This window comes from Neorhizobium galegae, from assembly GCF_021391675.1.
GTDB classification, from domain to species: domain Bacteria; phylum Pseudomonadota; class Alphaproteobacteria; order Rhizobiales; family Rhizobiaceae; genus Neorhizobium; species Neorhizobium galegae_B.
In genome coordinates this window covers 2,419,076-2,475,623 of sequence record NZ_CP090095.1, presented here as the reverse complement: position 1 = coordinate 2,475,623, position 56,548 = coordinate 2,419,076, and the positions used below count along the sequence as shown (strand labels likewise).

At 60.8% G+C, this 56,548-nt stretch carries 51 protein-coding genes, 1 other RNA gene and 1 pseudogene (2 of these 53 cut by a window edge); 19 read left to right on the top strand and 34 right to left on the bottom strand.

Annotated elements, in window-relative coordinates; genetic code table 11:
• Positions 1-1,011 carry the 3' portion of an aminopeptidase P family protein gene (locus LZK81_RS12380; RefSeq protein WP_233953479.1) on the top strand. It extends 822 nt beyond the left edge of the window, so 1,011 of the gene's 1,833 nt are visible here — the last part of the coding sequence; the start codon falls outside the window, past its left edge; it ends in the stop codon at positions 1,009-1,011.
• Positions 1,012-1,027: 16 nt separating this feature from the next.
• Here LZK81_RS12380 and LZK81_RS12375 read toward each other — a convergent pair whose 3' ends face one another.
• From LZK81_RS12375 to pncA, 3 genes are all read right to left on the bottom strand, one after another.
• Positions 1,028-1,342, bottom strand: coding sequence for an AzlD family protein (locus LZK81_RS12375; RefSeq protein WP_233953478.1), 315 nt, complete (start codon positions 1,340-1,342; stop codon positions 1,028-1,030).
• 1 nt (position 1,343) lies between these two features.
• Entirely contained in the window at positions 1,344-2,063 is a 720-nt protein-coding gene (locus tag LZK81_RS12370) for an AzlC family ABC transporter permease (RefSeq protein ID WP_233953477.1), read from the bottom strand.
• 119 nt (positions 2,064-2,182) lie between these two features.
• Positions 2,183-2,809 carry a bifunctional nicotinamidase/pyrazinamidase gene (pncA, locus tag LZK81_RS12365; RefSeq protein WP_046607499.1) on the bottom strand — a complete coding sequence of 209 codons (627 nt, stop codon included), beginning with the start codon at positions 2,807-2,809 and terminating at the stop codon, positions 2,183-2,185.
• Between the two features lie 757 nt (positions 2,810-3,566).
• Between pncA and LZK81_RS12360 the strand changes: the two genes are divergently transcribed.
• Complete coding sequence (locus LZK81_RS12360) at positions 3,567-4,946, top strand: DUF2778 domain-containing protein (protein WP_233953476.1); 1,380 nt, start codon at positions 3,567-3,569, stop codon at positions 4,944-4,946.
• Between the two features lie 51 nt (positions 4,947-4,997).
• Here the strand turns inward: LZK81_RS12360 and LZK81_RS12355 are convergent, their stop codons facing one another.
• From LZK81_RS12355 to LZK81_RS12340, 4 genes are all read right to left on the bottom strand, one after another.
• Positions 4,998-6,143: an amidohydrolase gene (locus tag LZK81_RS12355; RefSeq protein WP_233953475.1), complete on the bottom strand. Its 1,146-nt coding sequence runs from the start codon at positions 6,141-6,143 to the stop codon at positions 4,998-5,000.
• A gap of 82 nt (positions 6,144-6,225) precedes the next feature.
• Positions 6,226-7,227, bottom strand: coding sequence for a zinc-dependent alcohol dehydrogenase family protein (locus LZK81_RS12350; RefSeq protein ID WP_233953474.1), 1,002 nt, complete (start codon positions 7,225-7,227; stop codon positions 6,226-6,228).
• Between the two features lie 84 nt (positions 7,228-7,311).
• Positions 7,312-8,181: a hypothetical protein gene (locus LZK81_RS12345; protein WP_233953473.1), complete on the bottom strand. Its 870-nt coding sequence runs from the start codon at positions 8,179-8,181 to the stop codon at positions 7,312-7,314.
• 63 nt (positions 8,182-8,244) lie between these two features.
• Positions 8,245-10,719 (bottom strand): ATP-dependent helicase, encoded by a 2,475-nt coding sequence (locus LZK81_RS12340; protein ID WP_233953472.1) that lies wholly within the window; start codon positions 10,717-10,719, stop codon positions 8,245-8,247.
• 277 nt (positions 10,720-10,996) lie between these two features.
• Here LZK81_RS12340 and LZK81_RS12335 point away from each other — a divergent pair, with 277 nt between their 5' ends.
• Positions 10,997-12,241, top strand: a complete 1,245-nt coding sequence (locus LZK81_RS12335) for an efflux RND transporter periplasmic adaptor subunit (protein WP_233953471.1) — start codon at positions 10,997-10,999, stop codon at positions 12,239-12,241.
• Positions 12,238-15,441 carry an efflux RND transporter permease subunit gene (locus tag LZK81_RS12330; RefSeq protein WP_233953470.1) on the top strand — a complete coding sequence of 1,068 codons (3,204 nt, stop codon included), beginning with the start codon at positions 12,238-12,240 and terminating at the stop codon, positions 15,439-15,441. The genes LZK81_RS12335 and LZK81_RS12330 overlap by 4 nt, the downstream gene beginning before the upstream one ends.
• A 91-nt stretch (positions 15,442-15,532) precedes the next feature.
• Here the strand turns inward: LZK81_RS12330 and LZK81_RS12325 are convergent, their stop codons facing one another.
• Entirely contained in the window at positions 15,533-16,369 is an 837-nt protein-coding gene (locus LZK81_RS12325) for an NAD(P)-dependent oxidoreductase (protein ID WP_233953469.1), read from the bottom strand.
• Between the two features lie 323 nt (positions 16,370-16,692).
• Between LZK81_RS12325 and LZK81_RS12320 the strand changes: the two genes are divergently transcribed.
• The 3 genes from LZK81_RS12320 to LZK81_RS12310 all read left to right on the top strand — a co-directional run bounded on the left by LZK81_RS12320 (position 16,693) and on the right by LZK81_RS12310 (position 22,847).
• Complete coding sequence (locus LZK81_RS12320) at positions 16,693-16,896, top strand: hypothetical protein (protein ID WP_038543470.1); 204 nt, start codon at positions 16,693-16,695, stop codon at positions 16,894-16,896.
• Between the two features lie 760 nt (positions 16,897-17,656).
• Positions 17,657-19,072, top strand: a complete 1,416-nt coding sequence (locus LZK81_RS12315; protein WP_233953468.1) for an FAD-binding oxidoreductase — start codon at positions 17,657-17,659, stop codon at positions 19,070-19,072.
• Between the two features lie 76 nt (positions 19,073-19,148).
• The gene (locus tag LZK81_RS12310; RefSeq protein ID WP_233953467.1) at positions 19,149-22,847 is read left to right on the top strand and encodes an AsmA family protein; all 3,699 of its coding nucleotides are present in this window, start codon (positions 19,149-19,151) and stop codon (positions 22,845-22,847) included.
• Between the two features lie 16 nt (positions 22,848-22,863).
• Here LZK81_RS12310 and LZK81_RS12305 read toward each other — a convergent pair whose 3' ends face one another.
• From LZK81_RS12305 to LZK81_RS12285, 5 genes are all read right to left on the bottom strand, one after another.
• Entirely contained in the window at positions 22,864-23,085 is a 222-nt protein-coding gene (locus LZK81_RS12305) for a ribbon-helix-helix domain-containing protein (protein WP_233953466.1), read from the bottom strand.
• Between the two features lie 114 nt (positions 23,086-23,199).
• Positions 23,200-23,394 carry a DUF4169 family protein gene (locus tag LZK81_RS12300; RefSeq protein WP_046606938.1) on the bottom strand — a complete coding sequence of 65 codons (195 nt, stop codon included), beginning with the start codon at positions 23,392-23,394 and terminating at the stop codon, positions 23,200-23,202.
• A gap of 21 nt (positions 23,395-23,415) precedes the next feature.
• Positions 23,416-23,922 (bottom strand): SspB family protein, encoded by a 507-nt coding sequence (locus LZK81_RS12295; protein ID WP_046606939.1) that lies wholly within the window; start codon positions 23,920-23,922, stop codon positions 23,416-23,418.
• A gap of 508 nt (positions 23,923-24,430) precedes the next feature.
• Positions 24,431-24,791, bottom strand: a transfer-messenger RNA (tmRNA) gene (ssrA, locus tag LZK81_RS12290).
• On the bottom strand, positions 24,784-25,272 hold the full coding sequence (locus LZK81_RS12285) for a hypothetical protein (protein ID WP_233953465.1): 489 nt from the start codon (positions 25,270-25,272) through the stop codon (positions 24,784-24,786). The genes ssrA and LZK81_RS12285 overlap by 8 nt, the downstream gene beginning before the upstream one ends.
• Positions 25,273-25,462: 190 nt before the next feature.
• Here LZK81_RS12285 and istA point away from each other — a divergent pair.
• Both istA and istB read left to right on the top strand, forming a co-directional pair.
• Positions 25,463-27,029: pseudogene (gene istA, locus LZK81_RS12280) on the top strand (IS21 family transposase).
• Positions 26,962-27,696, top strand: a complete 735-nt coding sequence (gene istB, locus LZK81_RS12275; RefSeq protein WP_113532245.1) for an IS21-like element helper ATPase IstB — start codon at positions 26,962-26,964, stop codon at positions 27,694-27,696. The pseudogene istA and the gene istB overlap by 68 nt, the downstream one beginning before the upstream one ends.
• A 203-nt stretch (positions 27,697-27,899) precedes the next feature.
• Here the strand turns inward: istB and LZK81_RS12270 are convergent, their stop codons facing one another.
• Complete coding sequence (locus LZK81_RS12270) at positions 27,900-28,325, bottom strand: hypothetical protein (RefSeq protein WP_233953464.1); 426 nt, start codon at positions 28,323-28,325, stop codon at positions 27,900-27,902.
• 113 nt (positions 28,326-28,438) lie between these two features.
• Positions 28,439-28,789, bottom strand: a complete 351-nt coding sequence (locus LZK81_RS12265; RefSeq protein ID WP_233953463.1) for a hypothetical protein — start codon at positions 28,787-28,789, stop codon at positions 28,439-28,441.
• A gap of 165 nt (positions 28,790-28,954) precedes the next feature.
• Between LZK81_RS12265 and LZK81_RS12260 the strand changes: the two genes are divergently transcribed.
• Positions 28,955-29,380, top strand: a complete 426-nt coding sequence (locus LZK81_RS12260; protein ID WP_233953462.1) for a hypothetical protein — start codon at positions 28,955-28,957, stop codon at positions 29,378-29,380.
• 95 nt (positions 29,381-29,475) lie between these two features.
• On the opposite strand, the gene LZK81_RS12255 is transcribed toward LZK81_RS12260, so the two are convergent.
• Positions 29,476-29,982: a hypothetical protein gene (locus tag LZK81_RS12255; RefSeq protein ID WP_233953461.1), complete on the bottom strand. Its 507-nt coding sequence runs from the start codon at positions 29,980-29,982 to the stop codon at positions 29,476-29,478.
• A gap of 100 nt (positions 29,983-30,082) precedes the next feature.
• On the bottom strand, positions 30,083-30,856 hold the full coding sequence (locus LZK81_RS12250; RefSeq protein ID WP_233953460.1) for a hypothetical protein: 774 nt from the start codon (positions 30,854-30,856) through the stop codon (positions 30,083-30,085).
• A 480-nt stretch (positions 30,857-31,336) separates the two neighbouring features.
• On the opposite strand from LZK81_RS12250, the gene LZK81_RS12245 reads away from it, so the two are divergent.
• Positions 31,337-31,948, top strand: a complete 612-nt coding sequence (locus tag LZK81_RS12245; RefSeq protein ID WP_233953459.1) for a TetR/AcrR family transcriptional regulator — start codon at positions 31,337-31,339, stop codon at positions 31,946-31,948.
• Positions 31,949-32,394: 446 nt separating this feature from the next.
• Here the strand turns inward: LZK81_RS12245 and LZK81_RS12240 are convergent, their stop codons facing one another.
• The 3 genes from LZK81_RS12240 to LZK81_RS12230 form a co-directional block, all read right to left on the bottom strand.
• Positions 32,395-32,826, bottom strand: a complete 432-nt coding sequence (locus tag LZK81_RS12240; RefSeq protein WP_046627876.1) for a hypothetical protein — start codon at positions 32,824-32,826, stop codon at positions 32,395-32,397.
• 312 nt (positions 32,827-33,138) lie between these two features.
• Positions 33,139-34,104: a magnesium and cobalt transport protein CorA gene (locus LZK81_RS12235; protein WP_233953458.1), complete on the bottom strand. Its 966-nt coding sequence runs from the start codon at positions 34,102-34,104 to the stop codon at positions 33,139-33,141.
• A 53-nt stretch (positions 34,105-34,157) separates the two neighbouring features.
• On the bottom strand, positions 34,158-36,068 hold the full coding sequence (locus LZK81_RS12230; protein WP_233956535.1) for a potassium transporter Kup: 1,911 nt from the start codon (positions 36,066-36,068) through the stop codon (positions 34,158-34,160).
• A 168-nt stretch (positions 36,069-36,236) separates the two neighbouring features.
• Between LZK81_RS12230 and LZK81_RS12225 the strand changes: the two genes are divergently transcribed.
• Positions 36,237-37,085, top strand: coding sequence for a dihydrodipicolinate synthase family protein (locus tag LZK81_RS12225; protein WP_233953457.1), 849 nt, complete (start codon positions 36,237-36,239; stop codon positions 37,083-37,085).
• A gap of 30 nt (positions 37,086-37,115) precedes the next feature.
• Here the strand turns inward: LZK81_RS12225 and LZK81_RS12220 are convergent, their stop codons facing one another.
• The 9 genes from LZK81_RS12220 to LZK81_RS12180 form a co-directional block, all read right to left on the bottom strand.
• Positions 37,116-37,328, bottom strand: coding sequence for a S1/P1 nuclease (locus tag LZK81_RS12220; protein WP_233953456.1), 213 nt, complete (start codon positions 37,326-37,328; stop codon positions 37,116-37,118).
• Between the two features lie 249 nt (positions 37,329-37,577).
• Positions 37,578-39,632: an AAA family ATPase gene (locus LZK81_RS12215; RefSeq protein WP_233953455.1), complete on the bottom strand. Its 2,055-nt coding sequence runs from the start codon at positions 39,630-39,632 to the stop codon at positions 37,578-37,580.
• Complete coding sequence (locus LZK81_RS12210; protein ID WP_233953454.1) at positions 39,629-39,961, bottom strand: hypothetical protein; 333 nt, start codon at positions 39,959-39,961, stop codon at positions 39,629-39,631. The genes LZK81_RS12215 and LZK81_RS12210 overlap by 4 nt, the downstream gene beginning before the upstream one ends.
• 1,291 nt (positions 39,962-41,252) lie before the next feature.
• Positions 41,253-41,537 carry a copper-binding protein gene (locus LZK81_RS12205; protein ID WP_233953453.1) on the bottom strand — a complete coding sequence of 95 codons (285 nt, stop codon included), beginning with the start codon at positions 41,535-41,537 and terminating at the stop codon, positions 41,253-41,255.
• 22 nt (positions 41,538-41,559) lie between these two features.
• The gene (locus LZK81_RS12200) at positions 41,560-42,039 is read right to left on the bottom strand and encodes a cupredoxin domain-containing protein (RefSeq protein WP_233953452.1); all 480 of its coding nucleotides are present in this window, start codon (positions 42,037-42,039) and stop codon (positions 41,560-41,562) included.
• Positions 42,040-42,072: 33 nt separating this feature from the next.
• Complete coding sequence (locus LZK81_RS12195; RefSeq protein ID WP_233953451.1) at positions 42,073-43,431, bottom strand: multicopper oxidase family protein; 1,359 nt, start codon at positions 43,429-43,431, stop codon at positions 42,073-42,075.
• A 15-nt stretch (positions 43,432-43,446) separates the two neighbouring features.
• Complete coding sequence (locus LZK81_RS12190) at positions 43,447-44,907, bottom strand: TolC family protein (protein WP_233953450.1); 1,461 nt, start codon at positions 44,905-44,907, stop codon at positions 43,447-43,449.
• Positions 44,908-44,912: 5 nt separating this feature from the next.
• Complete coding sequence (locus tag LZK81_RS12185; RefSeq protein WP_080952563.1) at positions 44,913-45,131, bottom strand: hypothetical protein; 219 nt, start codon at positions 45,129-45,131, stop codon at positions 44,913-44,915.
• A gap of 88 nt (positions 45,132-45,219) precedes the next feature.
• The gene (locus LZK81_RS12180) at positions 45,220-45,573 is read right to left on the bottom strand and encodes a hypothetical protein (RefSeq protein ID WP_233953449.1); all 354 of its coding nucleotides are present in this window, start codon (positions 45,571-45,573) and stop codon (positions 45,220-45,222) included.
• 496 nt (positions 45,574-46,069) lie between these two features.
• Between LZK81_RS12180 and LZK81_RS12175 the strand changes: the two genes are divergently transcribed.
• From LZK81_RS12175 to LZK81_RS12150, 6 genes are all read left to right on the top strand, one after another.
• On the top strand, positions 46,070-46,963 hold the full coding sequence (locus tag LZK81_RS12175; RefSeq protein ID WP_233953448.1) for an NAD-dependent epimerase/dehydratase family protein: 894 nt from the start codon (positions 46,070-46,072) through the stop codon (positions 46,961-46,963).
• Positions 46,964-47,062: 99 nt separating this feature from the next.
• Positions 47,063-47,857, top strand: a complete 795-nt coding sequence (locus LZK81_RS12170; protein WP_046606945.1) for a thymidylate synthase — start codon at positions 47,063-47,065, stop codon at positions 47,855-47,857.
• Complete coding sequence (locus tag LZK81_RS12165; protein ID WP_233953447.1) at positions 47,854-48,384, top strand: dihydrofolate reductase; 531 nt, start codon at positions 47,854-47,856, stop codon at positions 48,382-48,384. The genes LZK81_RS12170 and LZK81_RS12165 overlap by 4 nt, the downstream gene beginning before the upstream one ends.
• 140 nt (positions 48,385-48,524) lie before the next feature.
• Positions 48,525-49,622, top strand: a complete 1,098-nt coding sequence (hflK, locus tag LZK81_RS12160) for an FtsH protease activity modulator HflK (protein WP_046606947.1) — start codon at positions 48,525-48,527, stop codon at positions 49,620-49,622.
• Complete coding sequence (gene hflC, locus LZK81_RS12155) at positions 49,619-50,569, top strand: protease modulator HflC (RefSeq protein WP_046606948.1); 951 nt, start codon at positions 49,619-49,621, stop codon at positions 50,567-50,569. The genes hflK and hflC overlap by 4 nt, the downstream gene beginning before the upstream one ends.
• A gap of 223 nt (positions 50,570-50,792) precedes the next feature.
• On the top strand, positions 50,793-52,439 hold the full coding sequence (locus LZK81_RS12150) for a Do family serine endopeptidase (protein ID WP_233953446.1): 1,647 nt from the start codon (positions 50,793-50,795) through the stop codon (positions 52,437-52,439).
• Between the two features lie 19 nt (positions 52,440-52,458).
• Here the strand turns inward: LZK81_RS12150 and LZK81_RS12145 are convergent, their stop codons facing one another.
• Genes LZK81_RS12145 through serB form a run of 4 tightly spaced genes read right to left on the bottom strand, consistent with a single transcriptional unit; the run spans position 52,459 to position 54,667 of the window.
• On the bottom strand, positions 52,459-53,061 hold the full coding sequence (locus LZK81_RS12145; RefSeq protein ID WP_233953445.1) for a GNAT family N-acetyltransferase: 603 nt from the start codon (positions 53,059-53,061) through the stop codon (positions 52,459-52,461).
• Positions 53,062-53,065: 4 nt separating this feature from the next.
• Entirely contained in the window at positions 53,066-53,377 is a 312-nt protein-coding gene (locus LZK81_RS12140; RefSeq protein ID WP_046608754.1) for a helix-turn-helix domain-containing protein, read from the bottom strand.
• Positions 53,374-53,727: a type II toxin-antitoxin system RelE/ParE family toxin gene (locus tag LZK81_RS12135; RefSeq protein ID WP_233953444.1), complete on the bottom strand. Its 354-nt coding sequence runs from the start codon at positions 53,725-53,727 to the stop codon at positions 53,374-53,376. Before LZK81_RS12135 ends, LZK81_RS12140 begins: the two co-directional genes overlap by 4 nt.
• Before the next feature lie 49 nt (positions 53,728-53,776).
• Positions 53,777-54,667, bottom strand: coding sequence for a phosphoserine phosphatase SerB (serB, locus tag LZK81_RS12130; RefSeq protein WP_233953443.1), 891 nt, complete (start codon positions 54,665-54,667; stop codon positions 53,777-53,779).
• On the opposite strand from serB, the gene miaA reads away from it, so the two are divergent.
• Positions 54,668-55,558, top strand: coding sequence for a tRNA (adenosine(37)-N6)-dimethylallyltransferase MiaA (gene miaA / locus LZK81_RS12125; protein WP_046627540.1), 891 nt, complete (start codon positions 54,668-54,670; stop codon positions 55,556-55,558). It abuts the gene before it with no gap.
• Between the two features lie 7 nt (positions 55,559-55,565).
• On the opposite strand, the gene LZK81_RS12120 is transcribed toward miaA, so the two are convergent.
• Positions 55,566-56,548, bottom strand: the 3' portion of a protein-coding gene (locus LZK81_RS12120; protein WP_233953442.1) for an ATP-binding protein. 1,135 nt of this gene lie beyond the right edge of the window; the window shows 983 of its 2,118 coding nt (coding positions 1,136-2,118); the start codon falls outside the window, past its right edge; it ends in the stop codon at positions 55,566-55,568.

Here is a 56,548-nt window from a genome sequence, read left to right as displayed (position 1 = left end):
GGCGCAAAGATCCTCATCGACCCCGACCTGACGCCGCTGGCGCTCACCAAGGCGATCACGGCCGCCGGAGGCGACGTGGTCGAGGCTTCCGATCCGGCAAAACTGCCGCGCGCCTGCAAGAACCGCGAGGAGCTCGAAGGTTCGGCCAAGGCGCATCTGCAGGATGGCGCCGCAATGGTCGAATATCTCTGCTGGCTCGACGCCCAGGCGCCCGGCACGATCACCGAGATCGACGCGGTCAAGGCGCTGGAGGCGACCCGCGCCCGCGTCGGACAGAACATGCAGAACCCGCTGAAGGACATTTCCTTCGACACGATCTCCGGCGCCGGCGAACACGGCGCGGTCATCCACTACCGGGTGACGACAGAGACCAACCGCAAGCTTGAAGCCGGCGAGCTTTTCCTGGTCGATTCGGGCGCGCAATATGTCAACGGCACGACCGACATCACCCGCACGGTGGCGGTCGGCTCTGTTCCGGAAGAGCACAAGCGTTTCTTCACGCTGGTGCTGAAGGGCATGATCGGCATCAGCACGGCGCGTTTCCCCAAGGGCACGCGCGGCTGCGATCTCGATCCGCTCGCCCGAATCGCGCTGTGGAAGGCCGGCGGCGATTATGCGCATGGCACCGGCCACGGCGTTGGTTCGTATCTCTCCGTGCATGAGGGGCCGCAGCGGATCTCGCGGCTGGCGACCCAGGAACTGCTGCCCGGCATGATCCTTTCGAACGAGCCCGGTTATTACCGTCCCGGCTCCTTCGGCATCCGCATCGAAAACCTGATTTATGTGACCGGAGCGGAAGAGATCGACGGCGGCGACCAGCCGATGCTCGCCTTCGAGACGCTGACCTGGTGCCCGATCGACCGCCGTCTCGTGCTGCCTGACCTGATGACCGCCGAGGAACTCGGCTGGCTGAACGGCTACCATGCCGCCGTTCGCGAAAAGCTGCTGCCGCTGATCGAGGACGACGCGGTCAAGACCTGGCTGGTGAAGGCGACGGAGCCGCTTTCCTGAAGCCGGGCGCCTTTCGTCAGAAGCCCAGGAGGTGCCGGCAGATCATCGCTGCCGCCCAGCCGGCGCCGAGAAGCAAGAGGCCCGGATATCGGACACCAACCACGAGTGCCGCCAGCATGGCGATCTTGACGTCCCAGCCGCCGTTGAAGAAGGCGGGGGCGACGAGCGTCGTCAGAACCGCTGCCGGCACGGCGTTGAGGGCCTGTTCCATGCGCGGCGGGATCGTCGTCATTCGGGTGATCAGCACATAACCGCCGATGCGGGTGAGGAATGTCGCGGCCGCTGCGGCCAGTATCAGCAGAGCCATATCCACGGAGATGAGGTCGGTCATGTCAGCTCTCCATCTCGGTGGCGGTGTTTGCCGGCACGGATTCAGTGGACAGCGGCAGGAAAGCTGCGACGACGACCCCGACCGCAGCGCCGATGCTGACATGCCAGGGCGACCCGACGAAATGATAGCCGAGCACGGAGCCGAGAGCGCTCGCCACCACCACCGGATAAAAGCCCGGCTTACGGCGAAAGCCGATCACCAGCCCGAGGAAATAGACCGGCAGCAGCACGTCGATCGCAAGCGCACGCGGATCGCCCATCATCCGCCCGAAAAACGCGCCGACGACACTGAAAAACAGCCAGGGGAAATAGATCGCGGCGCCGAAGCCGATATACCAGGGGAAACCGACGCCCCGGCCGCTTTCGCCGCGTTTCACGGCCTCGGCGAATTGCGGGTCGGTCAGCACGAAGAAGGTGAAGAATTTCTGGACCGGCGTGAAATGGGCAATGTACCGGGTCAGTGCAGCCGAATAGAGGATATGGCGGAAATTCACGGCGAAGACGGAGAGCACGATCAGCCACGGCGCCACCTGGTGGCCAAAAAGTTCGATGCCAACGAGCTGGCTGGCGCCGGCATAGACGGTCGCGCTCATCAGGCCAGCTTCCATGACCGAGAGGCCATTGTCGCTTGCCACGGCGCCGAACAGCACCGCGAACGGAGCCGAGGAAAGGGCGATGATGAGGCCGCCCTTCAGACCCTGGTTGAATTCGCTGCGATTCATCGACGAAATCCTTTTCGCACCGGCTTTAGAGCCCTGCGGGACCTCGCGCAATTCAATTGGGCTGATGGAACGATCGATTCCGCTGAACTATGGAACTCCGGCGGCCCCGGTGCCGGCGATCAGTCGGCGAGGATGTCCCTGCTCGAAACGATGCCGACGCCTTTTGCTCTCATCTCGGCGATGGCGCTTTTCACGCCTTCCGGATCGATGCCACGGCTTGCATCCTCGATGAAGCGCACTTTTACGCCCGGCAGCATTTCCACGGCGTCGAGAGCGGAAAATTTCACGCAATAGTCGGTCGCGAGCCCGCAAAGATCGAGCTCGGTCACCTGCTGCGCTCTCAGATAGCCCGCAAGGCCCGTTACTGCGGCCTGGTCGTTGTCGCGGAAGGCGGAATAGCTGTCGACAGCGGGGTTCTCGCCCTTCTGCTGGATATAGTCGATGGCCTCGACGTTGAGGTCCGGGTGGAACTCCGCATCCGGCGTGCCCTGCACGCAATGGTCCGGCCACATGACCTGCGGCTGGCCGGACAACTCGCCCATCTCGAACGGCTTCCTGCCCGGATGCCGGGAGGCAAAGCTTCCATGGTTTTCCGGGTGCCAGTCCTGCGAGGCGACGATGACATCGTAACCGCCGCCTTCGATCAACTGGTTTGCGACCGGCACGATCTCGTCGCCGTGAGCCACGGGCAGGTTGCCGCCCGGGCAAAAACCGTTCTGGATGTCGATCAGGAGCAGCGCTTTCATCGGTCATCCTCCGAATCCTGGATTATCGGAGGATGCCAAGGGCGGACGGCAGGATCAAGGCCGATATGTTTTGCAATGCAGCAGTCGGAGCGATTCTGTCGATCCCCATCCATCCCGGATCATCCGGCCGTTTTGCGGGTTCGGAAAACTCGCCCGAGAGGGCCATCGTGGTGCGGCGGAACTCAGTCTCTACAACGCTGTCGAGCATTCACCGCGAGCTCGGGATTGGGCTGTTTTCGAGTTCGTGGCGACCGGCCACAAGGATCTGATCTCCTGTTTTCGACCCAGGATTTCGCCTGCTGCAGAGACCTGTCCGACCACTCTGAAAGGCTTCGGTATACACCTCGGGTCCGGGCGGTCATGGACGTCGCCACGGCGCTGCTGTCGGAATATGTGTCCGAGGGCCGGCGGCGCGCGGAGAGGGAAATGGTATAAAAATTCTGACAAGCCTTGAAAGACTTGGATTTTGTGGCTAAACAGCAACGGTCGTTGGCTTGACTAGCCTCAATTGTGCACGGGGCGGACACCCTGTTGCCGCAATTCGGTTAAACTTCCGACGGCATGCGCTTTTATGTGCACCACCGAAACCAAATCGGGGCGACGTAAAGACATTGGTTACCATAATCGTTCATCCTCACATGCAGTCGATAGGCGGCAGTGAGCAAAATCTTCGTTTGCTCAGTGCTCGTCAGGGTTGTGTTGGCGGTCTCGCGGAAGCGAGCCCCGTCGGTGTGAGTAACGGTTCGGGTAACGAGTGATGGCGCGTTCGGTCCAGACGTCGGTAAATGGCAGGCAGGCAGGCAAAGCTCCGCAGCGCCGCAAAAAATCCCGCTCTCTCCTGGTCAATGTCACGGTCGGTTTCGGCCTGACGGTCGCCGCCCTGATGGGTGCGTCGATGGTTACCATGGCGACCGCTGTGAAGTCGGCTTCCGATGTGAAGTTCGAGACGGCGTTGGCAAAGCCGATCGCTCTTGCCGTTCCCGCTGCCACAACGCGTGAACGCGAGATCGACGTTTCGAAATTCTCCCGCCTGCCGGGCAGCTCCTCCGCCGAACCCAAGGGCAATCGCCTGGCTGGCGCCGATGTGGCCGCCCTTGAAGCCCGCAAGCCGGATCTTTCGAACGTCAGCCGGGTGCTGACCGTGGCGATGGCCAAGGCCGCCCGGCATCAGGAACACGAACAGCGGTTCGCCGCACTCGAAAAAGCCCGTCCGGACGCCAATGCCATTCGCGCGGTGCTCGGCCCTGCGATGGAAAGCCTTGTGGTCGTGGCGCCGCGCTCGGCGAGCGGCACCTTGCCGGACATGATCCAGGATGCCGAGACGGTCACCACCGTTGCCGGGCTCAAGGACATGAAGCCGGTCGAGATGGCCGCGCTTGAAGAAACCGCCCTGGAAGAGGGCGGTGCCGAGGAGAGCGAGGTCGCGGTGGTCGAGGAGGCCGTTCCCGCGGCACCTTCCTATCATCTGCCGAAGGCCGTTCCGCTGCCGGTGATCCGTCCGGGGTCCGCCGCCGACAAACCCACCAAGCCGGCAGCCCTTGCGGCCATCGCCGCTGTCGCGCCGCAAAAGCCCGCCAAGACTGATGACGGCGACGACAAGCCGACCGCGCTCGCCTTTGCCAAGCCCGACAATCCGATGCGCGAGGAGCCGACCCGCCCGTCGCAATCCGCGCCGGCCTGGCCCGGCATCGGCACGAAAGTGGCCGTCTACGATATTTCCGGCGGCATGGTCTATATGCCGAACGGCTCCAAGCTCGAAGCGCATTCCGGCATCGGCAAAATGCGCGACAACCCGAAATACACCCATGTGACGATGCGTGGCCCGACGCCGCCCGGCACATATAAGCTGTCGATGCGCGAAAAGCTGTTCCACGGCGTCGCAGCGATCCGCCTGACGCCGGTCGATGGCAAGGCGCCGCAGGGCCGCACCGGCCTGCTTGCCCACAGCTTCCTGCTCCGGGTGCGCGGCGACTCGCACGGCTGCGTCGCCTTCGCCGATTACGACAAGTTCCTGAAGGCTTTCCAGCGCGGCGACATCACCCATATGGTGATCGTTCCCAAATGGGACGGCAAGCGCCCCGGGCGGGGCACCGATGGCGGCTTCATGGCCAAGCTGTTCGGCAACAGCGACGCGTGATCGGGGCTGGATGATGGTGACGCCGCATGAAGGCGTCATCCGTTCAGGACATCAGCCGAGAATATCCCGCGCCACCCGCATGAAGATCTTCGTGCCGATCGGGATCAGGTCATCGGGGAAATCGTAGTTCGGATTGTGCAGGTTCGGCATGTCTTCGCCGGCGCCGAGGAAGAACATTGCCGATTTCGAGACTGTCGCGAACCGTCCGAAATCCTCCGAGCCGCGCATCGCGTCGCCGACATCGTGGGGAACGCCTTCGGCGTCCATCGCCGCCCGCAGCATCTCGGCGGCTTCCGCATGGTTTTCGCAATGGCCGAAGATGTCGTGATAATCCATCTCGCATCGGAGATTGCCAGCTGCCGCGATCTCGCGGACCAGGCCCTCGGCCCTGGTCGTCAGTGCTTCCATCTGGCTGTCGGTCATCGTGCGCAGCGTCACCCAGACTTCGGCATGGCCAGGGGCGATGCCGAATGCGGGTTCGCCGATCGAGGCATGCGTCACCGTTGCCAGCACCATGTCGCCGGTTGCGATCGAGCCCCGGCTGAGAGCGGTCAGCGCCGGCATCAGCGTTGCGACCGCCGGTACCGGCGAGACGCCCGTCTCCGGCATGGAGGCATGCGCCGTGCGCCCGGTCAGCGCGATCCGCAGGCCGCGCGAGGCGCAGTTGACGATCCCGTCCTTCAGCCAGGCATGGCCGAGCGGCAGGCCCGGCATGTTGTGCAGCGAAAAACTGTAATCCGGCACCAGCTCCTTGAATTTCTCGTCGGCGACGACCGCCGCGGCGCCGGCGCCCGTCTCTTCCGCCGGCTGAAAAAGCAGGATGACGCGGCCGCGCTTCGGCCTTTCGCGGCCGAACTGCCGTCCAAGCGCCGCGAGCATGGCCATATGGCCGTCGTGCCCGCACATATGGCCCTTGCCGGAGATTTTCGAGCGATGGTCCGGCGAGCCGACTTCCTCGATCGGCAGCGCATCCAGCTCGGCGCGAAACAGGACGGTCGGACCGGGAAGCCCGCTGTCGTAGACGACCGCGACGCCGGTGCCCCCAAGGCCTGTCACAACCCGGTCGGGCACCGTATCGGCGAGGAACCCTTGCACCTCGGCGGCCGTCGCGATCTCCTCGCTGGAAATCTCCGGCATGGCATGCAGCTTGCGCCGCCAGGCGGTGAGCTCGATGACATCCTGATTGGTGAGAAACATGGAGCCGCTCCCTGATCGCTTGGTCCGGTCCCGAGGTAGCCGGGGCAGGGGCTCTCCGCAAGGAAAACCTCCGCCCGACCGATCACCACTCGATGCCGATCTTGCCGAAATGGCTGCCGCTCATCTCGTAGCGAAAGGCGTCGGCGAGATTTTCGAGCGGAAACACCTTGTCGATCACCGGCCGGACAAGTCCCGTATCGAGCGCCCGGACAAAATCCTGCTGCTGCCGGCGGCTGCCGACCAGAATGCCGGACAACACCGCCTGCTTGCCCATCAGCGCCGCCGTCGGCACCTCGCCGCGCGGGCCGGTCAGCACGCCGATCATGGCGATATGGCCGCCCATCTTCACCGCCTGGATGGACTGTCCGAGCGTCGCCGGACCGCCGACTTCCACCACATGGTCGACGCCGCGGCCGCCGGTCCAGTCGAAAACCTGCTTGCCCCAGTCGGCATGGTCCTTGTAGTTGACCGTAAATTCGGCCCCGAGTTTTCTGGCACGCTCCAGCTTGTCGTCCGATGAGGAGGTGATCGCCACCCGTGCGCCCATCGCCTTGGCGATCTGCAGCGCATAGATCGACACGCCGCCCGTGCCGAGCGCCAGCACCGTCTCGCCGGCCTTCAGCCTGCCGAGCTCGACAAGCGCCCGCCAGGCTGTCAGGCCGGCCGTGGTGATCGTCGCCGCTTCCACGTGGCTGAACCCTGTTGGAGCGAGCGTGAAGGCCGCCGCCGGCCGCACCGCATATTCGGTCGCAAACCCATCGATGCCATCGCCCGGCGTGCGCGAAAAACCGCCCGCCAGCGGCGGACCGTCCTGCCAGTCCGGAAAGAAGCAGGAGACAACATGGTCCCCCGGCTTGAACTCGCTCACTCCTTCGCCGACCTCCTCGACCACGCCGGCCCCATCCGCCATCAGCACCCGCCCATCGGTCGGCGTCCTGCCGCTTGCAACGCTCAAGTCATGGAAATTGATCGAACTCGCATGCAGCGCCACCCGGATCTCGCCACGTCCCGGTTTGCCGGGATCCGGCAGATCGACGAGCTTGATGGCATCGAGGCCGCCAGGGGCCGTGACAATCGCCTTCATGAATTCCTCCCTTGGATTGCAAAATTCTGTTGCGGCTCGGGTAGCTGGAGGTGGGGAGGAATGGCAAGTGCAAGTCGTTGAGTTTTATTTTATATTGATGATCAAGTAGCTCTTTAAGCGACCGTTTTTGCTTTCAAACGTAAGCGCTTCAAACTCTATTTCTGCCTGTGCATCAAATCTGTCTATTGCGTTTGAAGAAAGGCTGCGAACAATTTTGGATATGTTTCTAGGGTTTCTTGCAGAATCCGCTATAGTAAAAGGTATCGGTCTTCCCTCGGATTCTATATATATGCGACCTTTGAAAGTATTTGTGTTGTAACTTGATACTTTCCCCGCTCGATATATCTGGCTATCCGATAAGCGCGTCACATTTATATATTCGTATGTATCGAAATCAAGAGTTGGTCCTGTCTTTTTGACTATTCTGCCGTTATTGCTCTGCCCGATATTTGCGGTTTCGGCAGTTCTAGATTGGGATATTGGTCTATGCAGATCTTTTAGTGAATTTTCGTTTTTTTCGATTAAAGCTTGTAACTTCCCTTCGTCGAGACTTTTAGGAACCACATCTGTTTGTCGGCGATATTCCTCTAATTGCTCGCCAAGTGTTTTATCGAAATCAACATGAAAACCGAGTGCTTCATTTAATACATAGTCATACGTAGAAGTAAAAATATGGCCGAGTACAGAATCTCTAGATGCCACGCCTCCGGATAGTAAAAGCGTTCCCGCAACAACAGCGACTGCTTTCCAGCTTCCTTGCTCAACAGGATAAGAGAGTATCTGGGCTCCCTTTAATGAAGGAGCTTGAGTTATTATCTCGCCATTGATTACAAGATGAGCGGTAAGTGCAAGCGTTCGTTGAAATGCGGAGAAGGCGGCTGCGGCGTCGTAAAAGTCGAGCAAGTTATTGTCCGCAGATGCTCCTTCAAATGACAGAGTAAATTCTAACGCCACCGAATCCCCCGCAAATCACTACCCATGCGAGTATATTAATTCTTTAAATTATTGTAAGGCAATCTAAATCCGCTCCACAAACCCCTCAAGCACCCGCTTCTGCCCGGCCCGATCGAACTCGATCGTCAGCTTGTTGCCCTCGATCGCCGAAATATTGCCGTTACCGAACTTGACGTGGAACACCCGGTCGCCGACCGAGAACTGCGATGGCGTGTTGGCGACGGATTTGGCCACCAGTTCACCATCTATCGTCCGGGTGCGCGGGCCGCTTTCGCCGTAGCCGATGCGTTCCACGGCGTGGCCGGAGCGGGTGCCCCAGTTGTCGCGGGTGGCGTCGGTCTTGTTGGCCTGGGCGCGTTTCCAGCCGGGTGTGGAATAATTGTTGGCGAAGGGCTCGGCCTTGTCGAAACGCGACTGGCCGTAACCGCCGCGCCCGCCATAACCGCCGTAATTGCTGTCTGAGGCCGCGACGTCCACATGGGCTGCCGGCAGTTCGTCGAGGAAGCGCGACGGCATGGTCGATTGCCAGAGGCCGTGAATGCGGCGGTTCGAGACGAACCAGATATGGCAGCGGTGTTTTGCACGCGTCAGGCCGACATAGGCGAGGCGGCGTTCTTCCTCCAGGCCCGAGCGGCCGCCCTCGTCGAGCGCCCGCTGGTGCGGAAACAGGCCTTCCTCCCAGCCGGGCAGGAAGACGGTGTCGAATTCCAGGCCCTTGGCCGAATGCAGCGTCATGATCGAGACGGCATCGAGGTTTTCGTTGTTCTCGGCATCCATGACGAGCGAGACGTGTTCGAGGAAGCCGCGCATGCTCTCGAAGGCTTCCATGGAACGGACCAGTTCCTTGAGGTTTTCCAGCCGTCCCGGCGCTTCCGCCGATTTGTCGTTCTGCCACATGGCGGTATAGCCGCTCTCATCGAGGATCTGCTCGGCAAGCGTGGTGTGAGCCATGTTTTCGAGCAGGCCCTGCCAGCGGCGGAAGTCGGTCACCACGTCGAACAGCGCCTTGCGCGCCTTCGGCTTCATCTCGTCCGTCTCGATGAGGTCGGCGGCGGCCTGCAGCATCGGGATGTCGCGGGCGCGGGCATAGTCGTGCAGGTAGCGCACGGTCGTGTCGCCGAGGCCGCGCTTCGGGGTGTTGATGATCCGCTCGAAGGCGAGGTCGTCGGAGGGCTGGCAGACCATGCGGAAATAGGCCATGGCATCGCGGATCTCGAGCCGCTCGTAGAAGCGCGGGCCGCCGATGACGCGATAGTTGAGGCCCAATGTCACGAACCGGTCTTCGAACTCGCGCATCTGGAAGGAGGCGCGCACGAGGATCGCCATGTCGTTGAGCTTGTGTTTGCCCCGCTGGAGGTTCTCGATCTCCTCGCCGACGGCGCGCGCTTCCTCTTCCGAATCCCAGGCGGCATGCACCACCACCTTTTCGTCGTCGGGATCGGAGCGGTCGGTGAACAGCGTCTTGCCAAGCCGGCCCTCGTTATGGGCGATCAGGTGGCCGGCGGCGCCGAGGATGTGTTCGGTGGAGCGGTAGTTGCGCTCGAGCTTGATCACCTTGGCGCCCGGAAAATCCTTTTCGAAACGCAGGATGTTGTCGACTTCGGCGCCGCGCCAGCCGTAGATCGACTGGTCGTCGTCGCCGACGCAGCAGACGTTCTGGGGAATGTCCTTCGGCCGCTGGGCGAGCAGCCGCAGCCACATATATTGGGCGGTGTTGGTGTCCTGATACTCGTCGACCAGGATATAGCGGAATTTTCCGTGATATTCCTTCAAGAGGTCGGGGTTCTTGCGGAAGATCGCGATCGGGTGCAGCAGAAGATCGCCGAAATCGCAGGCGTTCAGGGTGCGCAGCCGCGCCTGGTAGGCGGCGTAGAGTTCGCGGCCCTTGCCATTGGCAAACGCGCGGGCGTCGCCCTCGGCGATGTCGGGCGGGGTCAGGCCCTTGTTCTTCCAGGTGTCGATCATTCCGGCGAACTGTTTTGCCGGCCAGCGCTTGTCGTCGAGCCCTTCGGCCTGGATCAGCTGCTTGATCAGCCGCACCACGTCGTCGGTGTCGAGGATGGTGAAGTCGGAGCGAAGGCCCGCAAGTTCCGCATGGCGGCGCAGCAGTTTTACGCCGATCGAGTGGAAGGTGCCCATCCACGGCATGCCCTCGACCGCGCCGCCGACCAGAACGCCGACGCGTTCCTTCATCTCGCGCGCCGCCTTGTTGGTGAAGGTGACGGCAAGGATCTGCGAAGGGAAGGCCCGGCCGGTTGCGAGGATGTGGGCGATGCGGGTGGTCAGCACCCGCGTCTTGCCCGTGCCCGCGCCCGCGAGCACGAGGACAGGGCCGTCGAGCGTCTCGACCGCTTCGCGCTGTTCCGGGTTGAGGCCTGCGAGGTAGTCGGGCGCCCGGTGCTGGTCGCGGGCCGCCATGGCGCGCGCGGCGATGCCGAGGCCGCCGTTTCCGGCCGGCTGCGCCAGGGCGGGGGCCTTGCGCTGCGCCTGCTGCGGTTCTTCGTCGAAGAACGGAATGTCGTCGAAACTATTCGTCATGCGGCCAATGTAGTGATTCGGACCTGAAAGACCAGAAAATGTTCTGCTTTCATTCCGACTGTTCACACAAGGCAAGGCCAAATTGTGAAGAGGCCGCCGGTTGCCCACTGCGAAAGAGGCGATTTTAGGAGTATATGTATGCCTCCGATCTAACATATGCGTGAAATTTCGTGAGGTTACATTTTTGTAAGGTTGCCGAACACCCATTGCGTGAGCACCCGCAAAAAAGGATACTCCCGGGCAATATGGCCTCCTGGTGCCGCCATTGGAGAATTGAATGCGGATTTGGAAACAGCTTCTGCTCTGTATCGTAGTCCTGGCCGGAGCGCTCGGCCTGTGGGTCTACCTGGTGCCGAGCGCCGGCGGAACCCTGACCAAGATGGGCGTTCCCGGTGAAGTGATCGCCGCCGTCATTCCGAGAACCGCAGCCCAGCCAGCACCTGCTCCAGCGGGTGGTGCCAACGGCAATGCTGCGGCGCGTCCGCAGGGCGAGGGCGGAGCACAGGGAGCCGCGCAGAATGGGCAGCGCGGGGCAGGCGGCCAGGGTGGCGGCCAAGGCGGCAACCGGGCGACGCTCATCGTCGCCCAGCCGGTCGTGATCGGCACCGTCAACGACCGCCTCTCGGCAATCGGCAGCGGCGAGGCCATCCAGTCGGTCGTCGTCATGCCGCAGGCTTCCGGTACCGTCAACGAGATCATGGTGACGTCGGGCCAGAAGGTCACCAAGGGCCAGGTTCTCGCCCGCCTCGATGACGAAGAGCAGACGATCGAGCGCGACAAGGCGCGGGTGGCGCTGGCCAGCGCCCAGGAAAAATCCGCCTCCTACAAGAACCTGCAGTCGTTCTCGCGCCTCGACGTTTTCGATGCGCAGATTGCCGAACAGGCCGCAAAGCTCGCACTCTCCACCGCCGAACTCAATCTCAGGCGCCGCGATATCGTCGCCCCGATCGACGGAATTGCCGGCATCGTCGCGGTCAATATCGGCGACAACGTCACCACCCAGACCAATGTCGTGACGATCGACGACCGCTCGGCAATTCTGGTCGACTTCTGGGCGCCGGAGCGTTTCGCGGTTGCGATCCAGCCGGGCCAGGCGGTCGAGGCGAGTTCGATTGCCCGTCCGGGCCAGGTCTTTTCCGGCAAGGTCGAGGCGATCGACAACCGCGTCGATCCGGCAAGCCGCACGATGCGCATCCGTGCACGGGTTGAAAATCCTGGCGACGTGCTGCGCGCCGGCATGGCCTTCAACGTCGGCATGCGCTTTGCCGGCGAAAGATATCCGGCGGTCGATCCGCTGGCCATCCAGTGGGACGGCGAAGGTTCGTATGTCTGGCAGGTCAGGGAAAACAAGTCCGTCAAGACCCGGGTGCGCGTCGTCCAGCGCAATCCCGATGCAGTCCTCGTGGGCGCCGAGCTCAAAGAGGGCGACAGGATCGTGACCGAAGGTCTGCAGCGTGTGAGGGAAGGGGCGGCGGTCCGGATCTTGGGCGCGCCGGAAACGGCTGAGGTGGCGCGCCAATGAAGATCGAACTCCCAGGCGTTGGCCATGACGACGAAGGGAAGGCCGAGGCGGAGAAATCCGCGCAGAGCTTTACCGCCCTCTTCGTCCGCCGGCCGATCCTTGCCGCGGTTCTGAACACGCTGCTGGTCGTTGCGGGCCTTGCGGCCCTCGCCGGCGTCGAGGTGCGAGAACTTCCCGACGTCGACCAGCCCGTCATCACGGTGCGTACCAATTACGACGGCGCCTCGCCGCAGACGATGGACCAGGAGGTCACCCAGGTCATCGAAGGCGCCGTCGCGCGCGTCTCCGGCCTCAAGGCTCTGTCGTCGCAGTCGCAGTTCGGCTCCAGCCGCGTGACGATGGAGTTTTCCGACAGCGTCGATCTGTCGGAGGCCGCAAACGACGTGCGCGATGCGGTCGGCCGTGTCGTCAACCAGCTGCCGGACGATGCCGACGAGCCGCGCATCGTCAAGGCGGATGCCGATTCCGACGCCATCATGCGCCTTGCGGTCACATCGTCGAACATGTCGATGGAAGACCTCACCCAGCTCGTCAACAACGAGGTCGTCGACCGGCTCGCCGCCGTCGAAGGCGTGGCCGACGTCGAGCTCTATGGCGACCAGGACAAGGTTTTTCGCGTCGATGTGAACCAGGCCGCCCTGGCCGGCCGCGGCCTGACCGTCGCCGACGTCTCCAAGGCGCTGTCGAGCGCGGCGCTCGACGTTCCGGCCGGCTCGCTGAAGAGCACGACCCAGGATATCGTCGTCCGCGCCACCGCCAACCTCACCACGCCCCAGGATTTCGAAAACGTCCTGATCGGCCCGAATGTCCGCGTCCGCGACGTGGCGACCGTGGCACTCGGTCCGGATGACGGCACCACCGTGCTGCGCGCCAACGGCGTGCAGGGCGTCGGCCTCGGCATCATCCGCCAGGCGCAGTCGAACACGCTCAACATTTCCGAAGGCGTCAAGGCGGCCGTCGCGGAGATGCAGAAGGCCCTGCCGGAAGGCACCCGCATCGCCATCACCGGCGACGACGCGATCTTCATCCAGGGCGCGCTGCACGAGGTCGAGATCGCGTTGATGCTCTCGGCCGCTGTCGTCGTCGTGGTCATCTATCTCTTCCTGCGCGACTGGCGCGCCACGCTGATCCCGGCGATCACCATGCCGGTGGCGCTGATCGGCACGCTGGTGGCGATCTACCTCGTCGGCTTCTCGATCAACATCCTGACCCTGCTCGCCATCGTCCTGGCGACCGGCCTCGTGGTCGACGACGCGATCGTCGTGCTCGAAAACATCGTCCGGCGACGAGCGGAAGGCATGGGGCCGCGCGCCGCCGCCGTGCTCGGCACCCAGGAAGTGTTCTTCGCCGTCATCGCGACCACGGCGACGCTTGCCGCCGTCTTCATTCCGCTGTCCTTCCTGCCGGGCCAGATCGGCGGCCTGTTCAAGGAATTCGGCTTCGTGCTCGCCTTCTCGGTGGCCCTGTCGTCGGTCACCGCCCTGACGCTCTGCCCGATGCTCGCGTCGCGCATGCTGACCAAACCGATGAAGGAGGACCACGGTCTCCTCGGCGCCTTCGGCAACGGGTTCGCCAGGGTCTATGCGTCGTCGCTGAGGTTCTGCCTCAATGCGCCGCTGGTCGTCATCGTCGTGTCGGTGGTCTTCTCGATTGCCGCCTACAATGTCTTCGGCCTGGTCAAGAGCGAGCTGACGCCGCGCGAAGACCGCGCCACGATCATGCTGCGCCTGACGACGCCGCAGGGCGTCAGCCTCGATTATACCCGCGATCAGATGCAGCGTGTCGAAGAGAACCTGAAGTCGCTGCGAGATTCCGGCGAGATCACCAACGTCTTCTCGATCTCGGGTTTCGGCAGCAACACCAATAGCGGCTTCATGGTTCTGACGCTGGCGCCCTGGGGCGAGCGCAGCCGCACGCAGGACCAGATCGCCGCCGACGTCAACGCCGCGGCGCTGAGGGTTCCGGCCCTGCGCGGCTTCACCATGCAGGCGAACAGCCTGAAGATCCGCGGCGCCGGCAACGGCCTGCAGATGGCCCTGGTCGGCAACGACTACGACGTGCTGACCTCGACGGCCCTGAAGCTCGTGTCGCATATGGAAAGCGAGGGCGCCCGGTTCTTCGATACGCCGCGTCTCACCAACGAGCCGACCCAGGCGCAGCTTTCGGTGGCGATCGACCGCGAGCGGGCCTCCGACCTCGGCATCGACATTACCGGCCTGTCGACCGCCATGCAGTCGCTGCTCGAGGGCCGTTCGGTCGTCGACGTCTTCGTCAACGGCGACGCGCTGCCGGTCAAGCTGACCTCGACCACCCGTCCGATCGACGATCCGACCGATCTCGAGAACATCTTCCTCAAGACCGGCGACGGCAAGATCGTGCCGATGTCGACGATCGCGACCTTGAAGGAAGGCGCGGTGGCGCCACAGCTCAACCGCGAGGAACAGCTCGCCTCGGTGTCCATCTCGTCGAACCTGCGCGACGGCGTGGCGCTCGGCGATGCGGTCAGGGAAGTCTCCGCGATCGCCCAGCCGTTCCTGCCGGCGGGCGTCCGCCTGGTTCCGATGGCGGAGGCGAAGACGCTCGGCGAAAACTCCAACGCCATGCTGATGACCTTCGGTTTTGCGATCGCGATCATCTTCCTGGTGCTGGCGGCGCAGTTCGAAAGCGTGCTGTCGTCGATCATCATCATGTCGACCGTGCCGCTCGGTCTTGCCTGCGCCGCCATCGCACTGGTGCTGACCGGATCGAGCCTCAACGTCTACAGCCAGATCGGCCTCGTGCTGCTCGTCGGCGTCATGGCGAAGAACGGCATCCTGATCGTTGAATTCGCCAATCAGCTCCGGGACCGCGGCACCAGCGTGCGCGAGGCGATCGAAACCGCTTGCGCGCTTCGTCTGCGCCCGGTGATGATGACGATGATCGCCACCGTCATCGGCGGCGTACCGCTGCTGCTGGCCCAGGGCGCGGGTGCGGAAGCCCGTATCGCGCTCGGCTGGGTCATCGTCGGCGGCCTCGGCTTTGCGGTCATCGTGACGCTGTTCATCACCCCGGTCGCCTATCTTCTGATTGCCGGCTTCGCCAAGCCGCATATGCACGAGGAAGCGCGGTTCCATGAGGAACTGGCGCATGCCTCGCGCCGCGGGCAAGAGAAGCAGGACAACGAGAAGGAAAAAGAGGAACAGCTGCTCGCCGCCGAGTAATGGGCGGGGAGAAGAGACCTGTCCCTTCCATAGCCGCTGTCCCCGGACCTGATCCGAGGACAGACAAGATAGCGTCGAGATTTTTGACGACCTACCGGCCGAGCAGGTCGTTGAGCTGGCCGGCAAGCGCGCCGCCGCCGGCCCGGTCGTCGGCCATCTTCTGAAACAATCCCGCCATTCCCTTGAAGATCAGCGAGGCCGGATCGTCTTCGCCGAGGAATGCGGCGATCTCCTCCATCTCCGCCACCCAGCGATAGGCTTTCGCATACATGTCCGGAATGGCACTTAAGAGTTTCCGGTCGAGGTCGGGATTGCTTTCGGCCATCTCCCGTCTGAGGCTCTGGTCGGCACCCGATCCGATGGCGGCGAGAAGCATGGCGGTGCCGAGCCCGGTGACGCCCTTGTTGATGCCCGCATAACACATCTTCAGCGCCGAGGCTGCGCCGACGGCCCCTTCGATCCAGCGGACGTGAAGCCCGTGCGCGGCGAGAACGGCGCTTCTGTTCGCCTCGTCCCCGCTGATATAGAGTTTTGGTCCGGCTTTTCCCGGCTGCGGCGGCAGGCCGATGATCGAGCCGTCCAGCACATTCGCCTGGCCGGGCCTGAAAACGGCTGCAACCTCACGCATCGTGTCGGGCGAGATCGCGTTGCAATCGATGAATGTCACCGGGGTCGGGCGCTCTCCGATCGCAGCGGACAGACGTTCCGCAACGCCGATCGCCTGGCCGGGCGGGACGATCGACAGAACGATCTCCGCCCCGACGATGTCTTCAAGCGGGGCGGGCTCCATTCCGGCGGCTCTGGCCCGGTCGTGGCTCTCGGGCGAGCGGCCGTCCAGATAGGTCAGGATCTTGGCGCCGCCGTCCGCCAACTGCCGGCCGATCCCGCTGCCCATCGCACCCGCGCCGATGATTGCAATTGTCGCCATCGCTGATCTCCTGAAACTTGATGAAGGCAGAACCTGTTCTAGCGCATCGATTGGTGACTTGCAGGTGAACTATTTTGCGCCGGGACAAAAAAACTCTCCGTGGCGCGAAGGCCTTGCCGGCGATTCGCGCTCGGCTCCTGGAAACTCGCCCTGCCGGGGGCGCAAGGACTTACCAACACGGGAGGCTCATCGTCGACATCTCGCTGCGGTGGTCGGTTTCGAGACTTCTTGTGATCATAACGGTCATGACCCGGGCCCGTTAAACTTGCGGCAACCTTGTGCATGGCATGGCATATCCCGCCACGCAGCAGAAGGAGAGACGTATGGCGCTGATCGGCTTCAAGAATACTCATAACCAATCGGTATACATCAATCCCGCGCAGGTGCTTTACGTCACGACTTTCGAAGAGGAAGTCACCATCGTCGCTCTTGCGCTCGCCAGCACCGGCGGCAAGCCCACGGCTGTCTATGTCCGCGGCAATGTCGATCAGGTACAGCAGAGGCTGAGCGTGGCCATAGCGGGCTAGTTTCGGCCTCAGGTTTCGCGTCCGGCATCCTCATTTCGGGTTCGTCGGGAAGCGCCGTTGCGGGGATGTCCCAAGCTTTACCCGCCTGTCGGCTCAACGATTTAATTTAATTTTCTACCCCTCTCATCCCCGCCCTCCCGGCCCGTGCCTACAATCCCCTCGTCCCGTCGCGGATACACCGGCAGGCGTGCCGGCGAGGCGGGACCGGCGCCGGGTGGCAGGAAACGACGTAGGTCCTGCCATTCGGGGTTCGCGGAAAATGGTCTCCCTCCGGCGACAACGGGGAGAGATGAAGGAAAACGGACCGAGCCTTCGTCTCTTGAAGCCCGAAAGCGCGCGCCGGACGTGCCTGTGCGGCACACATGGTGGCTGACCGGATGGTGTCGCCGGATTTTTCAAAGTCCGACCGATACCATCGGAGAAACCGGCGGAGATCCATGGATGCCTTGCCGATCAGAATCGGATGGGGCGCCCTGGGTCATACGAACACCGTCCGGAAGAGCCACGGCAGAGGGACCGAAGTCGCGGGCATAAACCGCCGAACGGGGCGCTGAGAGGTGTCACTTATTACTTACCTTACGAGGCCGCTTTCAGCGCCCCGTCCGATCCTCGGGTCCCGCTCTGCTCGCCCGAGGATGACGAAAAGAAACCGGGGATCGCCAAGGCTGGACTCTGCCTGGTTGGATCACCGCTGTTCCGTCTGGACAAAACCCGACCCTTCGCCTAACCAATCCCTTGAAAAGACACGAGGAGAGTGGTCATGGCGGTCAAGGATGTGAAGGCGGGTCTTCGCAACGAAGAGGGCATATCGACGGTCCTCGGCATCCTCAAGCAATCCTTCGGAGAGCGTTTTCAGACCGGCCAGTCGTTTCGCGAGCAGCATGCCCACACGACGACCTATCTGCCGGCGCAATTGCCGGATGGCGTCGTCTTCGTTGAAAGCGCCGGTGACGTCAAAGCCGTGGTCAAGGCCTGCGCCGAGCATCGCGTGCCGGTCGTGCCCTTCGGCGTCGGCTCTTCGCTCGAAGGTCAGGTGAATGCGCCGTCCGGCGGCATCTCGATCGATTTCAGCCGCATGAACAAGGTGCTTCGGGTCAGCCCGGCCGATCTCGACGTAACCGTGGAGCCAGGCATCACCCGGGAGGAACTGAACCGCGAGCTTCGCGACACCGGCCTGTTCTTCCCGATCGATCCCGGCGCCAACGCCTCGGTCGGCGGCATGACCGCGACCCGCGCCTCCGGCACCAACGCGGTGCGCTACGGAACGATGAAGGACAATGTCCTGTCGCTCACCGTCGTCACCGCCGACGGCGAGGAGATCCGCACCGCGCAGCGGGCCCGGAAGTCGTCGGCCGGCTACGATCTGACCCGTCTCTTCGTCGGTTCGGAAGGCACGCTCGGCGTCATCACCTCGGTGACGTTGAAGCTGCAGGGCATTCCGGAAAAGATCGGCGGCGGCGTCTGCGCTTTCCCGAGCGTGAAAGCCGCCTGCGATGCCGTGATCATGACCATCCAGATGGGCATCCCGGTCGCCCGCATCGAGCTGCTGGACGACGTGCAGATGCGGGCCTGCAATGCCTATTCGAAACTCTCCTATCCGGAAAAGCCGACGCTGTTCCTGGAATTCCACGGCACCGAGGAAACGGTGGCGCTGCAGTCGGCGCAGTTTGCCGAGATCGCCACGGAATGCGGCGGCGACGACTTCCTGTGGACGGCCAATGCCGAGGAGCGGGCAAAGCTCTGGAACGCGCGCCACAACGCCTATTGGGCAAGCCGGGCGCTGGCGCCGGAGCTCGACGGCCTGTCGACCGACGTCTGCGTGCCGATCTCGCAGCTTGCCGAATGCGTCGCCGAGACCCAGGCCGATATTGCGGAACAGGGGTTGCTGGCGCCGATCGTCGGCCATGCGGGCGACGGCAATTTCCACGTCCTGGTGCTTTTCGACGGCAAGGACCCGGCCTCGGTCGACAAGGTCGAGGCGTTCATCGCCCGCCTCAATCACCGGGCGCTTGCCATGGACGGCACCTGCACCGGCGAACACGGCGTCGGCCAGGGAAAGATGTCGTTCCTGGAAGAGGAGCTCGGCGGTGCGGTTGGCCTGATGCGGACCATCAAGCAGGGCCTCGATCCGGATAATATCTTCAATCCGGGCAAGATCTTCAGGATTGCCGAATGAGATGCTCCTGCAAGCTTGACTTGCCTGTGAACCCAATGGAACTAGTCTCTTAGGCAAGATCAGGGAGACGGATACCGTGTTCGGACGCATCCTGTTGGCATTCGGCGGATTGGTGGTGGTGGCGCTGTTTACAGCGCTGCTCGCGCCTTTCTTCGTCGACTGGTCGAGCCTGCGCGTCAGCTTCGAGGAACAGGCAAGCCGCATCCTCGGCAAGAAGGTTACCGTCCACGGCAACGTCGATGCACGTATACTGCCGTTTCCCTCAGTCACGCTGCATGACGTACGGGTGGGGGCCGATACGGATGGCCAACCGCTGGTACAGGTAGCGCGGTTTTCGATGGATATGGAGTTGGCGCCCTTCCTCTCGGGCGAGGCGCGCATCTTCGACATGCGCATCGAGGAACCGAAGGCCCGGATCCGGCTGTTGAAGGATGGCTCGCTCGACTGGATGCGCGGCAGCCGTGCCGCGATCCCGGCCCGCACGGTGGTCATCGAGGATGTGCATATCACCGGCGGCGAGATCAACCTGATCGACGAACAGTCCGGGCAGTCGCGGCAGATCACCGGCCTCGCGGGCGATTTTTCCGCCGGTTCGCTGCGCGGTCCCTGGCGCGGCGAAGGCAATGCGGCGCTCGATGGCTATGAGACCCGGTTCAACCTGGCGAGCGGCACGGCGGATGCCGAGGGCAAGCGTGTGCCGATGCGCCTCAGGCTCTGGCCGGATGCGCATCCCGTCGAGATCAATCTCGACGGCGAGCTTACCGTCGCCGACAACAAGCCGGCCTATAACGGCAACTTCACGTTCGACTTCCTGCAGGAGGAAGACGAGACCGAGCCGGTGACGCCGCCGCCGCCCGGGCCGCGCCTCAAGGGAGGGTTCGAGGTCACCAACGAACGCATTCGCGTTCCGCAATACCGGCTGGAAGTCGGGGCGACCGACAACCCTTACGTGGTGACCGGCGAAGCGACGCTCGATACCGGCGACAAGCCTGAATTCCTGCTGACAGCCGACGGCCAGCAGATCGACGTCAATCGGCTGGGCGAGGGGGCGCGGGCCAAGACCGGCCGCGATGCCGCCGCTTCGGCGCAGCGCCGCATCAACAATTTCATCCGGCTGGCCGCTTCCATCCCCATTCCGCAGGTGCCCGGCCGCGCCAGCCTCAGGCTGCCGGCGATCGTCGCCAACGACACGACAATACGCGATATCAGGCTCGACATACGGCCTGCCGGGCGTGGCTGGACGGTCGACAACGTGGTGGCCACCCTGCCGGGCCGCACGCAGCTGGAGGCCAAGGGCAGCCTCGTGCTTCGCGACCGGACGTCCTTCGTCGGCGACATGCTGGTCGCCTCCAGCCAGCCGTCCGGACTTTCCGACTGGCTTTCGGGCCGGGTGGCGCCCGAGCTGCGCCAGCTCCGCTCCGCCGGATTTTCGGCAAAGGTCAACCTGACGCCGGACCTGCAGAGGTTCGACAACCTCGAACTGGCGGTCGGTCCGGCGACGCTCAAGGGCCGTCTCGAGCGCCAGTCCGCACAGGGGCAGACGCCCAATCTTTCGATGAGCCTTGCCGGCAACGAGATCGATATCGATGCCATGCGGGCGCTCGCCTCGCTGATGACGGGCGACGATGCGGGCCAGGACGTGCTCGACCATCGGGTTGCCGCGACGCTGAAGGCCGACCGGTTCACCGCCTTCGGGGTTGCCGCCAACAATGTCGACACAGCCTTCACCCTGGCCGGCGGCGCGCTATCGCTGGAGCGCCTGACGATCGGCAATGTCGAAGGTGCCACGGTTTCGGCACGAGGTCGCATAGAAGGCTCGCTGCTGGCCTATTCGGGCAATGGCAGCCTCACCTTCCGTTCCGCCGATCCGACGGCTTTCCTGACCATGCTGCGCGATCGGCTGCCTGCGCATCCGGCTTTGGCCCGGCTTGCTGCAAACGGCGCCTGGTTCGCCAACACCGATCTCGGCGCCAGCCTGACCGTCGGCGGCGACCTGAACGGCGTGGAGGTCGTCCTCAAGGGCAAGACCAACGGCAGCGCGGTCAATGCCGCCCTGAAGCTTCCAGGCCTCTTCGACCTGACGGCCGGCATCGACATGACGCTCCTTGCGTCGCTCGACAATCCCGATCCGATGGTTCTCCTGGGGCAGGCCGGTCTCGATCCCCTGCCTTTCGAGGGGGACGGCGCGGGTGAACTGCTGCTCAACGTCCACCAGGGTCCGGATGCTGCCGCAAAGGCTGCGCTGACGTTCACGACCGAAAAGACCTCGCTGGACATCAACGGCGATATCCGGGTCGGCAGTGAGGGCTTTGGCGAGGGGAGCGGTCACGTCACGCTCAGAAGCGCGAATCTGGAACCTTATCTGCTGATGAACGGCATCGGCCTGCCGCAGTTCGGCACCGGCATGCCGGTCACGCTCGACGCGGATTTCAGCATGACGCCGGAGGCGATGAAAATCGCCGCCCTTAAAGGTGCGGCGGACGGCAATGCGATCAGCGGCGACATCGCCATCGACCGCAAGGCGCCGGGCATGCCGGCCACCGGCTCGCTCAGCGTCGACAGCCTCGATCTTGCCTGGCTCGGGGAGGCGATCTACGGGCCGGTCAGCGATCCACAGAGCGGGGCGTTTTCCTCCAAGCCCTTTGCCCGGCCGATCTTCTCGGGCGCGGATGTCGCTCTCGACGTCAAGGCGCGAAGGTTCGATGCCGGCGTTTTCGGCAATATCGATGATTTTGCAGCCAGGGTCACCCATCGCAGCGGCGGTATCACCATCGAGAACGGTGCGGGCAACTGGCAGGGCGGCCGGCTCGCCGGCCGGCTGCTGATGTCGAACGGTGACGGAACAGGACTTCTGCAGGCCCGGATTTCGGCTGAGAACGCCGACCTCGCGCCGCTCGTCTGGAAGGCCGGCGGCAAGCCGGTCGCCAGCGGCAAGCTGGATTTCAGCATGTCCGCCGAATCGACCGGCAAGACCTTGGCCGATCTCCTCGGTGCAACGAGCGGTTCGGCCGAATTACGGCTGAAGGGCCTGAGCGTCGCCGGCATCAATCTCGATGCGATGAAGCCCTTGATGGCCGGGGTCGACAAGCTTGGCGGCGAGGTGACGGAGGCGAGGGTCCGGCCGATCGCAACCGGCTTGCTGCATCAGGGAAATGCGGTGGTCGGCAACGTGACCATCCCCGTGACGATCACGGCCGGCGAAGCACGGGCGCAGAATGTCGCAGCCGGCGTCGGCACCACGAAGCTGTCGGGCGAGGGGCGCTTCGATCTGCTGGATGACAGTCTGAGCGCAAATCTGGCGGTCACCTACGATGCCGGCGAGGAAGCGCTGGCCGGCGGCGATCCGACCATCCGCCTCGAGTATTCGGGGGATCTCGCCGCACCCACCAAGCGGATCGATATCGCGGCGATGACGAATTTCCTGTCGCAGCGCGCCTTCGAGCAGCAGCGGCGGCGTGTCGAGACGCTGCAGGCGAGCGTGCTCGAAAAGCAGCGTCTTCGCCGCGAGGTGGCGCTCTATAATTTCCAGGCGATCGAGCGGCAGGCGGCCCGCGACAAGGCGGCGGCCGAAGAGCGCGCCCGCCAGCAGGCAGCCGAGGCGGAACGCCAGCGTCAGGCGGTGGAGGCGGCGGCGCGTGCGGCGGAAGAGGTGCGTCAGCGTCAGATCAGCCAGCCGCCGCAGCTCATCGTGCCGCCGACCGACGGCGCGATCCGCCAGAATTTTCCCTCCCCCGGCATTTCCAATATGCCGAGCCTGCCAGGGGTGCAGCAGTAGCTGCCCCACGGAGGTGTCAGTTTCCGTTCGTTGAAGACTTGACCCACGTCAGCACATGGACGCGCAACGCCGACGAGAGATTGCTGGCGGCGTCCCTTTGATCGTCGATCTCGGCGATCAGGGTTGCCAGGCTGATATCGCGTTTTGCAGCGATCGCCTTCAATTCGACCCAGAACTCGTCCTCGAGGGAAAAACTGGTGCGATGACCGTGAAGGGTCGCGGAATGTTTGCGGATCACGAAACTCTCCGGACCTTCGGAACAAGCTCGCTTATTCAGACTGTGGTACTTCCGGCGTCAAGCCGACCGGCTCAAGTCTGGTTAGCGGATCGTTAATATGCACCGGACGGAAAGTCAGTCGTCCTTGCCGGGCTTTTCCAGGTGGCCCTGGTCGAGCCCCTTCTCCGCCTTGTCGTTGCGTGCCTTGGTCAGCGATTTTTCGGCCTTGGTACGGCCGAAGGTGAGGCGGTTCTGTTCCGCCTCCCTTTCCTTTTCGAGCCGTTCCTTGGCTTTGCGGAACTGGCGAAGGTTGACGATTTCGGCGCTCATGGCTGACGCGCCTCCCGGCGCTTACTGCTTCTTGCGGAAGGAATCGAGCGAGATGACGGAGCCGGGCTTCTTCTCTTCGCCGGGCTTGGCTTCGGTGTCGGTGGACTTTGAAATGGCTTCTACGGGGATGGCCGTGATTTCGGCGGTGGTGTTCTCGTCCTCGTCGGCGAGCGGCACTTCGAATTCAAGCTCGAAATTCACCGAGGGATCGTAGAAACCGCGAATGGCGTTGAAGGGGACGACTAGGCGTTCCGGCGTGTCGGAGAAGGAAAGGCCCACTTCGAACTGGGTATCGGAGACCTTGAGGTCCCAAAACTGGTGCTGGACGACGATGGTCATCTGTTCCGCATATTTCGCCTTGAGGTGTTGCGAGATGCGCACGCCCGGGGCGCCGGTCAGGAAGGTGATGAAGAAATGATGGTCACCCGGCAGACGGCCCGTGGCCGCAACCTCGGTCAAAACCTTACGGATGACGCCGCGCAACGCGTCCTGCGCCAGAATATCGTAACGGATGTGGTCCTGCCCCATACGGTCCTGTCTTTCCATTCTCTCGTCTTTTAGTCAGACGCGTTATGCCATGCCGGCCCGGCGCGGGGAAGCCCCGACGAGCATCCGAGTCAGTTCCATAGTATTCGACTGGGGAGCGAAGGTGAAGGCTTCTGTTGCCAGGTGCCTTCGGACCCCGCCTTAAAGTGCTACCTCTAAGGACTTAGTTCGGATTTCCCGCACCGCCATTAGGCAGCGAGAGCATAACCCTTAGCGTTGTTGTCGTTTGCAACTACACTTTTTGACCCGATAACGGTGGTATCATGCCGAGCAAAAGTTCGATCTTTAAGCCCTTGTCGATCCTATTTCGCCCCCATCAAAAGCCGGTCCGCAAGGTTTCCATGCGACCGACCGGTTTTTGGTGGAGGCGCCGGGTACTGAAGACATAGGTGAGCATGAACAAGTGAGTTCACAAACCGAGCATGCGAAATCAGTAGGTTAGTCGTTGCGTATGTCGACGCATTGAGTTGACTAAAAAGGCTTTAGAGAAGGTGGAGGTTTCTGTTGCCAGGTACCTCCGAACCCCGCCTTAGAGCGCTAACAATAAGGACTTAGGTCGGATTTCCCGCACCGCCATTAGGCAGCGAGAGCATAACCCTTAGCGTTGTTGTCGTTTGCAACTACACTTTTTGACCCGATAACGGTGGTATCATGCCGAGCACAGCTTTTGTCTTTCAACACCAGTCGATCCCATGTCGCCCCCATTCACCGATGAAACGACCATCGAGTTGGTTGGTGGAGGCGGGGGCGTCGAAGCCCCGTCCTGTATGCCTATTGCACAAAAGGTTTAGCACCATTTCTCCTTGCGGAGCACTTTATAGATAGGCTACGGGCGGATCGTTTTCAAGGAGATTTCTGGGGGGCTTTTTGATCTCTGTTGATGTAGACAACGGTTTCCAAAGACTTCTTGCGCAGCTCGCGGATCGTCCGTTGCAGTTCACGGATACGTGACGCGTAGAAATGAACCCGATCTCCCATTTTCTCTAAGCGTTCCTGATAATCGGCAATCTCACTGTTTAAACCGTCGATAATTGCCTCTTGGGAAGGTGGGGTAGAAGGGATCAACATCCCCAGGTTTGCTCGCCAATCTATGACTTCCTTTTTCCGCTGTCGATGTGCCTCGCTATCGAGAAAGCGGTGATTTAATCCCGCTCTATCCTCCAAGAGCATCTTAAGAGTAACAGCTTCCGGCTTAAGGACGCCTGCGATTATATCCTTTTCTATTGCCCGCTTTGCCTGATCGAGCTTCACCAACGCCTCGGCCGTGCGATTGGCGGCGTCTTGCTTCAGTGCGTCCGGAATGCCTGTCTTTACTGCTTTTCGGCGAACCATAGCTTCAGGGTCTCATTCGCATTGAGGGCTTCATCAAGCAGGGGCCGGAGTCCGGGCCAGGCGCTGACCCGGTCCAAAATGTGTTTCGGCGTGGAATATTGACCCCTGTGGCGGGGTGATCGGCGTCCAATTTTGACCCCCTTCATGTTTCGTCTGACCATCCGTTTTTTGACGACGGATGGAGGGGGAGTTGAAGCGAGTGGATACGATTGCGCGTGTTCGTCGAGCCTTCCATGTGCAGGGCTGGTCGGTGAAGAAGATCGTCCGGGAACTGCATGTGTCGCGCAACACGGTCCGCAAGATATTGCGGTCCAATGAGACCGACTTCTCTTATGAGCGAGAACGGCAACCATTACCAAAAACCGGCATGTGGAAGGCTGAGATCGAACGCTTTCTGGCCGCCAACGAGGGCAAGCCTTCTCGGGAGCAGCTTACTCTGATCCGGATTTACGAGGAGCTTCGGGGTCTTGGTTATGACGGCGGCTACGATGCGATCCGACGCTATGCAAAAGGCTGGTCGAGGAGCCGGGGAGCTGTCACAGCCGAGGCCTATGTTCCGCTCTATTACGCGCCAGGCGAGGCCTACCAGTTCGACTGGAGTCACGAGATCATTCTGATCAACGGGGTGACGACGACTGTGAAGGTCGCTCATGTCCGGCTCTGCCACAGCCGGATGATGTTTGCCCGAGCCTATATGCGCGAGAGCCAGGAGATGGTGTTCGATGCGCACGACAAGGCCTTCGACTTTTTCCGAGGCACCTGCACGCGCGGCATCTACGACAACATGAAAACCGCGGTGGAGACTGTGTTCGTCGGCAAGGAGCGGCAATATAACCGCCGTTTCCTGCAGATGTGCAGCCACTATCTCGTCCAGCCGGTCGCCTGTACGCCTGCATCCGGCTGGGAGAAGGGACAGGTCGAGAACCAGGTTGGCTTGGTTCGAGAGCGCTTCTTCACGCCGCGCCTCCGAGTCAAAAGCCTGGAGGAGCTGAATGTCTGGCTGCTCGACAAATGTATCGCTTACGCCAAGGCGCACCGCCATCCCGAGCAGACCGAGCGAATGATCTGGCAGGTGTTCGAGGAGGAACGCGGCAGCCTCGTGCATTACGTCGGGCCGTTCGACGGCTTCCACAGCGTCCCGGCCTCGGTGTCGAAGACCTGCACGGTTCGTTTCGACAACAACAAATACTCCGTGCTCTCAACGGCGGTCGGCCGCCCTGTCGAGGTTCATGCCTATGCCGACCGGATCGTCATCCGGCAGGACGGGGTGAATGTCGGAGAGCATCAGCGTTGCTTTGGCCGGGGCGAGACAACCTACAATCCTTGGCATTATGTGCCTGTTCTGGCCCGCAAACCCGGAGCTCTTCGTAATGGCGCACCGTTCAGGGACTGGGCGTTGCCAGCGGCGATGGAGAAAGTCCGCAAGCGATTGAAGGGCGTCCATGACGGTGATCGGCAAATGGTCACCATCCTTGCATGCGTTCCGACCGATGGTCTGGTGGCTGTCGATGCTGCCTGCCAAGAGGCGCTGGATCACGGCGTCGGCTCTGCTTCGGTGATCATCAACATTCTGGCCCGCAGTCGTGATCCGGCTCCGGCCGCAACCCTGCAAACCCCGGATGCGCTGCGCCTGACCCATGAACCGGTCGCCGATTGCGCACGCTATGACAGGCTCAGGAGGGCAAGCTGATGGAACGCACACAGGTTCTCGAACTGATGAGCACGTTGAAGCTCTACGGAATGCGCAGCGCTTATGATGAGGTCATGGGCAATGGCATCAAACGGCAACATGAGCCGCCGCGCATTGTCGGTGACCTGCTGCAGTCGGAGATCGCCGAGAAGCAAGCACGCTCCATTCGCTACCAGCTCAGCATAGCCAAGCTGCCACTTGCCAAGGATATCGACGACTTCGACTTCGCCGATACCCCTGTGAATGAACCGTTGGTGCGGGAGCTGGCCGCAGGCACCTTCGTCGCCGACCAACGTAACATCGTTCTCGTCGGCGGCACGGGAACAGGAAAGAGCCACCTGGCCATCGCGATTGCCCGTGCCTTGATCCGCAACGGAACGCGCGGCCGTTTCTTCAATGTCGTCGATCTGGTCAACCGCCTGGAAACAGAAACACGCAGCGGAAAGCAGGGACGAACAGCGGACTATCTCAATCGCCTCGACTTCATCATCCTCGATGAACTCGGCTATCTGCCCTTCGCCCAGGCCGGAGGTCAGCTCCTGTTCCACCTGATCAGCAGGCTATACGAGCGCACCTCGATCATCGTCACGACGAACCTCGCCTTCGGTGAATGGCCGTCAGTGTTCGGCGATGCCAAGATGACGACGGCGCTCCTCGACCGCCTGACCCATCATTGCGAGATCGTCGAGACCGGAAACGAATCCTGGCGCTTCAAGAACCGCTCTCAAAGCTAAAGCCGAAGATACCCGTCACCCGCACTTGGCCTACCCTCTGCAACCCCGGCCAGCGCCGGGCAGGCCAAGCGCTGATCGGCTACAGGGGGGTGAAGATTGGACGCCGATAAGGGGTCAACATTCCGAGCCGATTGACAATTGAAGTAGCGTCTTTGGGGTGGAACAGGAAGTCCGCTCCCGGTCGACACCGGACATGCTTGCCACTAGTCTTGGACGGCAAGCACCCAGGAAATCTCAGGTTGGTCGCGAGATATGGCATCGAGGCAACTGCCCCCGGTGACAAAGCGATAATGTGCTGATCCGGGCAACACAGCTTCGAAAACCTCTCGCTGAGGTGCCCAAAAAGGGCTGCCTTCGATCCGGTACGCGAAGTGGTTGGAGACGTGGCCGACCGTTAGTTTGGCGTTTTCTTCGAGCGTGAGATGCATCTCATCTATGACGCGAAAAATATCGACATGAGGAAAGGCAATTCTGACAAATCCGGGCCGTCCCGCAACGGAAACGTATGCCGCCAGCTTGTTAGCGCCGACCTCTTCAAACTTCATCTCAAGACGATGAATGTCCGCTGAAGTCGCTCCGATCCTTAAATCGAAGGCAAACGGGTGATAGACGATCACGGGCTCGGTCATGCTGGATCCAATTGATGGCTGTTTCAAGTGGTACGCCTAACTGCCCGCGTTGCGCCACCGGCGTGCAAGGCTGGTGAGGTCTACCCATCGACGACTCCGTTCCTCCTGGGTCACTAGCCGAAGGTCATTTCCTGATAGAAAGTCCAAATACTGATGAAGGCATCTGCGCGTTCAGAAGTGCTGTGGAGCGTTAGGAGAATGGGATTATCGGCGGGGTCATCTAAAGCGATCTTAGCAAAGATCAATCGGCTTCCGTCTTCGTGGACTTTCACGACCACGTCTGGTCGCATCTGCCCACTAATGCCCTTCATCAAACGCGACGTATCCTCGAACTGTTCTTTCATAGACGCAGTATTAGAAAACGGCTGGTCTGTGAGGAACACAAATCTTTCCCAATCCTCTGCTCGTGCCGTAGCGAGGATTTCCAACAGCCGCTGTTTTTCAACTGGGCTCAACGTATCCATTGTCTTCACTTCCATCCGTTCACGCATGGCGGCTTTAGGCCGGTAGCCGCAATCCTTCGGTCGAGGCAGCCAGCGCAACTGCATCACGGCCGATATGAGCTGTGGCAGGTTTTCCCTGCTCCTATACCCTGGTACTATCGAAAGGCATGCTAAATCAGGACCGCAATGAATAAACTCACTTTCATTCAACTCAATGAAGATTGGGAGGCAGCGCCAAATGCCCCTTCAGTGGACGTCAAGTTCAGCGGCAGCACTGCCGAACTATGGTTCTTGCTGAATCCCGAGCGACCGAAATCCTCTTCCAGAGAGGCAGCAACAATTCGCTTCACGAACTGTAGCCGATGGAATTGGGATGCGACAAACGATCATGCATGGTTCTCTGGCAAAGGTCGATACTCCAAACAAGCACCAAAATGGGGAGAATTCTATGAGATCGTTGGGGAAGAAAAGCTAGGAGGCTGTGTCGACTGGGAGGTCATGAACGTTGACCCTGAGGGAGCCCGCCATTTCCTATTCTACTTTCGGGATGAAACGCTGGAATTCATTGCCACCGATTGGTCGATAGAACGTGAGGTCGTCTCGCTAGCTTAGCGGTAGCGGCCTGTGAGCGTCCAGATATCGGAGAAGCTAAGGCCGCTTCGCGCCCCATCGCCGTCGAGAAGCGAGAAGGTTGAAGGGTAATTGAACTACTTCAGGATTGACGGCCCCATGCGTTGATCAGCATCCCACATGCGATTCAACTCTAATAGAGTGTCAGCATGAGCAAAACCTGACCTGCCGCGTTGGAAGGACGGTTCCGCGTGAAAGTGATGTAGTTTCCAGAGTTCCGCCATCAGCAATGTCAGCAACTGTTTGCGTTTCGAACGCGTCGAGAACACCGGCGTCGCCTCTGTTTTGTCCGAGGTTGCAAGCGCTCTGATTTCTAGAGTCATGACATGCTGCTGCCCTGGGTCGGGATAGATGGTCAAGCGATGCCCACCAGGCTCATCAAGGAAATCGACGCTTTCTGGTCGATTGGTCAGGATGGCGTCACAAAGCCTGAGAAGTCCCAGCGGGCCGTCGCTGAACACGTCGCTGATCTGGAGACTGAAGGATGTTCCGCCTTGGATGACGAGAAGGTCACTCCAGCCGTGCCGGTCTTGCGTAAAGCTGATGCCGATTGTGTCGCAGATTTCGTTTTTTTCTCTATCCATGTCTTTGCCCACACCGATATATTCTGCCGCATAGTATGAACGATAGCTTTAGTCCGAGCTGGCTGGGAAGTAGCGCAAACAGCAGTTATCCCCGCTACCATCATTGGTGACGGTGGCGGACGAGTTGTTCTTGTTTCGCCAAGGCCCTATCGAGGAGGCTAACGTCCTTTGATCCTATCCGCCATCGCACGCTTAGGAGTAACCTGCGTATCTCCTGACTGAGCAGCCAGGTCCTCGTTTCCTGGAGAGTATTGTCGGATACCTCCATCCAATAGCCTCGCTCGAAAGGGTCGCTCGCGAAGGGGAGTTCGGAAAGTATCAGGTGTGCAAGTTGTAGGGCGCAGAAGTCGTTGTTTGACGTTTCAATCTCGATGAGGATTTTATTGAGGTCAACGTTCAGTATCGCGAGGCTGACAAGCCACTTATTCGCAAAATGTTTGTCCGGGTGTTGCCTGAACGCATGTCCACACGCTTCTGCAAAGATTTGTTCGACGACATGCTTCTGGTTCTGCGGCCAGCCCAGCCAGTCTGCCGCCTTCAGCTTCAGAGCGATGACTTCAGGCTCAACGACAGCAGAATCCACTGAAAGGTCCAGCAGGCGTGGAAGGAAATGCTTATAATCGTCAACAGACCCTACCGTCGTCAGTGCAGCCGCAGCGTATTCCTGTACGTCCTCAACTTCCAGAAGCCTCAATGGCTTGGACGTCAGGCGCTTCAGTAGCTTCTCCGGATTGCGTAGCGGCGAGGTTTCAAGGGCCGTTGGCCTGCGATAGTGAGCGAAGGCTTCATAGCCTTGATCAAGAAGTCGTCGTAGCGTCGGGGTGAGGTGCATCGAACTCAGGCGGGTGGATGGGCGGCTTTTCCCCTTTAGCATCAATCGCCCTAACCGGCCATTGCGTCAGCTATAGGCCGACAGGCTTGATCATATCCTTCCCTGGGAATTCACGTGACATGACACTCCGATCATTGCCACCATCGGAATTCCAGGCACAACCTCCATCTGAAGGTTGGCAAATCCGGACATGAGTTCAGGGCTGCGCTAAAAAGGAGCTAAATGGCGCAGCACGCTGCCTCAAGGAGAGGGCCGTTTCGCGGCGAAGCTCGGGCTACCGTGGCATAGAGGTCGCTTGGCCCACGCTTCAGCTCTTGTGATGCCCAGATCATCTCGTCTCGAAACTCAGCCTTCGACCACCCGTCCGCGTGAGCCAACAGTAGGATCATCGGGTCAGAGAGGATTTCGTTGAGCGTCAGATCGTCATGTCGTGCCATTTCCAATCCTCTCGCGATCCTTGACTGAGTTACTGAGGGGTGTTACCGGTAAGCAACAGATTAACGTTACCGACCGGTCACACCCATGTCAAGTTCGGAATTTCCAGATAAAGCTGCCGAAGTTTCTTCACGGACGGCCATTCCTCCCCGTGAGCGCATCGTGTCCTCAGCGGCGGACCTTTTTCGAAAGTTCGGGATTCGCGGGATTGGCGTCGACGCGATTGCCGAGGCGGCGCAGACGAACAAGATGACGCTCTACCGAAAATTCGGATCAAAGGACGAGCTTCTTTGCGCAACTCTGCGCCAGGTGACGCAACGGGCGGGGGCCATCTGGGACGAGCTGGAGAGAGATTTCTCAGGAGACGCTGCCGCGCAGTTGAAGCGATGGGTCGAGTTCCAGGTGGACCGTCTGGAACAGGAACCCGGCGGTTGCGATCTGGCGAACGCTGCCGTCGAGCTTCGTGACAGCGATCACCCAGCCCACGCGGTTGTTCAGGAATTCAAGAATTCCCAGCGCAACCGACTCGCGGCGGTGTGCGAGGCTGCAGGTTCGTCGAACCCCCAACTGCTGGCGGACACGTTATCCCTTCTGCTTGAAGGCGCTCGCGTCAGCGTCCAGACAAGTGGGCCTGAAGGGTCGAGCAGACGGTTCAGGGAGTCGTGCGAGGCGACCATTGCGGCTTTTTCATCGAAGTAGCGTTTTGCCGTTCCGGCAGCGATCAGACCCAGCGCTGTAGCCACCGGTTCAATCGGTACGCTTCGGGGCCGAAGGCGTCACAGCTCCAAAGCCCACTTCCTGGCGGAGGCTCACCGCCTGTTCGTCATGACATACAGTGCCGTGGCACTGCCACTGGTGCGGCGGCCTTTATGGCTTTTGCGATCCTTGATGATCCAGGCGCATAGAAGTCCAGCGCCCCAAAAAGGACTGGACACAACGGCCAATCCAAGTAGATGCCGCAAGATAAGTGCATACATGGCTCACCTCCTCGTTCTGAGATAGGCCCCGCTCCCTTGCTGTCAATCTCGCCGCGACGGTGAAAACCGGCTTCGGCCGGTAGCGGGGTCACCGCCTTCACTACTCAAGTGTCGGCGCACTTTGCGCTCGGGTGCCGCCTCGGCCGCGCCATATTGAGGTGAAACCTTTCACATAGAAACCCAAAGGAGCATCGGCTTTTTTCCATCGCGTGCCGATACCGCGAGTGGCTGGATTTCCAGCAAGAGGCGTTGCGCATCCTGGGCCGTAAGTCCCCTTGCCTTTGCCTCTTCCTTGTCGGACCACGCTTCAGCGACGGTGCTGAGGTCACTAGATGCAATACTGGCAATGTGATCGCGAAGCTCCGTTGGAAGGACATACACCCAAGGCCCCTCTGTTTCGTCGGCAGATGAGGATGCCTCAAGGTTTTCGATGGATCGCGCGAGCGCTGCTTGGCCCAACGCTTCCGCGAGGTCCGCGAGAACAAGCCAGTCCAGCCCTGTAGTTTGAAGCGAAGGCCACCTCTTTGAGTTTGGCCATTCAGAGATGATAGCAGGCGCATCGGTTGCGGGAGCAACGAGAATATCTGTTAGGACTGCCATTGTACCTCACCACGTCGATAGATGTGTACTCATATATCGTTGGGGCCGAAATGGGACTACCGGGACGAAGCTGTCATGAAGGGCGGCGGATAGTCGCAACAGCAAGTGGCAGTGAGGCTGCCAGCTAGCTGTGAAGGCCAGCTAGCGGCCGGGATGAGCGCATCATTCCGGCCCCCTTCAACGGCGAATATAAGGGCCATCTTACATTTTGTTCCCACACTGGACGTCCGAAATATTGATCGCTGCTCAGATTGTTCGAGATGATGAACGCAACCGATGGGATTTCGCATCAAATTTCGATGCTGCAGCTTTTTACAGCCAGCCGGTTTTTCTGAAACGGTAATAGAGCACTCCGCAGAGGCCAGCGATCACAGCAAGCACGACGTAGTATCCATACTCGGACTTCAATTCGGGCATATGTTCGAAATTCATGCCGTAGATTCCGGCGATGGCCGTGGGCACCGCCAGGATAGCAGCCCACGCAGCCAGCTGCCTGGTGATTGCTCCCTGCCGCTGTTGCTCCAGCAAGTTCGACGCTTCGAACACAGACGTCATCACTTCTCTCAAACCGCCGACAACGTTCTCGACGCGACGGACGTGATCGAGCACATCGCGAAAAAATGGCTTGGCGTTGTCATCGACGCAGGGAAGATCGAGGTTCGTCAGCTTTCCTACAACCTCAGACATTGGGCCAAGCACGCGCTGGAACTTGATGAGTTGCCGCCGCATCCGGAAAATGCGCCTGATCTGCTCCCGCTCCAAAAACGATATGAGGACGTGCTTTTCAAGTTCGAGCACCTTGTCTTCCATTTCCTCGACCATTGGCAGGTAGGCATCGACAATGAAGTCGATGATGCCGTGCAGGACGTAATCGGGTCCGTGATCGAGGAGCTTGGGCGAGTGTTCCAGTTGCTCGCGCAGCTGTTTATGCGACCTCGCCGAGCCGTGTCTCACTGAAATCAGGTGATGCTTTCCGACGAAAATGCAGGTTTCGCCGTAGGCGATCTTGTCGCCTTCAAGGTGAGCTGTCTTAACGATGACAAAGAGTTGCTCGCCGAAGATTTCGACTTTGGGCACCTGCTTGCCGTTCAGAGCGTCCTCGACCGCGAGCGGATGCAGTCCGAACATTGCTTTGAGGCAATCCATCTCCTCGACTGTCGGCTCTGTCAGGCCGATCCAGACAAATTCGCCATCCTTCGGCTCCATGGGATGCTGGACAAGCGGAACTTCCTCCGCGCGTTTGCCACTGCGGTAGATATACGATGCGACGACGGTCATTGGTTTTCTTCACCGGATCAGAGTTAGAGCAGCCTAGAGGGAGCGAGCCGTGTTTAAATCGCGACTTGCTCTCCGAGTTCCACCACTCTGTTCGGAGGCAGCTTGAAATAGGCGGAAGGATCGATGCCGAAATCGGCGAGCGCGATATAGAGATTTTCCTGCCAGCGCGGCAGACCCGTGTTCGGGGTCGCAATCAGGTTGCGGCGGCCGAGATAGAACGAGGTCTGCATGATTTCGAACTTGAAGCCCTTTTTCTTGCAGAGCGTAAGTGCCTTGGTCACGTTGGGTTCGTCCATGAACCCAAAATTGATGTCCAACCGGACGAAATGCTTCGATAGTTTCGTCATCGTTACCCGGTCGTCCGCCGGGACATATGGCTTGTCCTGCGTCCAAATGGTCAGGATGACATTCTGTTCGTGAAGGACGTGGTTATGTTTCAGATTATGGAGCAAGACGCCCGGGGTCTTGTCTGGGACGCTGGTCAGGAAAACTGCGGTTCCTGGAACAACGACCGGGGCGCTATTGGATTCCCGCTCGACCGAGCCCTCTAGCGACTTGATGAACGTTTCCAGCGGAATGTCGTTCTTGGCGATTTTTTCCCGCAGATATTTTGAACCCTTGGTCCAGGTCCACATCACGAGAATGATGACGCCCGCCAGCGCAAGCGGGACCCAGCCGCCGTCATGGACCTTGAGCATGTTAGCGGCGAGGAAGATCGACTCGATGACAAAGAGCGGGGCAAGCAACAGGGCAGCCGTGATTGCGGAGTAGCCCCAAACCGCTCGGAGGAACTGAAACGCCATGAGCGTTGTCACGACCATGGCACCCGTCACCGAGATGCCATAGGCCGTCGCGAGCGACTCGGAATCGCCGAACGCGAAGATCAGGACAATGACGCCGATGAAAAGGATCATGTTCACGGCCGGAACATAAATCTGCCCGGTGTTGGTTTCTGATGTGAACTTGATCATCAAGCGCGGCAGGAAGCCAAGGTGAACGGCCTGCCTGGCAAGCGAAAAGGCCCCGGTGATCACGGCCTGGCTGGCGATGATCGTCGCCATGGTCGCCAGGATGACCATCGGAAGCAGCGCCCATTCAGGATAGAGCAAGTAGAAGGGATTCTCGATAGCTGACGGATCGCTCAGGACGAGCGCTCCCTGACCCAGGTAATTGAGAGCCAGCGCCGGAAACACCAGGATGAACCAGGCCACACTGATCGGCTTCCGACCGAAATGACCAAGGTCCGCATAAAGCGCCTCAGCGCCGGTTACCGTGAGGAATACCGCGCCAAGAACGATCAATCCGGCGAACCCGGCGTGGGTGATGAACCAGAAGGCATTGATCGGATTGAGGGCTTCAAGGATCGCCCAGTCGTCGCCGATGTGGATCAGACCGCCCCAGGCCATAGCCAGAAACCAGACGACAGTGATCGGGCCAAAGAACTTGGCGACGGCTTCAGTCCCTTTCGATTGGACCGCGAAAAGTCCAACCATGATCGCCGCCGATAGAGGCAGGACATAGCCAGAGAAGGCGGGCGTGACCAGTTTCATGCCTTCCAGCGCCGACATAACCGACAAGGCGGGTGTGATCATGGCGTCGCCGATGAAGAGCGCTGCGCCGATCAGGCCCGCGAAGAATAGCACCGGCATGTAAGACCCGGTTTTCTTCATCAGCAGCGCCAGCAGAGAAAGGGTTCCGCCTTCGCCGTCGTTGTCAGCACGCAGGAGGAAGAGCACGTACTTGAAAGTGACGATGATCGTCAGCGTCCAGATCATCAACGAGATAAGGCCGACCACTTCCTGCTGATGAACCCCGTCGGCCGAAAACGGACGCAACGCCTCACGAAAAGCGTAGAGGGGACTGGTACCGATATCGCCGTAGACGACCCCGACCGAGCCGATCAAGAGGGCCAGAAATTTGCGAGTATCAGGTACAGCGGCCGGGGCGTCGTGCGATGCTGTCATAGGTTCTCCAGGCGCTCGGCCTTGTGGAATTGGTCGGGTATATGGTGCATCGCGGTAAGGGATGCAATCAAAACGACTATGGAATCTAGATGTGACAGCCTCGCTTCCCACATCGCAATCCTACGCCTGATGGACCAGCTTAGGTTCATCCATAGGAGAACGGAGTCCATGACACCCTTCCATACTGCCCCGCGCCAGGCCTACACGCCTTTGCTCACGCCGTTCTCGGAGAACGGAATCGATTTCCAAGCTCTGGAGAGTGCTGTTGATCGCCAGATCGTCGGCGGGATGGATGGCATCATAGTCTGTGACGCTGTCGGCGAGGGTTTCGCCTTGAGCCAGGGGGAGCGAGACGCGATCTTGTGGTCCTGTGTCACACGCGCCAAGCCACATCTCAGCATCATTGCTGCTGCCGGTACGAATTGCACGCGTACCACCATCGAGCAGTCCCACCGCGCGGCGGAACTCGGCGCAGATGCGCTGCTGATCACCGTGCCGTACTATTCGAAGCCGCCGCTAAAGGGCGTCATAGACCACTTCCGCCAAATCTCGGCGGCCGTCAGCATTCCGATCCTGATCGACGACGATCCGCGTGAGGCATGCGTTTGCCCCGTTCGCTCGGAGCGAGAGCCGAGAGCGGGTCGCGGCATAACATACGACTTTCATATTTCTTTCCGGGGCGGCCACATGGAAATGCACATGTCCTCTGTCCCAGATTATCAGGTGCGCACTGTCGCGCGATCAAACGAGGAACTCGAAATGCCCGAAGCTGGCAACGTAACTGATAGCGGCGAACCTCTCCAACGCAGCGCAAGCAGCGAGTCTGTCGGCCCAAGATTCATGATCAAGTCTGGCCCACGCGGGGCCTGGATCGTGAACGACCGACTGGGCCTGGTCGGAGGCATCTTTGTCAGTGAAGCAGCCGCTCGTCACTTCGCATTTGAAGAAAGTGGCGGACGCAAAGACCAGATCGCTCTCGAATCGGCCCTCCAGATGGAAGTTCTCCAGGCCGCATGAGGCGGTCACCGTCGTTTGCTTTTTTTCATCCTATTTCAGCGCCGCAGTGATCAGGTTTGCCAGTCGTGCGCCAGCCAATGCCGCCTGGGTTCTCGATGTCGCCAAAGCATTCGTCTCGTAGGTTCGATCCAGTTGATACGGTGCCGTTCCAGATTTCACGGGTTCCGCATACACGAAATCGATGGCAACCTTTTGGCTCTCTTCGAACCACTTCGATGGGTCAGCTTCGGCCGCGAGGGTCATGTCGGCCTCTGGCAGTTTGGTCTCCGCATTTGTCAGGCCGTCGAAGATCGCGCCGTACGGTGTCGAATACCCGTGAGAGTAATGGTCATAGTAACCGACGTTGCGACCGGCGTCCGGGTTCGTCGCCTTGTCGCCATTGTTGGTGTAGCCCTCAACGAGGCCCTTGATGTCGTCGGCCCAGGTCGCGGCTTTGATGAATGCATACTGCGCTCTAAGGCTTTCCGGTACTCTAGGGGCGTTCGCTCGCGACTACGGCAGAGCTTCGTCTGGGCCGGTCGCGTTTACCCCGTTCTGAAACCTAGCGGCCACGAGGCTCGTATCCGTTGTCGATCTGCCGTTGATCAAAGAGCATAGCAATGCCGTTAGGCGGTCGCCCGAAATTTTCCGTTCAGATTTCAATACAGTCGCGAGATGAACAACTGCGTCTCGGTTTAATTCAAGCGCTGCTTTTGCCCGGTCGAATTCGGTTTTTAGGATACGATCTACTTCGAAACGAAGTCCTGGAAGGCGGATGAGCAAGTTCGGCTCACCGGAATCGATAATCGGCTTTGAAAAAATGTGCAGCGAATTGCCCATGCCATACATTGAAACCATTTTCACCGCGAGATTAGTCGCGTCCGCTAAATCACTACCCGATGTTCCTCCCGCTGTGGTCGAACGGTCCCCAAGAACCAATTCTTCTGCAACCATACCACCAAGCTGCATCGCTATGTCTGCGCGAAAGGAGTTCTCTGTCCGGATTGATAGCCTCGGGAGTGATATCGTGGTTCGACCATGTGAGTCTTGGCCGTCTTCATCGCGATGATCGAGATCGAAGACCTCGACGGATTCGACGACGCCGACATTGAAGAGCTTGGTTAGGATCGCATGGCCTGCTTCGTGTAGGCACACGCGCCAGTCGTCGTCATGCGAGAGCGGAAGTTCCTGCGGCAGTTGCTCAGATACGTCCGATATTTTTAGAGATCGACCGTCCAAGCGGGCTTTTTGTCGTGCGCGGCGCGCGATGTATTCAAGGTCTGCGCCGGTACGACCAGGGAGACGTCCCGCGATCTCAGCGAGATTCGGTTCGTCAGCGATTTCGGGGAGATAATACCTCAAAATGTTCGCGCGCGTTAAGCGGTCCGGCTTACTTATAAGGATGTGCTTTTCGAGTCGTCCGGCTCGTAGGAAAGCAGGGTCGATCCTCTCGGGAAGATTGGTTGCACCCATGATGACAACGCCCTCATGTCCCGATGTGCCGTCAATAGCTTCAAGCGCTGCATTAATAACTTCAAGGACATACTGCGCGTTGTCGCCGCTCAACTTTGCGCGGTCGCCGAACCCATCGAATTCGTCGATTAAAAAAATTGAGGGTGCTTTCTCTTTTGCCTCGGCAAAGTCGGCGTACATAGCCTTCAGGAGATCACCGAGATGCCCATGCGACTGCCATTTTGCCAAGGACGCTGCGATGAGGGTTGAATCACACTCCGCAGCGAGAGCCGTGGCGAAGCTTGTCTTACCTACGCCTGGTGGTCCGTATAAAAGAACTCCTTTGTCGACCTCACTCCAGGAGAGAATTCCTTTGCGCCACGCGGCAAGGTCGGCTTTCAGTCTGAGTCCCCAGCTACCTGCCTCGCCGAATGACATAAGAGGAAGTGGAGGGCGGGCATATTTTGCTCTTGAAGCTATCTGCCGAACCCGTTGAAGAGCGGGAGCAGCAGGCCGGGCCTTGCGGTAGACCGCGTCAATGAAAGGAGCGTTCTGCTTGAGCAGGAACGATACATCTTCGCTGGTATGCGGGCCGGTTCGCAGCAAACGCGAAAGGCCATCGAAGTGCCGATTGGACACCTCCAGATCGACAATCCTGTCTGCGGCTGCCGCGAACTCGGGGTGAAGCTCACCGCCGTCATGTACGAACACAACTACCTTCCGGAAGCCTAACTGTTTCTGTGGCTGAAAATCCCAATGCCCCTTTTTTCCGCGCGGCGAGTGACAAACTACGTTCAGGACAAGGTTTGGCTGCCCGTTCAATGGGCCAAAGCAGATTTCCGATAGATACTCGTAGTCGTCCAATGACCAGACGCGTGGTATCCGCACGACGAGGACATAAGTCTCAGCAGCGAAGAAATCGCGCTCGATTTTGAGCAAATGTACCAGCGCGCAATAGGCGATAAACAGCCGAGGGCTAGTGGCTAGACAATCGAGTGCGGCCTTTCGGTTGAACGGCACAGGAGTTTTGGAAAGGGCCTCGGCAAGTTTGGTTTTTGACCGCGCAAGGTTTTCCAGTGCCCTCTTCAAGCGTCTATCAGGTGCGGCAGGTTTCATTGGAGGTTTCCCGACAACGAAAGCGCTGGGTCGAGCTTGTACCAGCGATTGAAGGTCCGAGCGAGACCCGCGCTTTGGTCCACATAGAACAGTTCTGTCGTTGCTCCCACTTTCCCATCTTTGATGTTGGGATGTCCGTTCATCTTTCCAACAAGAACCGGAACCGCTCGCTTCGCAGCGACCCAGTCGGAAATTGTCACGTCGGTTTCTATTGCGGCCGGACCAAAACGAACGAAATCTTCAAGCGCGGTAGCAAGGTCGCGTAGTCGCGCAACAAGTTCAGGTAGCTGGGTTTCAGGAGCGACACTAACCAGATCATTAAATTTCATAAACAGCTCCGTCGCGGTGTTTTTGGTTGGGCTCACCGTCAGCCTCGGCTGGCGACGACGCCGGAATTCCAGGTCGAAGTGATTTGAGACAACCCTGAACTTTGGTCATCGATGTTGAGCAGAACCACATCCAGCTTCGACGATGGTAGGCGAGGGATTTTCTCAATGTGAACTCCGATTCGTGGAGGTTTCCTTGAGCAAAGAAGAACCATGAGTCTGCATGCAATGTCAACAAACTGCATACTGTGCGTAATAAGCGCATCATCAGCGCATAATGTTGACATTTTTGCAGTAGGGTCTTCTGTCCCATTCTATGGATTTTCACGCAGGAAGTTTTCGTGCTGCTCGGTCCTTGCTTGGCTTAGGGCAAGCGGACGTTTCTGCTCATGCAGACGTCGACCGTAATGTGGTCTTCAGGGTCGAGGCGGGAAAATATCGACGAGCTATCCGACCGCAGGCTGTTAAGCTGAGGCGATACTTCGAAAGGGCAGGAATCAAGTTCGCTGAGGCGACCTCCGAGCACGGGCCCGGAATTCTGTGGGATACCGAGAAGGTAGACGTTTTAGTTCCCAGAGGGTACCTACGAGCTGGTCGGGCACTTGCTGGTCTACTCCAGGCAGACTTGGCCTCGCAGGCGGCGGTCACGCAAAGCCTTATCAGTCGGTTTGCGAGCGGCAAAACTCAAACCATACCTACAGAAGAGTTCGAGAAGATCGCAATCGCTCTGAAGAAGGCAGGTGTGGTTCTGCTAGACGAGCCAAAAAAACGCGTAGCCGGGGTTCTATTAGAACGCGCTTTCGAGCGTTCATCCGATTAGCCACTGCATATTTTCGGATTGAGAAGGCCCAGCCAAAGGCTGGGTCCAAAGCGTTGTGCCACATCAGGCTGAAGCAGCTACAGCGCAATTTGGAAGCGCGCAGCTTCAGCCTGATTACGAGAGGGAGTGCCAAGGTCGTGTGGACTCACTCGGGGGGCATGCTCACCTATCGCCCCCGGGTCCAATAGGTTTATTACACCGGCCGTTTATTGCCATAGCCGTACCGAAGTCCGGCAACGTTGATATAGGCGCATCGCCCGCCGGTGAAAAGGGGTGGCCGGCGTGAAAGCCTTCGATAATCCGATCGTTACGACGATTTTTGCCGTTGGCCTGGAGGAATCGAGCCTCGGTCGGCTATTTGCGGTTATTCAAGCGGGATTTGACCCGTGCAATCGATCGCACCAAGGCGCCGTGGTTTCAGATGGCTTGCCGAGAGGTAAGGCCGCGCCTCCGTAGGGAAGCGCGGCGTGATGATCACTTTACCTGCGTGACCGTCAGCTTGCCGTTGACGCGTTCAGCGACGAACTGCACCTTTGCGCCCTCCTTCAGCTTGGTCAGCAACGCGTCGTCGCCGACCTGAAAGACCATGGTCATGGCGGGCATTTCGAGACCCTTCAGCTCCTCGTGGACGAGCGTGACCTTCTTGGCCTTCGTATCGACCTTCTTGACGGTGGCCTTGGTGAATTCCTGAGCGAACGCACCGCTGGCGGATGTCAGGCCGAGCGCTGCGATGACGGTAAGTTTGAAAACGGTTTTCATGCTCTACTTCCTTCCCTCTGACCTACTTGTTGGCTACAGCCACGTCGCCGTGCATTCCGGCGTCGTAGTGGCCGGGAACGAGGCAGGCGATCTTGAAGACGCCGTCATTGGTGAATTTCCAGACGATATCGCCGGATTTGCCGGGCTTCAGGCGGATCGCGTTCGGATCGTCATGCTCCATGTCCGGAAACTTCTCCATGACCGCCTTGTGCTCCATCACCTTGGCCTCCTGGTCGAGGACGAACTCGTGGTCGAGCTCGCCTTCGTTCCTGATGGTGAAGCGGATGGTCTGGCCCTTGCGAACCTTGAAGTCGTTCGGAGTGAAGACCATCTTGCCGTCCGGCGTCTCCTTCATGCTGACGCGGATGGTCTGGCTGACCTTCGACTTGTCGCCGGGTTCGCCAACGGCCATGGCTTCGCCGTGGCCGCCCGCGTGGCTGCCCGATGCCAGAACCGGCGTCGCGAGGGTGGCCAGGAGGAGGCCGAGGATTGCAGTTTTCATGATCATGTCCTTTGATTGTTGGGAGTGTTTCAATCAGCCGTGGTTCGAATGTTTCGACGGCGGCTGCGTCTTTGCGTCTTTGGCCTTGGTCGCGTCGGGAAGGCTTCCCGTCCACTCCCAGGCCTGTGTGCCGGGCGGGTTTTCGTACCAACCCGGATCGGTGTAATCGCCCGCCGAGATGCCCTCGCGGACCTTCACCACCGAAAACATGCCGCCCATCTCGATGGGGCCGTGGGGTCCCCACCCCGTCATCATGGGAACGGTGTTTTCCGGTATTTCCATGGACATCTCGCCCATATCCGCCATGCCGGCCGTACCCATCGGCATGTATTCGGGACGGATCTGCCTGATCTTCTTGGTGACTTCCTTCTTGTCGACGCCGATGAAGGTCGGGATGTCGTGGCCCATCGCGTTCATCGTGTGATGCGACTTGTGGCAATGGATCGCCCAGTCGCCGACATGCTTTGCGTCGAACTCGTAGGCCCGCATCGCGCCGACGGGAATGTCGATGCTGACCTCCGGCCAGCGTGCCTCTGGCCGGACCCAGCCGCCGTCGGTGCATGTCACCTCGAAATCGTAGCCATGCATGTGGATCGGATGGTTGGTCATCGTCAGGTTACCGACGCGGACGCGGACCTTGTCGTTCTTCGAGACCACCAGCGGATCGATGCCCGGGAAGACCCGGCTGTTCCAGGTCCAGAGATTGAAGTCGGTCATCTCCATGACGCGCGGCACGTAGGTGCCGGGATCGATGTCATAGGCGCTGAGCAGGAAAACGAAGTCGCGGTCCACCGGCATGAACTTCGGGTCCTTGGGATGGACGACGAAGAAGCCCATCATGCCCATCGCCATCTGGACCATCTCGTCCGAATGCGGGTGGTACATGAAGGTGCCGGACTTCACGAGGTCGAACTCGTAGACGAAGGTCTTGCCGACGGGGATGTGCGGCTGCGAAAGGCCGCCCACGCCGTCCATCCCCGACGGCAGGATCATGCCGTGCCAGTGGACGGTGGTGTGCTCGGGCAGCTTGTTTGTCACGAAGATACGGACGCGGTCGCCTTCCACGGCTTCGATCGTCGGACCTGGCGACTGGCCGTTATAGCCCCAGAGGTAGGCCGTCATGCCTTCGGCCATCTCGCGCTCGACAGGTTCGGCGACGAGGTGGAACTCCTTGACGCCGTTGTTCATCCGGAAGGGCAGGGTCCAGCCGTTGAGCGTCACGACCGGGTTGTAGTCTGGGCCGACAGATGGCCGAACGGGCGTCTGGGTCGCGGCGGAATCCATGACGGCCGCCTCCGGCAGACCCATGTTGGTGGTCTGGCTCCACGACTGGGAGGAGACGAGGGCGGCTCCGGCGGCACCTGCTCCCAGCAATTGTCTTCTACTGAACATTCTCGTTTTCCTTTCTCAGTGTCCGCCTGCCTCGGCTTCTTCGGCCGATGCGACTTCTGTCTCTGCCGCAGCAGAACCCGTGGCTCCGCCATAGATGACAGGAGCGAGGTTCGCCTCGGCGAGCCAGAAGTCGCGCTTGGCTTTGACGGCGAGGATGGTGGAATCGATCTTCTCGCGGGTATCGGCGATCAGTTCGAAGGTGCTGGTGATCATGCCGTTGTAGGTGAGGAGGGACTGCTGCTCGATCGCGTTGCGCAACGGCAGGACGTTGTTCCGGTAATGCCTCGCGATGTCGTAGTTCGACCTGTAGGCGAGGTAGGCGGAGCGGGCTTGCGAACGGGCGTTGACCGCAAGTTCCGCCAGCTGGTTGGCGGCCCGCATGTAGGCGAGCTCACCCTTTCGCAGACGCGCCTGGCCGGAATCGAAGATCGGGATCCTGAACTCCAGCGACGCGGTCTTCGACACGTCCGAGAGGATCTTGCCGTCCTCGCGCTCGCGTTCCTTTTCGTAAGTGCCGACCAGTTCGATGTCGGTGACGATGCGGGTGACATCTTCGAGCTTGTAGGACTGAGCGGTCGCCTGAAGCTCCAGGCGGGCGACCTGCAGATCCATGCGCCTGTGAATCGACTCGGCCTCGATGTCGTCGCGCTTGATCAATGCCTTCGGCAGTGAGGGGAGACGGTTCGGAATCTGGAAGTCGATGTCGGAACCGGAGAGGCCCATCAGCCTGACCAGCTCCTCCTTGGCAAGCTTTGCCTCGAGCCTTGCCTTGGCAGTCTCGCCGGTCAGCTCCGCATAAAAGACGTGTTCACGTGCCTGGTCTGCCTTCGGCATCGATCCGGCTTCGCCGATCTTCTTGGCGAGTTCGGACGCAGCGTCGGCGGCTGCCTTGGCCTGGTTGAGGTAGGCGACGTTTTCCCACGCCGCCACGGCGTTGATCCAGGCTCGTCTCGTTTCGGCAGCGAGAGAGATCGTGGCGATGGCCGCGTTGAGCTGGGCCTGACGGAACCGTGTATCGGCCAGCTTGATGTTCTTGTCGTATGTCGCCAGCGCCAGGATATTGGCCGCGACAGCACCTTCAAGAACACGATAGGCCTCAAGTCCGGGAGTAGCTATCCCGGTCAGACCGACGGAGAAGGTCGGAAAAACCGAAAGCTGCGTCTGCCATGCGTCCGCGGCACTCTCTCCGAGATCGGCATAGGAGGCCTGGAGGCCCTTGTTGTTCAGGAGAGCGACCTGGACGGCGGTCTCCACGTCGACGGTCTTCCTGACCATCAGCGCCTTCACGCGGTCGCGGACTGCCTGAGCCTGCTCTCGGTTTTGCACCCAAACGGTCTGTTTGCCGGTTGCCTCGCTGCTTTTCGACGACGCGGTCGCGAAACCGGCATCCTTGGCCGAATAGTCCGTTGTCACGCAGCCGGCGGCGGCGAGGGGAAGCACGACGGCGGACACGAGCCTGATGTGACGTGTTATCATCGCGCTCATCCTTTTTTCGGAGCCTGGGCGTCGTTGAGACCGCGCCAGGGCTTCGGATCAACGGGCATGCGATGGGTGTAGCCGTCAATCGGGCTCCGGTACCGAAGGGGCCTGACGTCGGGCACGGTGTCAGGGTGGTCGGTCGAAGCCACGACTTCAGGCAATGTGGATGCACATCCGCTGGCAAAAAGCGGAAGAGCAACCACCAGGAACAAATGTTTCATGGTGAAAATCCGAGAATATGATCGCAATTGCGCCATGGCGCTCGCTCGCGCACAGGCACAGCAAGACCCGCCCTGCGGGTGCTAGTTCTCAGATGTTAGGTGGACGATGGAGGCTCGGATTCTGACCGGCAGTATCGGTGTCGTCGATGAACTCGCGAATGGAGACCACGCGCGGATGGCTCAACGAGGAGCCGGGGCAGGTGATGGCCGCAACGCCGCAATAATCCGTGCAGCAGGAGCTCTTGGACTTTTCCGGACTGCCGTGGTCGTGCTGGTTGCCGTGATGATCGGCATCGGCCATCGCAAGGCGGTCGTCGCCATGGTGAGAGGCGTGACCGTCTTCGATCTGGGAGACCTGGGCGGCGCTCTCGGGATGCATCGCAGCGCTGACGGCAGAAAAGCTGTAGCCAGCCAGTGACAAGATCATCACCAGTCTGAACATCAGTGCCATCGCTCTAGATGTGATTCGATACATCCCGCTCATGCCTATGAGGATTGCCAGTGCCTTCGAGCTTGTCAATCGACGCCTTCTCAGACCACCGCTTCACGTCGTTTGTGTGGCATCGCAACAACGCCACGAAGGCAGGAAGGGTGACCTGCTGCAATCGTAGCGCTGAGGCAATCGCCCGCTTTGTCGATGGCTTGCGGCTTCCCACACTGGGAAGGTCAAGCGATTTTTCTGGCGCGGAGACGATTTCCCTCGCGACCGCCCATTCGCCATCTCCACGCGAAGTCACGAGATGGAGCGGACGCTACAAGTTTCCGGCCTTGGAGGGTCAAGCGATTGAAGCCGCGTTTCAGGCATTCTGCTTTTGCGTGGATCGACGTTGACGGGCAGGCGGTGTCGTGCTTCATCATCGACCGGGAATGTCATTTCCGGCCGGCGATGCCGGTCTCGAAAAGGCAGGGCAGGGCCCGGATGGGATTGAGACGGCGTCATGGGCAAACGGATCGTATTCACCGGCGGCAGCGGCAAGGCCGGACGGCATGTCGTGCCATATCTTCTGGGCCAAGGGCATGAGGTCTTCAACCTCGACCTTGTGCCGCTCGATTGTCCCGGCGTCAACACGCTGATTACCGATCTGAGGGACGGCGGCGAGACCTTCAACGCGCTCTCGATGCATTTCGGCTTCCAGGGGCTGGAGAGCGGCACGGGGCCGGCGCCCGTCGATGCGGTGGTGCATTTCGCCGCCGTGCCGCGCATCCTGATGCGCCCCGACAACGCGACATTCTCGGCCAACACGATCTCCACCTACAATGTCATCGAGGCGGCGATGAAGCTCGGCATCGCCAAGGTGATCATCGCATCCAGTGAGACGACCTATGGGGTCTGTTTCGCCGAGGGCGACAAGGACTATCATTCGTTTCCTCTCACCGAAGATTACGATGTCGACCCGATGGATAGCTACGGCCTGTCGAAAGTGGTCAACGAGAAGACGGCGCGCGCCTTTTCCATGCGTTTCGGCGCCGATATCTATGCGCTTCGGATCGGCAACGTGATCTCGCCGGAGGATTACAGCCGCTTCCCCGCTTTCCTCGCCGACCCGCCGTCGCGCAAACGCAATGCCTGGAGCTATATCGATGCCCGCGATCTCGGCCAGATCGTCCATCTCTGCGTCGAAAAGGACGGGCTCGGGTTCCAGGTCTTCAACGCGGTCAACGACACGATAACCGCCCGGGAGCAGACCCGTCCCTTCCTCGATCGCTGGGCGCCCGGAACGCCTATCGTCGGCGAGATCGGCGAGTTCGAGGCGCCGATCAGTAACCGCAAGATCCGCGACGTGCTGGGTTTCTCCGAAAATCACAACTGGCGGAAATACGTCTCCGACTGATCCGCACCGCTAAAACAGGGGAAAGCCGTCAAACGAGATTGGTCGGGCCGTCCTGTGCTATTATATGATTCCGTGACGATGGAACCGGCGGCCTGACCCATGAAACAATATCTCGATCTTCTCCGGCATGTGATGGAAACCGGCACCGACCGGGGCGACCGGACCGGCAAGGGCACGCGCTCGGTCTTCGGCTACCAGATGCGCTTCGATCTCGGCGAAGGGTTTCCGGTCCTCACGACCAAGAAGCTGCACTTGAGATCGATCATCCACGAGCTGCTGTGGTTCCTGAAGGGCGACACCAATATCGCCTACCTCAAGGAGAACGGCGTTTCGATCTGGGATGAATGGGCCGACGAGAAGGGCGAGCTTGGCCCGGTCTACGGTTATCAGTGGCGTTCCTGGCCCGCTCCCGACGGCAGCCATGTCGACCAGATTTCGCAATTGATCGAGGGCCTCAAGGTCAACCCCAATTCGCGGCGGCATATCGTTTCGGCCTGGAACGTCGGCCAGCTCGACGACATGGCGCTGCCGGCCTGCCATTGCCTGTTCCAGTTCTATATCGCCGACGGCAAGCTCTCCTGCCAGCTCTACCAGCGCTCCGCCGACGTCTTTCTCGGCGTGCCGTTCAACATCGCGTCCTACGCCCTGCTGACGATGATGGTCGCCCAGGTCACCGGCCTGAAACCCGGCGACTTCGTCCATACGCTCGGCGACACGCATATCTACTCGGATCACTTCGAGCAGGCGAAGCTGCAGTTGACCCGCACTCCGAAAGCGCTGCCCGCCATGCGCATCAATCCTGCGGTAAAGGACATCTTCTCCTTCCGCTTCGAGGATTTCGCGCTGGAGGGGTATGAGGCCGATCCGCATATCAAGGCGGCGGTGGCGGTGTGAGCAAGCCTCGCCTCGTCATCATCGCCGCGGTCTCGCAGAACGGCGTCATCGGCCGGGATGGCGACATGCCCTGGAGGCTTTCGACCGATCTCAAGCGGTTCAAGGCGCTGACCTTGGGCAAGCCGGTCATCGTCGGGCGCAAGACCTTCGACAGTTTCGGCGGCAGGCCTCTTCCTGGTCGGCCGCATGTGGTCGTCACGCGCAATCCGGATTTCCACTACGAGGGCGTCGATGTGGCAGCATCCCTCGAAGAGGCATTGAAGATTGCCGGCCATAGGGCCGAGGAGGCCGGAGCCGACGAGGTTTATGTGCTCGGCGGCGGTGAGATTTACGCCCAGGCGATCAAGACCGCAGACATGCTGCGCGTTACCCATGTCGAGACCGATATTTCCGACGGCGATACGTTCTTTCCCGCCATTGATCCGTCGGTGTTCGAGAAGATCGAGGAGGTTGCCCTTCCGGTGGGCGAGAAGGACAGTTATCCGACCCGTTTCGCCACTTATACCCGCCGAACCGCGACAAACTGAAACATTTCGTTACCGTTGAACGGGAAGTTATTGAACCTGCGTTGAAAGCAGGTCAGCTCATACCTATAACGGGCAATAGCCAGACGGCTGCCGCACGGCAGGGTCGCGGTTTGGGAGCGAATACGAACAAAGAGGTTTTGATGCCCTGGAGCAATCAGAATGGTGGCGGCGGCGGTCCTTGGGGCGGCGGTGGCGGTAATAATCAAGGGCCCTGGGGACAGGGACCGAACCGCCCACGCGGCGGCGGGGGGAGCGGCGGTCCGCCCGACCTCGAAGACATCATAAGGCGCAGTCAGGACCGGCTGCGCAGCGTGATGCCCGGCGGCTTCAACGGCGGCGCCTTCGCGATCGTTCTCATCGTGATCATTGCCTTCCTCGCCTTCCAGTCCGTCTACACGGTCCAGCCGGACGAGCGCGGGGTGGAACTGCGTTTCGGCCGCCCGAAGGACGAAATTTCCATGCCGGGCCTGCATTTCCATTTCTGGCCGTTCGAATCCGTCGAGATCGTCAAGGTCACCGAACAGCAGCAGAATATCGGCGCTGCTCGGGGCTCAAGCTCGAATGCCGGCTGGATGCTGACCGGCGACCAGAACATCGTCAACGTTCAGTTCTCGGTTCTGTTCACCGTGACCGATCCGAAGGCCTATCTCTTCAACCTCGAAGGCCCGGCCGCGACGCTGCAGCAGGTTTCCGAAAGTGCCATGCGCGAAGTCGTCGGCCGGCGCCCGGCGCAGGACATTTTCCGCGACAACCGCGAGGGGATCTCGACCGAGGTGCGCAACATCATCCAGGGCACGATGGACACCTACGGCTCCGGCCTTTCCATCAATGCCGTGCCGATCGAGGATGCAGCGCCGCCGCGTGAAGTGGCCGACGCCTTCGAAGAAGTGCAGCGTGCCGAACAGGACGAGGACCGTTTCGTCGAAGAGGCGAACCAGTATGCCAACCAGAAGCTCGGCCAGGCCCGCGGCCAGGCAGCCCAGGTCCGTGAAGAGGCATCCGCCTACAAGGACAGGGTCGTCAACGAAGCGCAGGGCGAGGCGCAGCGCTTCGTCTCGATCTATAACGAATATGCCAACGCGCCTGAAGTGACGCGCCGGCGCATCTTCCTCGAAACCATGGAAACGGTGCTGAAGAACTCCCGCAAGATCATTCTGGACAACAAGGACGGCGTGGTCCCCTACCTGCCGCTCAACGAGATGATCAAGCCGCAGACGAACCAGGGAGGCACACGATGAACTCCAATCGACTCCCCGCATTCCTGATCGGCCTCGCCGTTCTCCTCGTGCTCATCTATTCGTCGGTTTTCGTGGTCAACGAGCGCGAACAGGCGATCGTCGTCCGCTTCGGCGAGATCCAGGACGTCAAGCGCGAGCCGGGCATCTATTTCAAGCTGCCCTTCGCATTCATGGACGCCGATCGCGTCCAGTATGTCGAGGACCGGGCATTGCGCTTCGATCTCGACAATATCCGCGTCCAGGTGCGCGGCGGCGCCTTCTATGAAGTCGACGCTTTCGTGGTCTACTCGATCACCGATCCGCGCCTCTTCCGGGAAACGGTGTCGGGCGACCGCGAATCGGCCGAATCGCGGCTTCGCACCCGTCTCGATGCGGCGCTGCGCCGCGTCTATGGTTTGCGTAATTTCGATGCGGCTCTCTCCAACGAGCGCTCCTCGATGATGCAGGAGGTTCGCGCGGACCTCACCGCGGCTGCGGAAACCCTCGGGCTCGCCATTCGCGACGTCCGTATCCGCCGCACCGACCTCACCCAGGAAGTCTCGCAGCAGACCTTCCAGCGCATGAAGGCCGAGCGTCTTGCCGAGGCAGAACTGATCCGCGCCCGCGGTAACGAGCAGGGCCAGCGCCGGCGGGCGATTGCCGACCGTCAGGTCGTCGAGTTCGTCTCCGAAGCGCAGCGGGATGCGGAAATCCTGCGCGGTCGGGGCGACGCCGAACGCAACAAGATCTTCGGCGAGGCCTTCCAGCGTGATCCGGCCTTCTTCGAGTTCTACCGCACGATGCGTGCCTATGTGGCGGCACTTGCCGACAACGGCACGACGCTGGTGCTGTCGCCGGATTCGGAGTTCTTCCGGTTCTTCAACTCGTCCGCCGGCCAAGCGCTTGCGCCGATCCAGGCGCCTGTTCCGCCGGCACCGCCTGCTGCACCTGCAGCGCCGGCGAACTGATCCGAGAAGCTTGGGGCGGCGCAAAGCCGCCCCTTTCATGACAAGACCATCCACAGGCGTGATCGGCAGAGGGTGCAATCCTCACGAAAAGGTAATTTCCACCGTCGTCATTCCGCCTTATGCTCTGCCGAAACTCCGCCCGATTCAAAGGCTCCTATGGCCGGCCCGGGTCGAGTACCGCTTTTCCGGGGTGATGCGGACAATCCAACAGCGAGGATGCCAGATGGCTCATTCGGTTCGATCGACCTTCAAGCTCACCGTCACGCTTGCGGCAACGTTTGCCCTGCTGGCGGCGCCCTTGCAGGCGATTGCCCAGACCGCGGTGCCTGCCGCTCCGGGGCAGAACGCCAATCCGCCAGCCGCCGGTTCTCCGGGAGCCATGCTGCCCGCTCCGCCGACACCGTCTCCGACCATCAATCCGCCTCCGGCTCCGGGGCCCATGGCAGGCGGCGGCCCGGGATCGATCGCCGATCTCGCCGAGGGCCTGCTCGATGCCGTCGTCAACATCTCCACCTCCCAGAGCGTCAAGGACCAGGGAGCCGGCCCGCAGCCGCAGATCCAGGAAGGCTCGCCATTCCAGGAGTTTTTCGAGGACTTCTTCGATGGCCAGGGCAGCCAGAACGGCAACCAGAAGGTTTCTTCGCTCGGCTCCGGCTTCGTGATCGATCCCTCCGGCTACGTGGTCACCAACAACCACGTCATCGAAGGCGCCGACGACATCGAGGTGATTTTCCCGAACGGCTCGAAGCTCAAGGCCAAGCTGGTCGGCACCGACACCAAGACCGACCTGTCGGTCCTGAAGGTCGAGCCCAAGGCGCCGCTCAAGGCCGTGCGCTTCGGCGATTCCCGCCGCATGCGGATCGGCGACTGGGTGATGGCGATCGGCAACCCGTTCGGCCTCGGCGGATCCGTGACGTTGGGCATCATCTCGGCCCGCGGCCGCAACATCAACGCCGGCCCCTATGACAACTTCATCCAGACGGATGCGGCGATCAACAAGGGCAATTCCGGTGGCCCGCTGTTCAACATGCGCGGCGAGGTGATCGGCATCAATACCGCGATCATTTCGCCGTCGGGCGGTTCGATCGGTATCGGTTTCGCCGTACCGACGGAGCTCGCTGAAAACGTCGTGCACCAGCTCACCGAATTCGGCGAGACGCGCCGCGGCTGGCTCGGCGTGCGCATCCAGCCGGTCACCGACGACGTGGCGGCAAGCCTCGGCCTCGACCGGGCGCGCGGCGCGCTGGTATCCGGCGTCGTCAATGGCGGGCCGATCAAGAACGGCGAGATCAAGGCCGGCGACGTGATCCTCACCTTCGACGGCCAGTCCGTCAACGAGATGCGCGACCTGCCGCGCATCGTTGCGGAAAGCCCGGTCAACAAGGAAGTCGACGTGGTGATCCTGCGCGACGGCAAGCAGCAGACCGTCAAGGTAACGCTCGGTCGCCTGGAGGATAGCGCCGATCCGGAGGAGGAAGACGACCAGCCGGCCCTGCCGGAAGGCCAGGGTGAGAACAAGACGCCGAACAACAATGCGCCCGGCGACCAGAAGGGCGAGCTCAGCCAGGACCCCGCCGCAGCCTTCGGCATGACGCTCGCCGTGCTGGACGAGGACCGCCGCAAGAGTTTCAGCATTGTCGAAAGCGTCGAGGGGGTGCTGATCACCGCCGTTGCGCCGAATTCGCCCGCCGCGCAGAAGGGGCTGAAGGTCGGCGAAGTGGTGGTCGAGGTGGCCCAGGATTTCGTCGAAAGCCCGGCCGACGTCGTCAAGCGGATCGCCGTCCTGAAGTCAGAAGGCCGCCGCAACGCGCATGTGATGGTCTCGGATCCTTCCGGAAACCTGCGTTTCGTGGCGCTGCCGCTGGAGTAAGCTCAAGGGCAGGGGGCGGTCAGCGGGTGCGTCCCGCGACCGCTCTCTGGCGCTGCCATTCATCGCGGGTGATCGCATAGACCACATGCGGTTTCAGATGCGGGTGCGTATCCGGCACCCGCGGGTGATCGAAATCCATGCCGGTGATCCGATGCAGGCCGAGCCGCTTCATCACGGCGGTCGATCGCCTGTTTTCACCGACCGCGAAAGACACGACTGCATCGAGGTGCTTTTCGCCGAAGGCGAAGTCGAGCAGCGCGCGGGCTGCCTCCGTGACATAGCCGTTTCCCCAGAACCGGGTCGCCAGCCGCCAGCCGACCTCCACCGTTTCCAGCGGAAAGGTATCCGGCATGTTGGCGAGCGACAGGCCGCAGAAACCCATGGGCTCCTGCGTTTCCTTCAGTTCCAGCGCGTAAAAGCCGAGCCCGGTTTCGGTGATCGCATCGTTGAGCTTTGCGAGAAAGGTGTCGGCCTCCTCGTAAGTGCGGCGGAACGGGAAAAATTCCATCACCTTCGGGTCGGAATTGATCTCGCGGAAGAGATCGCGATCGCTGTCGATCCAGCTTCTGAGGCGCAGGCGTTCGGTTTCGAGGATGATCCGTGGGGGTACGGTATAGAGCATTGTTTTACGATGCCGGCGAGGAGGATTTCGGCTTCTCGAAGCTGATGCGCAGTTTGGTGCCGGTGGCATCGGCAAAACGTTGAAGGGTGCGCGTGGAGGGCATGGAACGGCCGCTTTCCAGCCGCGCGATGGCGGCCTGCGTCGTGCCCATGGCCTTGGCGACGTCTTCCTGCGTCATGGAAGCCTGCGCGCGGGCCTTGATCAGGGCTTCCGCGAGAGCGAATTCCTCTTCGAGCGCATCATAGGCTGCGACAAACTCAGGGTCTTTGAACCATTCCTTGGCGGCTTCGCTTACCAGAAGGCTTTTCTTGGTCATCTCACATCCTTTGCCCGTCTCAGTGCAATCTCGATGTCGCGTCTGGGCGTTTTCTGCGTCTTCTTCCGGAAGACATGCAAAACCACGATCCGATGACCTGAGGCCGTCACATAAGCTGCCCGGGCTATTCCGTCGCGACCGCGCATCCGCATTTCCCAGATCGGCCCCTCAAGGTGCTTCACATAGGGTTCGTGTACCTTGGCGGGTCCTTCCAGCTCGATCAGCTTTACGATGCGAAGAAAGCTGGCAACAATATCGGTGGGAAACGCCTCGAGTTCGATCCTGACGCGATCGTTCAAAAACTCCATCTTCCAATGCATTGAATATACCATTTTTGCAATGATCTTCAATGCGTATGATGCGATGCGAGCGGCAATCCGTCAATCGCAAGGGTTGCAATCAGGCCGTCACGAAATCCGTCTTGCGATAGCCCTGGATGTAGAGGAGGGCGGTCAGGTCGCCGTGGTCGATGCGCATCTTGGCCTGGGCGGCGACGGTCGGTTTGGCGTGCAGGGCGACGCCGGAGCCGGCGACGCCGAGCATGCCGAGATCGTTGGCGCCGTCGCCGACGGCGATCGTGTCTTCCGGCGAAATGCCGAGTTTTTCGGTGATGGCGAGAAGCGCGTCCACCTTGGCCTGTTTGCCGAGAATGGGTTCGGCGACTTCGCCGGTGAGGATGCCATCATTTTCGAGGAGGATGTTGGCGCGGTTTTCGTCGAAACCTAGGGTTGCGGCGATGCGGCTGGTGAAGACGGTGAAGCCGCCGGATACGAGGGCGGCGTAATGCCCCCTGGCCTTCATGGTGGCGATCAGTTCCGGTCCGCCCGATGTCAGCGTGATGCGCTTGGCGATGACGTCATCGACGACGGTGATCGGCAGGCCTTTCAAGAGTGCGACGCGTTCGCGAAGGGCGGGTTCGAAGGCGATCTCGCCGTTCATGGCGCGGGCGGTGATCGTCGCGACCTTGTCCTTCAGCCCGACGACATCGGCAAGCTCGTCGATGCATTCCTGGCCGATCATGGTCGAATCCATATCGGCTATCAGGAATTTTTTCCGGCGCCTATCCGCGTCCTGAATGACGAGATCGATCGGGGCGCTACCGATGACGGCCCTCAGATCGGCCTCGACCGCTTCGATATCGGAGCCGTCGCGCAGCGCGATATCGCAGGCGATCCCATCCCCCAGCCAGTAGAGGCCCGAGGCTTTCACTGCCTCCGCCGCTTGTTCTCCGAGCTTTTGCGTGAGAACTGGGTTTGACGGATGGGCAATGAGCGTGGCAACGAAAGCCATATGAGCGACCTTATCGAGAATTTTGATGCGATCCTGATAACCGGGCCGACGGCCAGCGGCAAGTCGGCGCTTGCATTGCGCCTGGCGCGCGAGACAAACGGCGTGGTGATCAATGCCGACAGCATGCAGGTCTACGACACGCTGCGGGTCCTGACGGCGCGACCGGCCGAGGACGAGATGGACGGCGTGCCGCACCTGCTCTACGGGCATGTGCCGGCGACGCGCGCCTATTCGACCGGCGAGTGGCTGCGCGACGTGGCGGCGCTTCTGCCGGAACTGGCGCGCGAGGGCCGGCTGCCGGTCTTCGTCGGCGGCACCGGGCTTTATTTCAAGGCGCTGACCGGCGGCCTGTCCGATATGCCGGAAATCTCGCAGGAGATCCGCTGCGAGGTTCGGCTGCGTCTCAAGGAGGAAGGACCGGAGGCGCTGCATGCGGAGCTTTCGGCACGCGATGCGGCGGTGGCGGCGAGCCTGGAGCCGAAGGACGGGCAGCGGATCGTGAGAGCGCTGGAGGTCCTGGCGGAGACCGGTCGCTCCATCGCCGAGTTTCAGGGCAGGCAGGGGCCGATGGTGATCGATCCTTCGAGGGCGAAGAAGCTTGTCGTCCTGCCGGACAGAAAGCTGCTGCACGAACGGATCGACCGCCGTTTCGAGACGATGCTGGAGAGTGGCGCCGTGGATGAGGTGAGGGCGCTGCTGGCGCTCGGTCCCGCACCCGACCTGCCTGTCATGAAGGCGATCGGTGTGGCGCAGATCGCCGAGATGCGGGAAAACCGCATGAGCCGGGAAGAGGTTATCGAACGCGGCTCGGCATTGACCCGCCAATATGCCAAGCGGCAGATGACCTGGTTTCGCAACCAGATGGACGAAAGCTGGGAGCGGCTGGCCTGAGGCCTGCTCAATCCTTGTCGTAAAGGCTGCTCAGCGGTTTTTTCAGCAGGCTCTCGCGCAGCGATCCTTCGCGCCGGAGCAGCGGGTTCGGGCGCGGCGCGCCTTCGGGCGCAGGTGGACGCTGGAACGCCGGAGGCGCGGGCTGGTAGGACGAAGGCTCAGGCGGACGTTCGCGGCGCAGTTCTGCGAAACGGTCGGGGCGCGGCGCCGAGGGTTGTTCCGGCGCGGCCGCGCGCGGCAGCATTTCCGGCCGGTAGGGTTCCAGCTGCGGGTTGCCTGCCATGGGCGGTGTCGGATTGACCGTCACATGGCCCGTCGAGCGGATCTCCCGGTTCCAGCGATCGAGTTCGGCTTCGCCTGCCGGTGGGAAATCGTCATCCGCGTCCTGCTCGGCATCGGGAGCGCCTTCCGGGAAGGGCGCCGTCGTCGTGGCATAGCTTTGCTGGAAGGCGGAAATATCCGGGCCGCTGACGGCGCGCATGCGGGCGATCACGGTGCGCAGATCGACCGTATCCGGCGTATCCTCCGTGCCTTTGTCGGCGACGCCGTTGGCCTTGGGCAGGTATTTTTCCTCGACGCGGGCAAACCGCATGCGCATCGGCACGGAAATCGCCTCGCCGAAGGCGATCGCTTCGCCATTGCCGATCGACGACAGAAAGCTGGTCGTCGAGATCGACGAATTCGGGATCGCCGACTTGATGATTTCCTGGTCGCGGTCGTTGGACAGTCGCATCGCGAACACCGTCGAACATTGCGACAGGATCGTCTGGTCGAGTTCGCCCGGGCGCTGGGTGATGACGCCGAGCGAGACGCCGTATTTGCGGCCTTCCTTGGCGATCCGCGAGATGGCCTGCCTTGTCGGGAAGAAACCGAGTTCCCGGTCGGCCGGCACATAGCGGTGCGCTTCTTCGCAGACGACGAGCATGTGGACGGCGCCATTGCTCCAGAGCGCAAGCTCGAACGCCATGCGGCAGAGGACCGAGGCGATGG

Coding starts and splice junctions, on each gene's coding strand:
- LZK81_RS12220 (WP_233953456.1), bottom strand. CDS start 37,328: ATGACCCTCGCGGCCGAAGCTGACCCATCGAAGTGGTTCGAAGAGAGC.
- LZK81_RS12360 (WP_233953476.1), top strand. CDS start 3,567: ATGGCGCGTTCGGTCCAGACGTCGGTAAATGGCAGGCAGGCAGGCAAA.
- LZK81_RS12315 (WP_233953468.1), top strand. CDS start 17,657: ATGGCGGTCAAGGATGTGAAGGCGGGTCTTCGCAACGAAGAGGGCATA.
- LZK81_RS12190 (WP_233953450.1), bottom strand. CDS start 44,907: ATGATAACACGTCACATCAGGCTCGTGTCCGCCGTCGTGCTTCCCCTC.
- LZK81_RS12235 (WP_233953458.1), bottom strand. CDS start 34,104: ATGACCGTCGTCGCATCGTATATCTACCGCAGTGGCAAACGCGCGGAG.
- hflC (WP_046606948.1), top strand. CDS start 49,619: ATGAACTCCAATCGACTCCCCGCATTCCTGATCGGCCTCGCCGTTCTC.
- LZK81_RS12355 (WP_233953475.1), bottom strand. CDS start 6,143: ATGTTTCTCACCAATCAGGATGTCATCGAGCTCACCGCCTGGCGGCGC.
- LZK81_RS12250 (WP_233953460.1), bottom strand. CDS start 30,856: ATGCTAAAGGGGAAAAGCCGCCCATCCACCCGCCTGAGTTCGATGCAC.
- LZK81_RS12330 (WP_233953470.1), top strand. CDS start 12,238: ATGAAGATCGAACTCCCAGGCGTTGGCCATGACGACGAAGGGAAGGCC.
- LZK81_RS12145 (WP_233953445.1), bottom strand. CDS start 53,061: ATGCTCTATACCGTACCCCCACGGATCATCCTCGAAACCGAACGCCTG.
- LZK81_RS12140 (WP_046608754.1), bottom strand. CDS start 53,377: ATGACCAAGAAAAGCCTTCTGGTAAGCGAAGCCGCCAAGGAATGGTTC.
- LZK81_RS12265 (WP_233953463.1), bottom strand. CDS start 28,789: ATGGATACGTTGAGCCCAGTTGAAAAACAGCGGCTGTTGGAAATCCTC.
- LZK81_RS12295 (WP_046606939.1), bottom strand. CDS start 23,922: ATGGGGCAGGACCACATCCGTTACGATATTCTGGCGCAGGACGCGTTG.
- LZK81_RS12175 (WP_233953448.1), top strand. CDS start 46,070: ATGGGCAAACGGATCGTATTCACCGGCGGCAGCGGCAAGGCCGGACGG.
- LZK81_RS12370 (WP_233953477.1), bottom strand. CDS start 2,063: ATGAATCGCAGCGAATTCAACCAGGGTCTGAAGGGCGGCCTCATCATC.
- LZK81_RS12200 (WP_233953452.1), bottom strand. CDS start 42,039: ATGAAAACTGCAATCCTCGGCCTCCTCCTGGCCACCCTCGCGACGCCG.
- pncA (WP_046607499.1), bottom strand. CDS start 2,809: ATGAAAGCGCTGCTCCTGATCGACATCCAGAACGGTTTTTGCCCGGGC.
- LZK81_RS12350 (WP_233953474.1), bottom strand. CDS start 7,227: ATGAAGGCGATTGTCACGGCCCCTGGCGGCCTCGATGCCATCAAGCTC.
- LZK81_RS12245 (WP_233953459.1), top strand. CDS start 31,337: ATGTCAAGTTCGGAATTTCCAGATAAAGCTGCCGAAGTTTCTTCACGG.
- istB (WP_113532245.1), top strand. CDS start 26,962: ATGGAACGCACACAGGTTCTCGAACTGATGAGCACGTTGAAGCTCTAC.
- LZK81_RS12240 (WP_046627876.1), bottom strand. CDS start 32,826: ATGGCAGTCCTAACAGATATTCTCGTTGCTCCCGCAACCGATGCGCCT.
- LZK81_RS12375 (WP_233953478.1), bottom strand. CDS start 1,342: ATGACCGACCTCATCTCCGTGGATATGGCTCTGCTGATACTGGCCGCA.
- LZK81_RS12300 (WP_046606938.1), bottom strand. CDS start 23,394: ATGAGCGCCGAAATCGTCAACCTTCGCCAGTTCCGCAAAGCCAAGGAA.
- serB (WP_233953443.1), bottom strand. CDS start 54,667: ATGGCTTTCGTTGCCACGCTCATTGCCCATCCGTCAAACCCAGTTCTC.
- LZK81_RS12270 (WP_233953464.1), bottom strand. CDS start 28,325: ATGACCGAGCCCGTGATCGTCTATCACCCGTTTGCCTTCGATTTAAGG.
- LZK81_RS12225 (WP_233953457.1), top strand. CDS start 36,237: ATGACACCCTTCCATACTGCCCCGCGCCAGGCCTACACGCCTTTGCTC.
- LZK81_RS12230 (WP_233956535.1), bottom strand. CDS start 36,068: ATGACAGCATCGCACGACGCCCCGGCCGCTGTACCTGATACTCGCAAA.
- LZK81_RS12340 (WP_233953472.1), bottom strand. CDS start 10,719: ATGACGAATAGTTTCGACGACATTCCGTTCTTCGACGAAGAACCGCAG.
- LZK81_RS12260 (WP_233953462.1), top strand. CDS start 28,955: ATGAATAAACTCACTTTCATTCAACTCAATGAAGATTGGGAGGCAGCG.
- LZK81_RS12205 (WP_233953453.1), bottom strand. CDS start 41,537: ATGAAAACCGTTTTCAAACTTACCGTCATCGCAGCGCTCGGCCTGACA.
- miaA (WP_046627540.1), top strand. CDS start 54,668: ATGAGCGACCTTATCGAGAATTTTGATGCGATCCTGATAACCGGGCCG.
- LZK81_RS12285 (WP_233953465.1), bottom strand. CDS start 25,272: ATGGTTCGCCGAAAAGCAGTAAAGACAGGCATTCCGGACGCACTGAAG.
- LZK81_RS12150 (WP_233953446.1), top strand. CDS start 50,793: ATGGCTCATTCGGTTCGATCGACCTTCAAGCTCACCGTCACGCTTGCG.
- hflK (WP_046606947.1), top strand. CDS start 48,525: ATGCCCTGGAGCAATCAGAATGGTGGCGGCGGCGGTCCTTGGGGCGGC.
- LZK81_RS12325 (WP_233953469.1), bottom strand. CDS start 16,369: ATGGCGACAATTGCAATCATCGGCGCGGGTGCGATGGGCAGCGGGATC.
- LZK81_RS12255 (WP_233953461.1), bottom strand. CDS start 29,982: ATGGATAGAGAAAAAAACGAAATCTGCGACACAATCGGCATCAGCTTT.
- LZK81_RS12215 (WP_233953455.1), bottom strand. CDS start 39,632: ATGAAACCTGCCGCACCTGATAGACGCTTGAAGAGGGCACTGGAAAAC.
- LZK81_RS12320 (WP_038543470.1), top strand. CDS start 16,693: ATGGCGCTGATCGGCTTCAAGAATACTCATAACCAATCGGTATACATC.
- LZK81_RS12180 (WP_233953449.1), bottom strand. CDS start 45,573: ATGTTCAGACTGGTGATGATCTTGTCACTGGCTGGCTACAGCTTTTCT.
- LZK81_RS12195 (WP_233953451.1), bottom strand. CDS start 43,431: ATGTTCAGTAGAAGACAATTGCTGGGAGCAGGTGCCGCCGGAGCCGCC.
- LZK81_RS12335 (WP_233953471.1), top strand. CDS start 10,997: ATGCGGATTTGGAAACAGCTTCTGCTCTGTATCGTAGTCCTGGCCGGA.
- LZK81_RS12210 (WP_233953454.1), bottom strand. CDS start 39,961: ATGAAATTTAATGATCTGGTTAGTGTCGCTCCTGAAACCCAGCTACCT.
- LZK81_RS12185 (WP_080952563.1), bottom strand. CDS start 45,131: ATGAAACATTTGTTCCTGGTGGTTGCTCTTCCGCTTTTTGCCAGCGGA.
- LZK81_RS12170 (WP_046606945.1), top strand. CDS start 47,063: ATGAAACAATATCTCGATCTTCTCCGGCATGTGATGGAAACCGGCACC.